This is a genomic window from Enterobacter sp. BNK-16 (genome assembly GCF_048684955.1).
In the GTDB taxonomy this organism is placed as follows: domain Bacteria; phylum Pseudomonadota; class Gammaproteobacteria; order Enterobacterales; family Enterobacteriaceae; genus Enterobacter; species Enterobacter bugandensis.
Genome location: NZ_JBLQTQ010000001.1, coordinates 3,755,503 through 3,813,173 on the forward strand (window position 1 = coordinate 3,755,503; position 57,671 = coordinate 3,813,173).

Here is a 57,671-nt window from a genome sequence, read left to right on the forward strand (position 1 = left end):
GCGTTCCGCCACCGCAGCGGGAAAGCGAGTTTCTGCCAGTGAGCAGGCAGTTTTGGCGCGAGATGCAGTTCCCCTTCAATGATTTGCAGGCCAGCAAATCCCTGAATTGCACCAGACCAGATCGCACCGGTTGCCGCGGCATGAATGCCCTCATCGCTGCTGTGCGGATCGTCGCCCAAATCAATGGCGATGCCATCGCGCCAGAAGGCATAGGCCCCCTGCGTGTCACCGCAGCGCGCGAGCACAATCCCGTGAATTGCCTTGCTCAGGGACGAATCATGGATCGTGCGTGGCTCATAGAACGCCAGATTGGCGGCGCATTGCCGTGGCGTAAACCGTTCTGGCAGCAGGTAGTTAAGCATCACCACATCGGCCTGCTTAAGGATCTGCATCTCGTTCACTTCCGCGCGGGAATAATCGAGCAGAATCGTCTGCTTGCCCGCTTTGGCTTTGTAGCGGCTCAGATCGATGGCAGGTTTTGCCATGAAGGTATCATCCTGCGGGATCACACCGTCTGCATCGGCCTCCGGTAGCCATAAGCGCGCCAGGAACTGCGCGGCATTCTCCGTAAAACGCGCATCCTCACGCCCAAACATCGCCATGAACTGGCGCGCGCAGGCAACGTTGTGCCAGGCCAGATAGTTGGTGTAAGCGTTGTTGTTCACGTGCTCGGTGTATTCGTCCGGTCCGATCACGTCATGGATTTCCAGACGACCATTAACTTCCGCGGCGCGTCCCATCCAGAACAAGGCCGTTTCCATCAGCAGCGTCAGGCCTTCGTTACGCATAAAGGCATCATCGTGCGTCGCCTGCCAGTAAGCGACGACGGCCCAGGCAATATCAGCCACGATGTGATGCTCAGCAAGTGCGGAAGCCACCTTCTGACGTACCCCGGTGCGGATGTTGATTGCCGCGAACTCCGGCGTCTCTTCCTCTCCGCTTGCGGCGCTTTCCCATGGGAACAACGCGCCCGGCCAGCCGTTACGACGGGCTTTTTCCCGTGCGCCAGCCAGATTAAGCCAGCGATAGCGCAGCAGGCTGCGGGCAACCTGCGGGCGGGTAAACAGATGGAAAGGCAGCAGGAAAATTTCGGTATCCCAGAAGACGTGCCCCTTGTACCCTTCGCCCGTCAGTCCTTTTGCGGCAATACTACTTCGCTCATCATGGGCAGGCGTCATCGTGGTCAGGTGCCAGACCGCATAATCCAGCGCCATCTGATCCTGTTGCTCTGCGGAAGTCACTTCCACCCGGGCATCACGCCAGACCTCTTTCCAGGCATACCCTGAGCTTTCAAGCAATGCGTCGTAACCTCTTGCGGCAGAAACTTTGAGATCGGCCAGCGCGTTGCGCGCAAAAGACTCCTGTGACAGCGCTTTATCGCTGCGATGTGTCACCCAGACGATCTTTTCAAGCGTGACAGTGTCACCCTGAGCAATGGTCAGTGAATGATGTACGCTGAGACGCCGATTTTTGGCGGTGAAACAGCTGTCACTTTTCGAGGAGAGTTGGCAAAACGCCGAAACAACAACCTCCGACGCCCGGTCCTGCGTTTCATACACCCCCTGCATATAGTGCTGATCAAAGACCCTGACCGAGAGTTCATCCAGATGCTGTCTGCCGCTGTTCGTTTGCGTCGCATCAATGCCGGTTTTCAGCACGGCATGCGTGGCGGCATCAAGAGGCGTGATCGCGAGCTGCATAGCCACTAATGGCAACTGGTCCAGCGACACAAAACGACGACTCTCCAGCCGATAGCGCTTGCCGTCGGGCGAACGCCAGACAACGTTACGATGCAGTTCGCCGTTAGCGAAGGCCAGCTCGCGCTGCCACTCAAGAATTTCCCCAGCCAGGAGGGTGAAATTGACGCCGTCCAGCTCTACATCAATACCGGTGATATCCGGCAGATTGACCAGCTCGGTGGTCTCGTTGCGCCCCGCGCGATGATACAGCCCAGCGAGATACATGCCTCTGGTCTGCTGGGTGTACTCTTCTTCGTGCGCGGCGCGAATACCCATGTAGCCATTGCCGCATGCCATGATGGAGGCGTATTTATTCAGGCTGTGTGGACAAAAGCCCGGATCGGTTAATACAGAGACGTTCAGCATAGTGTTACGCTTTCCCCTGTTTCTGCGGATTCATAAAGCGCGCCAACAAGCTGCTGAATTACCAGTCCCTGTTCTGCATCGGCAATCATCACGGGCTCTCCCAGCACGTGACGTACGAAAGCATCCATGCTGCGCAGATGGCGCTGATCGTCCGCCTCTTCGCGCTGGGTAAGGGTTTCTAAAACACCGGCTTCGTCATTGTAGATGTGCGCCGGGAACAGCGTTGCACCCGCCTTTTCACCGCAGAAAGAGACGTTCATGATTGACTGCTCGCGAATGTTAAGCGCAAAGGAGGTGTCCAGACGCAAAATGCCGCCGTTGCAGAATTCAATCGTGCCAAACAGCGCATCTTCCACGGTAAATTGCGCAGGATCCCACTCGCCAAACTGACCGGTGCTTTTACGGTTTCCCAGCCTCTGGAAGCTGTGCGCAGTCACCCGATTGACCGCCGGGAAACCCAGGACATACATTGCGGCGTCGAGCATATGAATGCCGATATCAATCAGCGGTCCACCGCCCTGTAGCGATTTGTTGGTAAAAACGCCCCACCCCGGCACACCGCAGCGACGCAGCGCCTGCGCTGAGGTAAAGTAAACCTCACCGAGCGTTCCGTTCATTACCGCATCGCGCAGGAGTTGGGTATCCAGGGCAAAGCGATGGTGAAAATCATAGGCCAGGACTTTTCCTGCCTTGCGCGCCGCGATGCGCATCTCATCAGCCTGCTGCGGCGTCATCGCCGGGGGCTTTTCACACATCACATGGCAGCCCGCCTCGAGCGCCGCCATCACGTGTTCAAAATGGAATCGGTTGGGCGAACAGACGCTCACCACATCCGGTTTTACTGCCTGCAACATCTCGTGAGCGTCCTGCCATGCCGATGGAATAGCATAACGTTCCGCGAACGCCTGTGCCTGCTCAAGGCGGCTGTCCATGACAGCCACCATTTGAACATCACTGCGCGTGGCGTAATACGAGGCATGCACTTTGTCCGCGACCTGCCCGGCGCCAATAATGGCGACGCGCAGAGGCGAAGGTGTAGAAGCACTCATCACGCTCGTCATCCTTAGCATTCACGCAAATAAGTGAGAGAGTCCTGATAAGCCTTAGCCGGATCCTCGGCGCGAACACGGCATTCATACACCACGTATCCCTGATAGTTATCGGCACGCAGCTGACCGAACAGGCTGGCGAAATCGAGGCTGCCGCTGCCCGGCTGATAGCGATGATTATCTGCAATGTGAACATGACCCAGCAGATCGCGGTTCTGATGCAGCGCGTCCGCCAGCGAGTCTTCTTCAATGTTCATGTGATAGAAATCACCGATGATCTGCACGTGCTTCAGGCCGTTCTCTTCGATATAACGACGCGCGTCTGCCAGGGTGTTGATCATATGATCCTGGTAGCGGTTCAGCGGCTCCAGGTAGACGATGGTGCCGGTGCGCGCGGCCACCTCATCCAGCCAGCGCAGCGAGGCGCTTACGGCTTTGCGGTCACCGTCCAGGCTGCGTGGAGAGGTCATTGGCGGCAGACGGAAGGTAAACATGCCCCAGGCAGCAGGCACGATAATGCCCTTTCCGCCCACTTCCGCCAGCGCTTCCAGAATGCGTTCGATCTGCTGTAATCCGTTCAGACGGCGTTCTTCGATGAAATCACCGATCCAGCCATCGTACCCGCCACATGCTGTCGTCACCGGCAGGCCCGTGGCTTTGATAGCGGCTTTCACTTCATCGAGATTTTCCACCAGCAGACGTCCGTCAATTTCGTAGCCATCAAAACCCATCGCTTTGATGTACTCGAATTTTTCCATGATGTTGGTCGGGAAAAAGGCCTGGTTTTGTGTTGCGATCTTCATGATTTGCTGTCCTTAGCTTAAAAAGTGACGCCCATTTTGATACTGAGTTCCGGATGCTGATCGACATACTTCATATAGCTTTCCGGGCTGGTGGTGAAGGTCACGACCGGGTCGATCAGATCTTCACAGTTCAGATAACCGTTCATCAGCAATTCCCAGCAGGTCTCTTCGATACGCTTGCGGCTCCAGCGCGGATAGTCCGGGTTCGGTTCACTGCAGGCGCGGGAGAAGACAATCTTCGCGTTGTTGAAGTGCGCTTCGCGGCCCAGGTTGAAGCCCGCTGCAAAAGGTTTGGCGAAAGCCACGTAGGAGATGGTGCCGCCGTAGGCGAGCCCGCGCAGCGCGGACTGCAGTGCATCTGCAAAGCCGCTGGTTTCGATGATCACGTCCGCGCCCTGCTTGCCGGTCAGCTTTTTGATTTCCAGACCGACATCGGTACCGATTGGATTCAGGCAGTGGTCCGCGCCGTGACGGCGAGCGATCTCACAGCGGTGTTCAATCGGATCAACGCCGATAACCACTGACGCACCGGCTTTTTTCGCCAGCTGAATCGCAATTTGTCCGATGGCTCCCAGACCGACCACGACAACAAAGTCACCCACACGGACGTTGGCATCACGCACGCCGCTCATGGCGAACTGCGCCGGATCGTAGCAAACGGCATTCTTCCAGGACGCGCCCTGCGGCATTTTACGCAGCTTATAGTTGTTCACCGCGTTAACGATGACCGTCTCCTGCAGCGGGCCGTAGCAGCAGACGCTGTCGCCGATCTGGTATTCCGTTACGTCTGCACCGCATTCAATAATGTCGCCAACGATCATGTTGCCCAGCTGGAACTTACCGAATTCGATACCGCGCGCAGCGCCCTCTTCACGCGGCGTGAACATCTGCCACTCTGCGTTGAACTCTTCATCAATAAACGGGCTTGCCGCGCGGAAATCCACGACTTCCGTTCCGTGCTTCGGGGCGCCAAAGCGGGCGCGAATTTTCACTTCATATGCTTCTACAGCACGGTCTTCATACTCCACCAGCGCCGCTACGCGTGGCGCTGTCGCAACTAACTTCTTCATAACTTGCTCCTGATAAAAAATTGGCCGCCTTAGCCCTTGACGCCACCGGCGGTCAAACCACTTTTAATAAAACGTTCAGAGAGTGCGTACATGATGACCACCGGAAGCGCCGTCACCAGCGATGCCGCCATCATGCGACCCCAGATATAATCTGGCGTACTAAAGAGCGTGTTCAGCCCGACCGGCAGGGTAAAGTTGCTGGCGCTGGACAGGAAAATAGAGGCAAACAGGTAGTCGTTCCATGCCACCATGAAGCAGTAAACAAACACCGACACGAGACCGGAAATGGCCAGCGGCACGGTAATGCGGAAGATGATTTGCAGGCGGTTCAGACCATCCATCATCGCGGCCTCTTCTATTTCGTCCGGAATGGTGTCGAAATAGCTGCGCAGCATGAATACCGCCGTAGGCAACGTCTGGGTCACCATGGTGATGATCAGCGCCAGTTCAGTGTCGTAAATGCCGAGCGCGGTGATGATTTTGAACAGCGGCACCACCAGCAAAATCCCGGAGAACATATAGACGGTGTAGAAGCTCGCGTTGATCGTCGCGCGTCCTTTAAAACGCAGCTTGGACAAGGCGTAAGCGCCCAGCGTGCCGAGAAACACCGCAATTACCGATGACGTCAGCGACACCACCATGCTGTTGCGGAAGTAATCCACGAACGGGAAAATTAGCGGGTTAAAGATGTCAACGTAATGCTGAAGCGTCCACGCCTGCGGCAGAATAGTCGGATTCAGCGATATGGCCTCTTTCGCGCTCTTGAATGACGTCATCAGCATCACGAAGAACGGGAACAGCGTGATAATCAGAAATACCGCCAGCCCCAGATAGAAACCAATACGGCCCAGTATGCGTTTATTTGTTGCCATTGAGGTTTACCCTTTTTCTGGTCAGCAGAATGACGGCGAAGATGATCACAAACAGCACAACAGAAATGGCGGCTGCTTTGCCCAGATCGTTGAATGCAAAGGCAGTTTTATAGAGATACACGCCCAGAATATCGACCTTCGTGGTCAGCAGATAAACATCCGCAAACATGTAGAACATCCAGATGGTTCGTAGCGTCACCACCGTTGCCAGTACAGGCATGATGGCGGGCAACGTGACTATACGGAAACGCTGCCAGGCGTTGGCTCCGTCCATCTCTGCCGCTTCATACAGCGATTTATCAATGGTCTGTAAAATTGCCAGGAATGAGATAAAGGCATACGGGAAGTAGCGCCAGATGGCGAACAGCACCACCAGCACGAAGCTGCTGCCAGGGTTATCGAACCAGAGCGGCGCCTGGTCATACAGATGCAGCAGATCGACGCCCAGATAGTTCACAATGCCGTAGCCGTTGTTGAACATGTATTTCCAGGCAAATACCAGGGAAATAGAGGGCGTCACGTAGGATAAAATCACCAGCGAACGCGCCGTCTTCCGGAGACGAAACTCACGGTTAAAGAAGATGGCTACGGCAAGCCCCAGCCCGGTGCTGCCGAGCACGACCAGCGCCGTATACCAGAACGTCATCCACAGCGAGTGCCAGAACGCAGCATCCCCCAGAATGCGGATGTAGTTATCCAGGCCAACAAACACCGCATCAATACGCGGGTTAAGCGGCAGGCGTAAGAAACTGATTTCAATATTGGAAATCATTGGCCAGGCCACCAGGCCCCCCAGCAAAATCAGGCTGGGGGCCAACAGCAGCATGGCGAAAGGCATATCTGAACGACCAGAAAACAACGTCTTCATAATTTCCTTCCGCAGAGCGCTCCTATCGTTGTGAAATCAGGTCAGTCAGTCGCGTCTGGCTCTTGCTAAGCGTTGCGCTGAGATCTTGTTTACCCACGGTGACGTTATGCACCATGGAGCTGATAATGCCGGACCCTGTCACATCGCCCATGCGCGTGAAGTTTTTGTCGCCGACAGCACCAAACACCTGTACGTTCGGGAATTGGGCGATCAGTTCATAAGGCAGTTGCCCAAACGCTTTAATCACCTCGTTGTTTTTCCAGGTATCCGTTCCTACGACCAGCGTGTTCACCGGCAGCGCCGCGCCCGGCGACATCATGACCCAGTCGGTTGCGTTTTGAGCCTGCTCCATCCACGTCACAAACTTTTCAGCCGCTTGCGTTTCTTCTTCGGTTTGTCCGCTGGTGATCGTCAACGAGGTGACCATGCCATAAACGGCAGAGGACTTTTCTGTCGGGACAACGAAGCCAAGGTTGGCAGGGTTACCATCCTGGAATACCGCCGGCAGGATGTAGGTGGAATAGACGGCCATCGGTGCAGAACCGTTCATGAAGGCATCTTTGATCTCCATGACATCGTTCGAGCCCGGCATGGTGGTCGCGGCCAGCGCTTTATAGAACGCCAGCGCTTTTGCCATTTCAGGGGTGTCAATTTCAACGTTTCCGTTGGCATCAAAAACGTTCGCGCCGCCGGAAAGCGCAAACTGGGAGAACGCCTGCTCGGTCATGACGCTTTCCGCGGTGGGCAGCGCAATACCGTAATGTTTGTTGGCCGGGTCGTTAAGCTTCTGGCTGGCTTTCAGCAGCTGTTCCCAGTTATGCGGTTCCTGAATACCCGCAGCGGCAAGCACATCTTTGTGATACCAGACGCCGGACAGCCAGGCGCTCATCGGCACCCCCGTCCAGGCTGTGCCGTCTTCAGTACGCACAACGCGCAGGATCCCGTCATAGAAGGTCTTTTCGCCTACCGCTTCAATGGCTTCACCGATCGCCTTGCGATCCAGCAGTTGTTCCTTATCCATGACTTTCGCGTAATCATGGCTGACTTCAATCACTTCAGGCAGCGCGCCCGTTCTGGCGAGCGTAATCACTTTGGTGTTGTAGGCATCTTCTTCCACCGGTACCTGCTTCACCGTAATGCCGGGGTTTTCTTTCTCGAATTTTTCGATCAGTTTCGTAATAACCGCCTGGCGCTCCTGCTCTACTGACGAGTGCATGAACTCAATGGTCACAGCAGACGCTTTATCATCTTTACAGCCTGATAACAGGGCGCACGAAACCAGTGCTGATAACAGCACAATTTTGGGCATTTTCATTTTAGGGTCCTTTTTAGTTTTCTTTAATCCACATAACCTGCCATGGATTGAGGGTCAGCTCTTTACCGCTAACAGCTTGTCCTGATAGTAATTCCATACCAGTAAGCGTGTCCCCATAAACGGTATGAACGTTATTACTAAAATTAAACAGGGCTGTAATTCTCTCACCGTTTTCAGCCACGCGAACAATTTTAAGAATTTGTTCATCCAGTGATTCAAAAAATGCCTGGGCATCAGGGTGAAACGCACTTTCCCCACGACGAATCGCAATAAACTCGCTTAAACGGGAATAAATTTCATGACGAATGCTATTTTTATTATTAAGTTCGAGATCAACCTGACCTGCGGTATATTTCTTGCGGTTTATCGCGCGGTTATAGCCGAGGCGCTCGACCCCTTCATAATCGTTACGGGAGCCAAGAATACTTTGAATATACACGGCAGGTACACCTGGGAAACTTAACAGCACCGCATGCGCCAGAATAAAGCGCGCAATGCGTTCATCATCTGAACTGTTTTGCGCGCTTAAGGCGTCAAGATAGGTCACATTAATTTCGTAAGGACTGCGCGTACCGTCAGGATTATTTTTCCAGTTGACCAGCGCCCCTTCCTGCTGAAGTTTCTTAACCAGTGCGAGGATTTCTGATTCCGGCAGAATGCCGCGCAGTGGGTTCAGACCGATACCGTCATGAGACGCCAGGAAATTGAACCAGGTCGTTTTTGTTGAAGGCAGCGCCAGCGATCCCGCCCACTGACAGAGAGCGTTAACATCCTGACGGTGCACTGCATGCAGCACCAGCGGCGGCAAGGAGAACTGGTAGACCATCTGGGCTTCATTTTCACCGTCACCGAAATAAGAGATATTGTCCTTATGCGGGACGTTCGTCTCAGTAATGATCACGGTACCCGGCGCCACGGCCTCGGTAATAGCACGGAAAAGCTGGATAAGGCAGTGAGTCTGTTCCAGATGGATGCAGCTTGTTCCAGGGATCTTCCACATAAACCCGACGGCGTCCAGACGGATATAACGCGCCCCTTCCGCCAGGTAATGGAGCAGCACGTCAACCATCGCAATCAGCACCTGAGGCGAGGCGAAGTTAAGATCGATCTGGTCATCGCTGAAGGTGGTCCAAAGATGACGCACGCTGCCATCATGCAGCGTAAACGGCGTCAGCAACGGTAATGCGCGAGGACGCGTCACCGCAGATAAATCAGTTTCTGGATCGACAGCAATAAAGAAATCTTCGTAGCCAGGTTTCTGCGCAAGATAATTAGCAAACCATTCACTTTTTGCTGACATATGGTTGCAGACGAAATCAAACATTAAGCTGGCAGACTGTTTTAAATCAGCAACGTCTTGCCAGGTCCCGGTTTCAGGCGCAACGTTGTGGTAATCAATAACGGAAAATCCGTCATCAGAGGACCACGGATAAAAAGGTAAAAGGTGGACATGGGAAAACGTGCGAGCAAGCCACTCATTATAAAAGCGGGTAAATACCGGCAACGCTTTCTCCCCTTTCGCGGAGAACTGATCGGCGTAGGTGATCAGAACGACATCTTTTTCATCCCAGCCTGATTTACGCTTTTCTGTAATATCAACAGCAGCTTGTTCAAGCTTTGTTAATAACACTTTAAAATGTGCTTCAGAAAATGATTCACCGTAAATATGATTGATAAGTTTTTTAATTTTTGCGTTCACATTATTTTCCATGGTAGCGGTCCCACGAAAGGCAATCTACTCCCCTGAAAAATATCTGTCAACGAACCGGGAGGCTGAAAAACGCAATTACAAAGCTGCTCTGTGCAGTAATGTGAGCTGCCGCAAAGAAAGTGAGGGAAAGGGATGAAATGTCGTTAGCCCTTCCGGGGAGAGAAAGGGCTAACGCGAGCGTGAATTATCGGGATAAGTAGCGGCGTGACAGCCGCTTTGCCGCTTTTTGCAACAGAGGTTCAAGCGCCACGGCCAGCAACATTCTGACCGGCTTGCGGGCAACAGATTTGATCGCCCAGCCCGCCACACCTGCCGGGCCGTAACGTAACGCCGTCATCAGAACCAGTTTACCTGCGATTTTCAGGCCGGGTTTTACCTTCTGACCGGCCTGTTGCCAGTTTTTCTTCATGTATATTCTCTCTTAAAGCTGACGAAAACGACTTCTCAGCGTAAAGGTATCGGATGTGACATAGCGTTCCATTTCACGTAACCGCTTCTCCCCTTCAGCCAGCCGATCGTCAACCGCATTGAGAAGATCGTTACTGGTAGGCGCGCCTTCCGCAGCCAGTTCGCCTTCCGGCATCGGGTCAAGTACAAACGACAGCACGATGTAGGCCACGAAAGTGATAAACGCCAGGCCGAAAAATATCGACAGCACCGTGACCACACGAACCAGCTTTACCGGAACGTCGAGATAATGGGCCAGCCCGGCGCAAACGCCGCGCACCATGCCCTGCTGTGGAATTCGCCACAATTTTTTGTTCAGATTCAGTCCTGACATTAACGGTCCCTCCAGTTAGGATGTTCTGCATCCAGGATTGCTTCCAGCGCCTGAATGCGATCGCGCATCTTGTTAGCCTGGTCGGTAAGCTGCGCAAGACGTTGTTGTTCACTCTGGGATAAATCGTTCCCTGAAGAACGGTTGCTGTAGTGCAGCCATAGCCAAATCGGCAAAACAAACAGCACGAAAATCGTCAGGGGAATGGCCAGGAAAAGCGCGCTCATGTGTACTCCTTGTCGTCGGATGCTTAGCGGCACGCTCAGGTGCCGCAACATTATTATTGGTTATCTTGCTTCATTTTGGCTTTCAATGCCGCCAGCTGCTCGCTGATTTCATCGTCCGCTTTCAGATCGGCAAACTGTTGATCCAGCGACTTTTGCTTACCGATGCCGTGGCTCTCTGCTTCCGCTTCCATCTGGTCGATACGACGCTCGAATGACTCAAAACGCGCCATGGCCTCATCCAGCTTGCCACTGTCCAGCTGACGACGCACGTCGCGGGAAGAGCTTGCCGCCTGATGACGCAGGGTCAGCGCCTGCTGACGTGCGCGGGTTTCGCTCAGTTTATTTTCGAGCTCACCAATCTCTTTTTTCATGCGGGTGAGCGTGTCTTCCACCAGCGTGACTTCATGCTCCAGCGTAGCGATCATGTCCGCCAGCTTCTGCTTTTCAATTAACGCTGCGCGAGCAAGATCTTCTTTATCTTTGCGCAGGGCGAGTTCCGCCTTTTCCTGCCATTCATTGAGCTGAGCGGTGGCCTGCTCAATACGGCGCGTTAACTGTTTTTTCTCAGCCAGCGCACGGGCGGAGGTAGAACGCACTTCAACCAGCGTGTCTTCCATCTCCTGAATCATCAGGCGCACCAGCTTCTGCGGATCTTCTGCTTTCTCCAGCAGTGAGTTGATGTTGGCGTTCACGATGTCGGCAAAACGAGAAAAAATACCCATAATCAAATCCTCATAGTTCTGTTATCGGGCTATGCCCTGCTGTACTGATAATACAATTCCCGTGCCAGTTTTTTATCTTATTGATTTTACACGATGTGATTGATTTTTATTCATCACAGAACTATGCTGACCTGGTGAATATCGCTAAGGAGTGGTTAATTTCATCATGGCTCAATACAAAGATAACTTACTCGGCGAAGCCAACAGCTTTCTTGAGGTGCTGGAACAGGTCTCTCGCCTTGCGCCGCTCAACAAACCGGTGCTGATTATCGGCGAGCGCGGCACGGGTAAGGAACTGATTGCTAACCGTCTGCACTATTTATCCGGACGCTGGGACGGCCCCTTCATTTCTCTAAACTGTGCGGCGCTGAATGAAAACCTGCTCGATACCGAGCTGTTCGGCCACGAGGCGGGCGCGTTTACCGGCGCTCAGAAGCGCCATCCGGGACGTTTTGAGCGCGCCGACGGCGGCACCCTGTTCCTTGATGAACTCGCCACCGCGCCGATGCTGGTGCAGGAAAAGCTGCTGCGCGTGATTGAGTATGGTGAACTGGAGCGCGTCGGCGGCAGCCAGCCGCTGCAGGTTAATGTGCGCCTGGTCTGCGCCACCAACGCCAATCTGCCGGATATGGTCGCGGAGGAGAAATTCCGTGCCGATCTGCTTGACCGCCTGGCCTTTGACGTCGTTCAGCTTCCGCCCCTGCGCGACAGGAGAAGCGACATCATGCTGCTTGCTCAACAATTTGCGATTCAGATGTGCCGCGAGCTCGGTCTCCCTCTTTTCCCCGGCTTCAGCGATCATGCGCGGGAGACGCTTCTGGCCTACCGCTGGCCGGGAAATATCCGCGAACTGAAGAACGTTGTGGAGCGTTCTGTTTACCGCCACGGCAGCAGCGAGACAGAGCTGGACAATATCATTATCGATCCTTTTCAGCGCAATGCGCCGCCGGTTTCCTCCCCGTCATCGTCAGGCGATACTCCCGCGCTGCCCCTTGATTTGCGCCAGTTCCAGCACAAGCAGGAGCAACAGCTGCTGGAGCAAAGCCTGAAGGCGGCGAAATATAACCAGAAACGCGCGGCCGAACTCCTGGGCCTGACCTACCATCAGTTACGGGCATTGCTTAAAAAACATCAAATGCGCTGACAATATCGGCACTTACCCGCAGACATTTTTACGAAGCAGGCGTAAGTGCGATACACTTTGCAGATCGAACCTAAAAACCTTAAAAATTATGCGTCTGGTTTTATCGTCCTTTTTTGCACTCGGTCTGTTCAGCGGCCTGGCGTTTGCTGCGCCCGGGCAGTCAACGCAGCCTGACATTCGTGACAGCGGCTTCGTCTATTGCGTAAGTGGCCAGGTGGACACCTTCAACCCGCAAAAAGCGGGCAGCGGCCTGATTGTGGATACGCTCGCCGCGCAGCTGTACGACCGTCTGCTTGATGTCGACCCGTACACCTATCGCCTGGTGCCTGAACTTGCGGAAAGCTGGGAAGTCCTGGATAACGGTGCAACCTACCGTTTTCGCCTGCGCGATGATGTCGCGTTTCAGCGTACGCCGTGGTTTACCCCTACGCGCAAGCTGAACGCGGATGACGTGGTCTTCACCTTCCAGCGTATCTTTAACCGTAACCACCCGTGGCATAACGTTAACGGGGATAATTTCCCCTATTTCGACAGCCTGCAGTTTGCCGACACCGTTAAAAGCGTGCGCAAGCTGGATAGCCGGACGGTTGAATTTACGCTGACGCGCCCGGATGCCTCCTTCCTCTGGCACCTGGCGACCCACTATGCGTCCGTTATGTCCGCCGAATACGCGGCGAAGCTGACGAAAAAAGATCGTCAGGAGCTGCTCGACCGCCAGCCGGTGGGTACCGGTCCATTCCAGTTGGCCGAATACCGCGCGGGGCAATATATTCGCCTGCAGCGCCACGAACATTTCTGGCGCGGTACGCCGCTGATGCCGCAGGTGGTGGTCGATCTCGGGTCTGGCGGAACGGGACGGCTCTCGAAACTGCTCACCGGGGAATGCGACGTGCTCGCCTGGCCCGCTGCCAGCCAGCTCACCATTTTGCGCGACGATCCGCGTCTGCGTCTGACGTTACGCCCGGGGATGAACATCGCTTATCTGGCCTTTAACACCGATAAGCCGCCGCTGAACAACCCTGCCGTACGTCACGCTCTGGCGCTGGCGATCAACAACCAGCGTCTGATGCAGTCGATCTACTACGGCACGGCGGAAACCGCCGCCTCAATTTTACCGCGCGCCTCGTGGGCCTACGACGGTGAGGCTAAAATTACGGAATACAATCCGGCAAAAGCGCGTGAACAACTGAAAGCGCTGGGCGCGGAAAACCTGACGCTCCAGCTTTGGGTGCCCACCAGCTCCCAGGCGTGGAACCCGAGCCCGCTGAAAACCGCTGAACTGCTGCAGGCGGATATGGCGCAGGTGGGCGTCAAGGTGATCATCGTACCGGTTGAGGGCCGTTTCCAGGAGGCGCGCCTGATGGATATGAATCACGACCTCACCCTGACAGGCTGGGCTACCGACAGTAACGATCCGGATAGCTTCTTCCGGCCGCTGCTGAGCTGTGCTGCGATAAATTCGCAGACCAACTACGCCCACTGGTGTAACCGGGAGTTCGACGCCGTGCTGCAAAAAGCGCTCTCTTCCCAACAGCTGGCCTCGCGCATTGACGCTTACGATGAAGCGCAAAAGATACTCGCTCAGGAACTGCCGGTGCTTCCGCTGGCCTCTTCCCTGCGCCTTCAGGCCTACCGCTATGATATTAAAGGCCTGGTGCTGAGCCCGTTCGGCAACGCCTCGTTCGCCGGCGTATCGCGTGAAAAAGAACAAGAGGTGAAAAAACCATGATTATTTTTACCTTGCGTCGGCTCCTTTTACTGCTGGTGACGCTCTTTTTCCTGAACTTTGTCGGCTTCAGCCTGAGCTATTTCACGCCGCATGCCCCGCTACAGGGCTCATCGCTGTGGGATGCCTGGCTGTTCTGGTTTAACGGTCTGCTGCACTGGGATTTCGGCGTGTCGAGCATCAACGGGCAGCTTATCTCCGAGCAGCTGAAGGAGGTGTTCCCGGCCACGATGGAGCTGTGCATTCTGGCCTTCGGCTTTGCCCTGATGGTAGGTATTCCCGTGGGCATGCTGGCCGGGATCTACCGCAACAAATGGCAGGATAAGTTTATCAGCGCCCTTGCCCTGCTCGGCTTCTCTATCCCGGTATTCTGGCTGGCGCTGCTGCTGACGCTGTTCTTCTCGCTGACGATGGGTTGGCTACCGGTCTCTGGCCGTTTTGACCTGCTCTATACGGTTAAAACGGTAACGGGTTTTGCCATCATTGACGCCTGGCTGTCCGATTCCGTCTGGCGCCATGAGATGATCGTCAGTGCCCTACGTCATATGGTACTGCCGGTGCTGACGCTGGCGGTTGCGCCGACAACCGAGGTGATCCGCCTGATGCGCCTGAGCACCATCGAGGTGTTTGAGCAGAACTATGTCAAAGCTGCCGCCACGCGCGGATTGTCGCGCCTGACCATATTGCGCCGCAACGTCCTGCACAACGCTCTGCCGCCGGTAATTCCGCGCCTGGGGCTGCAGTTTTCCACCATGCTTACGCTGGCCATGATCACCGAGATGGTCTTTAGCTGGCCCGGGCTGGGACGCTGGCTGATTAACGCCATCCGTCAGCAGGATTATGCTGCTATCTCAGCGGGTGTGATGGTGATTGGTTCGCTGGTCATTATTGTTAACGTGTTGTCCGATATTTTGGGTGCGATGGCTAACCCATTGAAGCATAAGGAATGGTATGCCTTACGATAACGTTTACAGTGAAAAGCGCACGCCTGGTGCGCTGCGTACCGTGTGGCGAAAGTTCTATGGTGACACCACGGCAATGATCGGCCTTTATGGCTGCGCCGGTCTGGTATTGCTTTGCCTCTTTGGTTCGTGGTTTGCGCCTTATGGCATCGATCAGCAGTTCCTTGGCTATCAGCTGCTGCCGCCTTCCTGGTCACGCTACGGCGAAGTCTCATTCTTCCTCGGCACTGACGATCTCGGACGCGACGTATTGAGCCGTCTGTTAAGCGGGGCTGCCCCGACGGTGGGCGGCGCGTTTGTCGTGACGCTCGCGGCGACGCTCTGTGGACTGGCGCTCGGTATATTCGCGGGCTCCACGCATGGCCTGCGCTCGGCGGTGCTGAACCACATTCTGGACACGCTGCTGTCGATTCCGTCTCTGCTGCTGGCAATCATTGTGGTTGCCTTTGCCGGTCCGCATCTGTCGCATGCCATGTTCGCCGTCTGGCTGGCTATCCTCCCCCGCATCGTGCGCTCGGTTTACAGCATGGTGCATGACGAGCTGGAAAAAGAGTATGTCGTTGCGGCCCGTCTGGACGGCGCGACGACCTTCAATATTTTGTGGTTTGCCGTTCTGCCAAACATCGCCGCCGGGCTGGTCACCGAGATCACCCGCGCGCTGTCGATGGCGATCCTGGACATCGCTGCGCTCGGGTTCCTCGACCTCGGTGCGCAGCTGCCGTCCCCTGAATGGGGTGCGATGCTCGGTGACGCGCTGGAGTTGATCTACGTGGCGCCGTGGACGGTTATGCTGCCGGGGGCGGCGATTATGGTAAGCGTGTTGCTGATCAACCTGCTGGGCGACGGTATTCGCCGTGCAATTAACGCGGGGGTGCAATAATGCCGCTTCTTGATATTCGCAACCTCACCATTGAATTCAAAACCGGTGAAGGCTGGGTTAAAGCCGTCGATCGCATCAGCATTACTCTCGCCGAGGGCGAGATTCGCGGGCTGGTGGGTGAATCTGGTTCGGGAAAAAGCCTGATCGCCAAAGCGATCTGCGGCGTGGCGAAAGACAACTGGCGCGTGACCGCCGACCGCATGCGGTTCGACGATATAGACCTGCTGCGCCTCTCTCCGCGCGAGCGTCGCAAGCTGGTCGGCCATAACGTCTCGATGATTTTCCAGGAGCCACAGTCCTGCCTCGATCCGTCCGAGCGCGTAGGCAAACAGCTGATGCAGAACATCCCCGGCTGGACCTATAAAGGCCGCTGGTGGCAGCGTTTCGGCTGGCGCAAGCGCCGCGCCATTGAGCTATTACACCGCGTCGGGATCAAAGACCATAAAGACGCGATGCGCAGCTTCCCGTATGAGCTGACCGACGGTGAATGCCAGAAGGTGATGATCGCCATCGCCCTGGCTAATCAGCCGCGTTTGCTGATTGCGGATGAACCCACCAACGCGATGGAGCCGACCACCCAGGCACAAATTTTCCGCCTGCTGTCGCGCCTGAACCAGAACAATAACACCACCATTTTGCTGATCAGCCATGACCTGCAAATGCTCAGCAAATGGGCGGATAAAATTGACGTGATGTACTGCGGGCAAACGGTCGAAACTGCCCCGAGCGAGGAGCTGATCGCCGCGCCGCACCATCCATATACGCAGGCGCTTATCCGCGCCATTCCTGATTTTGGCAGCGCCATGCCGCACAAGAGCCGTCTGAATACCCTGCCCGGAGCGATTCCGCTGCTGGAATCGTTGCCGATAGGCTGTCGTCTGGGGCCGCGTTGTCCGTATGCTCAGCGTAAATGTATCGAAACGCCGCGCCTGACCGGCGCCAAAAATCATCTTTACGCCTGTCATTTCCCGCTGAACATGGAGAGAGAGTGAAATGGTCGAAACCTTGCTGGAAGTCCGCAATCTGAGTAAGACCTTTCGCTATCGCACGGGGCTGTTTCATCGTCAGACTGTCGAAGCGGTTAAGCCGCTGAGTTTTACCCTGCGTGAAAAACAGACGCTGGCGATCATCGGCGAAAACGGCTCCGGCAAATCCACGCTGGCGAAAATGCTTGCCGGCATGGTCGAGCCCACTGCTGGAGAAGTGTTGATTGACGATCATCCTCTGCAGTTTGGCGATTACTCTTTTCGCAGCCAGCGCATCCGCATGATCTTCCAGGATCCGTCTACCTCGCTTAATCCACGCCAGCGCATTTCGCAGATCCTTGATTTCCCTCTGCGTCTGAATACCGAACTGGAGCCAGAGGCGCGCCGCAAGCGTATCTTCGAAACGCTGCGTATGGTTGGGCTGTTACCGGATCACGAAAGCTACTACCCGCATATGCTGGCCCCCGGTCAGAAACAGCGTCTGGGTCTGGCCCGCGCGTTGATTCTGCGCCCGAAAGTGATCGTTGCAGACGAAGCGCTTGCCTCGCTGGATATGTCGATGCGTTCGCAGCTGATTAACCTGATGCTCGAATTACAGGAAAAGCAGGGTATCTCCTACATCTACGTCACCCAGCATCTGGGGATGATGAAGCACATCAGCGATCAGGTGATGGTCATGCACCAGGGGGAAGTCGTCGAGCGCGGCAGCACGGCGGATGTGATGGCCTCCCCGCTTCATGAGCTGACGAAAAGGCTGATTGCCGGGCATTTCGGTGAAGCATTGACCGCCGATGCGTGGAGAAAAGACCGTTAAGCGCGGCGGTAAACACGGATTGCTCCGCTCAAATAAGGATTAAATAGCCTGCGTGCGCTATTTAATCCTTTTATTTTTTGTCTCCATCCTTACTCCATATTTTAAGCAATATCCATCAATAGTTCTTCTCCAGAATACCGGGACATTACGGAGGAGAAGAAATGAACACCACCACATATGTTCTAAAATATACGGAGTATCTCATCAGAAAATGCCGTACATATTTCATGACGGACCTCAATTTTCATACTGCAAAACTCAAAAAGACATCAGGCATAACCCCTGACATTAAATCACCCACTACGTTGAGTGAAAAAATATGTCATCGCCTGGTCTATGACCATAATAATCTCTACACAATGCTTGCCGATAAACTCGCCGTCCGCGAATACGTTGCGTCCAGAACAACGCGAGTAAAAGCGGTGCCTTTGATTGGGGTATACCGCAGGTTTTCGCATATCGATTTTTCAACACTTCCCGATCAATTCGTCCTTAAGTGCAATCATGACAGTGGAAGCACAATAATCTGTACAAACAAAGACCAGTTCAATTACCGACAGGCCCGTAAAAAGCTCACTCTCGCATTGAAGAAGAATTTGTATTACACCACGCGCGAGTGGCAGTACAAAAATATTACACCCGTTATACTGTGTGAGCCGTATGTCGAACTTTTCAATAATGCGGACAGGAACAGCACGCCGGAAATGCTGAGAATTCACTGTTTTCACGGGGTCGCACACTATGTTGAGGCCGATTTTACAGATGACCGCGGCAGAGAATTTATCAACGTTTACGACCGACACTGGAATTTACAGCCCTTCCAGATGGAATATCCTAATACGCCGGTCGCGCCCGGCGAGCCGAAATTGTTCCGTGAGGCTCTGCTGGCCGCTCAGGAGCTGGCGAAGGGCCTTGACTACTGCCGCGTTGACCTCATGTTGAAAAGCGATGAAATTTACTTCAGTGAAATAACCTTAAGCCCAAAACGGGGCAAACTGCGAATTACCCCTCTGGAATGGGATACAAAGTTAGGCGATATATGGCAGTTGCCGCTATCGGCGGGCAGGCCGGGCTGACCTGCCGCCAGGGCTCAGGCATCGGGCCAGGTCAGTTTGAACAGGGAGTGGTTTTGCTTCGATAAGGTATACGTTACATCGCCACCATGAGCCAGCATGATGGCTTTTACCACCGATAAGCCTAAACCACATCCTTCAGGATTCACATCTCTGGCACCATTATCCCGCTGGAAAGGTTGAAATAAGAAATCATGAAATTCCCTGGGGATGCCCGGCCCGCCATCCTCAATAAGGATATAATTGCCTTTATCAGAGACGCCATTTTTTACGATGAGTTTTCGCGAAGTTGAATAATGTAATGCGTTGTCAAACAGAACGGCCAGACACTGATTGATGCGCAACGGATCGAACACGCATCGCTGTTCCCTCAACTCTGTTTTAATCACAAACTGATTGTGCTTGAACTCGGGCATGAAAGTATCAAGCGCATCCTGGATTGTGCCTTTGAGGTCCGTTCTGGATTTATACAGCGTATAACCCGCCCCGCCGTCAGAGCTGATCACCCGAAGATCTTCAATCAAACGGGTTAACCCCTCAGTCTGCTTGAGAAGATTATTAAAAAGCAGCGGATCCGGCTCAAAAACGCCGTCAACCAGCCCCTGAAGCCGCCCGCGTAAAATCGTGACCGGGGTTCTCAGCTCATGGGCAATGGCGGCGTTCCAGGATTTCCTCTGAATATCCAGCGTCTGGAGTTTTTCCGCCATTTCATTGAAATCCGTGACCAGATGATTGACCTCTCCCAGACGGGAGCTGGCGCAATAAGCACGGGCATCCAGCTGGCCCTGAGAAATTTTTCTCAGGCTGGACGCTACCGCGTTTAACGGGGTGAGTATTCGTGAAGAAAGTTTTATCGTTAAAAATATCGCGATTATCAGACTGATTGTTGTCGCGGTCCCAATCCACACCCAGTCCCACATCGTCATTTGCTCGTCATCGCCCTCAACGGCACCGCCGGGGAGGTGATCGAGAATAAAAGAGTAAAAAAACCAGGAGCCCAGTACCGCAATGGCAATGATCATAAACGTCAGCAATAGCATATACGTTAAGATCTGCCGACTCAGGACAGAATCTCTGTTCATTTTTTCTCCCCGAGTCGATAGCCCATCCCCCTGATGCTCTCAGGAACGCCATAAAGGCCTGCAAGCTCCAGCTTTTTACGCAGCTTGCTCATATGGCTGTCTACCGTTCTGTCGAGCGTATCGCCTTCCGGCAGACACGCGTTAAGTAACTCTTCCCGGGAACAGACCTTTCGCGGGTATCTCACCAGGTAAGTAAGAAGTTTAAATTCCGTCGTCGTTAATACTGGGGAGACTACCTCTTCGCCCACGGTAACCTCAACGTAGAAATCGTCCGGGTAGACCGTAATAAAAGGCGTCCTGAGAGGCACGGCACCCGCCTGCTGAAGAGCGGGTCTGGTTCTGCGCAGCACGGCTTCAACCCGCGCGACCACTTCGGAAGGGTTGAAAGGTTTGATGACGTAATCATCCGCGCCAAGCCTGAGTCCCATCAGCTTATCCACGTCCTGATCGAGTGCGGACACCATAATGACGGGCACAGAACTTTCCTGACGGAGCGTCGTGAGTACACTCCAGCCATCGCATACGGGCAGATGGATATCCAGCAAGATAAGATCCGGTTTATGGAGCCGATTAAGCGCTATCGCCTGCTCGCCCTGCCGGGCTCTCAGCGTTTTCATCCCAGAACGCTCTAAGTAACTCATCAGTATATCGGCAATTTCGTTTTCATCTTCAACAACAAGGATTAGAGTATTTTTGTTCATTTTATCTCCGCGGGTGAAATCCCTTTGAGCACGCTATCAGATATCTTTAGCACAATAAGACACAGGCTCCGGGAAAAAGTGCCATGACCGCGAAAATTTCCTGGGTTAATTTAAGTGCCAGGCAATTTCTCCATACAGCCTACACATTCAGTCAATAAAGACTCGACAATGTCAGTCCACAATAGTTATTCGGAGTTAAACCATCTTTCGTTTAACGTGGTAAATACCCCTGTCGCTTAAAGGCTTTCTGAATTTGGCTGAGATAATGAACATGGAACTTTCGAAATACTTCTCTCCTAAAAAAATCGGCATATTTTCTCTCTTCCTGCTGCTATCGTGGGGATTACTTTATACCTGGCTGGTATTGATGCATAAAATGGATGAGAAAGTCGCCGCAACACTACTCTCTTCCCCCATGATCTATGGCTGCATCGCCTTGTCGGTTGTCTCTCTGATAATACAAAACAAAGCAGGCGCGTTCACTGAATTACTTCTCATCGCCTTCTGGCTAATGGTGATTTTTGTTTATCTCATTATTACGTTCACTGTGCTGCTGAACGCTACACCAGATTTTAACGATTTGGTGTTTTACTATGAGTGTTATTTAATTCTCTTTTTTGGCGGTTCACCGTTGTACCTCATCGTGAGAATGATTTAAACAACCGTGTTGTTTCGCTCCACACTCTCTCCATAAACCGCCCATGTCCGCTAAACAGGCGAGTTGTAGACTCTCCATCACACCATCTTGAACAAAATAACTCACTGAAATAGTCACGTATCTGGAAGTTAAATTAATGCCTCATTTCTTTATTGAACGTCCCATTTTCGCCTGGGTCGTGGCGCTTTTTATCGTCCTGGCGGGTGTATTGTCTATCCCCCGGCTGCCGGTTGCGCAGTATCCGGCGGTGGCACCGCCTGGGATTATTATTTCTGTCACCTACCCGGGCGCCAGCCCCGATATTATGAATACGTCGGTGGTGTCGTTACTTGAGCGCGAAATATCTGGCGTCGATAATTTGCTTTACTTCGAATCATCCAGTGACACAACCGGTTCTGCGTCTATTACCGTGACGTTTAAGCCCGGCACGGACATCAAGCTGGCGCAGATGGACCTTCAGAACCAGATTAAAATTGTGGAGCCGCGTTTGCCACAGGCGGTCAGGCAAAATGGCATCAACGTCGAGGCGGCCAATTCCGGTTTTTTAATGATGGTGGGGCTGAAGTCCGCAACCGGTAGATTTGAGGAAGCCGATTTAAGCGATTACTTTGCCCGGCATGTCAGCGACGAGCTTCGCCGCGTACCTGGAGTAGGGAAAATTCAGCTGTTTGGTGGCGAAAAAGCGCTGCGCATCTGGCTGGACCCGATGAAGCTTCATAGCTACGGGCTTTCGGTGAGCGATGTGCTTACCGCCGTTGGCCAGCAAAATGCCCTGGTTTCGCCCGGCAAAACGGGAGATGAACCGGCATCTGAAGGGCAAGGCGTAACGTATCCGATCACCGTGAAGGGGCAACTCACTTCCGTAGAGGCTTTCAGTAATATAACTCTGAAATCAGAGGCGTCCGGCGCAAGGCTGAAGCTGTCCGACGTCGCGCGCATTGAGTCCGGCCTGCAAAGCTACGCTTTCGGTATCCGCGAAAATGGGGTTCCCGCAACGGCTGCGGCAGTCCAGCTATCGCCTGGCGCCAATGCGATGAGCACGGCTGCAGGCGTACGCGCACGCATCGACGAACTTTCTCAGGTGTTGCCGGAAGGAATGACGTTTACGGTTCCCTTCGATACCGCGCCTTTTGTGAAGCTCTCCATCATGAAGGTGGTGCAGACATTTGTGGAAGCGATGGTTCTGGTCTTCCTCGTAATGCTGCTGTTTCTGCATAAGATACGCTGTACGCTTATCCCGGCGATTGTTGCCCCCGTCGCACTGCTTGGCACCTTCACGGTGATGCTATTGAGTGGATACTCCATCAATATTCTGACCATGTTCGGCATGGTTCTGGCGATAGGGATTATCGTAGATGACGCTATTGTGGTCGTGGAGAACGTCGAGCGCCTGATGGAAGAAAAACAACTCTCTCCGCGCGACGCGACCCGGGAGGCCATGAATGAAATCACGCCGGCAATTATCGGGATCACGCTGGTGCTTACCGCCGTCTTTATTCCCATGGGTTTCGCCGAAGGATCCGTCGGGATTATTTATCGACAATTTTGTATTTCCATGGCGGTCTCCATACTGTTGTCGGCATTTCTTGCCCTCACGCTTACCCCCGCGCTATGCGCGACGCTACTTAAGCCTCACAGCGCAGCAAAGCACGTTGGTGGCAGGTTCGCAGCAGGGTTTAACGCCCGCTTTCGTACCCTCACGACGTGGTACGAATCCGGGCTGGGCGCGGTGCTGAGACGTACCGGGCGAATGCTGCTGTTGTACGTTGCGCTATGTGCTGCCCTATGTTTGGGGCTTTCTTCGCTGCCCTCGTCCTTTCTTCCGGATGAAGATCAGGGCTATTTTATGTCCTCAATTCAGCTGCCTTCCGATGCCACAATGCAGCGCACCCTGAGAGTGGTTAAAAAATTTGAAGAGGAAATTGCGGCCCGGCCGGATATTGAAAGCAACATTATGATTCTGGGATTTGGGTTTTCAGGCTCGGGACCGAATTCGGCCATGGCCTTCACCACGCTGAAGGACTGGAAAGATCGGCAGGGTACGACCGCACAGAATGAAGCCGACCATATACAGGCCAGCATGGCTAACGTCTCTGATGCCGTCACGATGAGCCTTCTCCCGCCGGCCATTTCGGATATGGGCACCTCCTCGGGCTTCACCTGGTACGTGCAGGACAGGGCGGGACTGGGCTACGAGGCGTTAAAGAGAGCGGCCGATGCGCTGGTTGTGAAAGCTAATCAACGTCCTGAACTGAGTGACGTGTATATAGACGGTCTGCCGGAAGGAACAAGCCTGGCCCTTCAGATTGACCGGGAAAAAGCGGAAGCGCTGGGCGTTTCATTTGATGAAATCAACCAGACGCTCTCGGTCACCATGGGGTCGAACTACGTTAATGACTACACGAACAAGGGCCGTGTTCAGCAGGTCATTATTCAGGCCGACGCCCCTTACCGCATGCAGCCTGAGCAGATCCTGAAATTATCGGTAAAAAACCGTATGGGGCAGATGGTGCCAGTATCTACGTTTGCGACGCTTTCCTGGAACGTTGCGCCGCAGCAGTTGACGCGTTATCAGGGATATTCTGCTATCCGCATTACCGGCAGTGCGGCCCCAGGCAAATCCAGCGGCACTGCAATGAAGGCCATGGAGACGTTGTCACGGGATTTACCGCAGGGGATGGCCGGCGAGTGGGCCGGGAGCTCATTGCAGGAGAGAAAATCCGAATCTCAGCTCCCGGGTCTGATCGTTCTGTCGATACTGGTCGTGTTCATGGTGCTCGCCGCCCTGTATGAGAGCTGGTCAATTCCCTTTGCGGTCATGCTGGTCGTTCCCCTGGGGCTTATCGGTGCGGTGGTTGCCGTCTCCGTTGCGGGCATGACGAATGATGTTTTCTTTAAGGTCGGTCTTATCACCCTGATAGGCCTTTCCGCCAAGAACGCCATTCTGATTGTCGAGTTTGCAAGGCAGCTCCACCGGGAAGGACAACCCCTGCTGGCGGCTACGATACAGGCCGCAAGCCAGCGTTTGCGCCCTATTCTGATGACATCGTTAGCCTTTACGTTAGGCGTGGTGCCATTGATGCTGGCGCGTGGCGCGAGTGACAGCACGCAGCACGCTATCGGCACCGGGGTGTTTGGCGGCATGATCAGCGGCACGCTTCTCGCGATCTTTTTCGTCCCGGTATTCTTTATTGTCGTTGCGCGTTTCGTTGAAAACGCCAGGAAAGTGTGAATACCGCTGATGGATCGCGGAACCTTGCTGGTTGGATGAGGCGAAGCTGCTGCCGGGTGATATACTGGACGAATGCTGAAATTTTGAGCCCCTGCCAGCCCGCGCCTCGCCTTTTGGGGCATTCCTCTTCGGAGATCGACGAGAAATATCGTGACACAAGGGGCCGAGAGTGGGCTATAATTTCGAGCTAATTTCGAATGATTTTGAAATACTGCCTGTAACGCTATGAATTACAAGGCAAAATAAGCAATGAATATAAGGATTAAAGCTATGGGTTTTCTTTCCGGTAAGCGCATTCTGGTGACTGGCGTTGCCAGCAAACTGTCCATCGCATACGGCATCGCACAGGCAATGCATCGCGAAGGCGCTGAGCTGGCGTTCACCTACCAGAACGACAAGCTGAAAGGCCGTGTTGAAGAGTTTGCCGCGCAGCTGGGTTCCAGCATTGTTCTGGAATGTGACGTTGCACAAGACGAAAGCATCGACGGCATGTTTGCTGAACTGGCAAAAGCATGGCCGAAATTCGACGGTTTCGTTCACTCCATCGGCTTCGCTCCTGGCGACCAGCTGGACGGCGACTACGTGAACGCGGTAACCCGTGATGGCTTTAAAATCGCGCACGACATCAGCTCCTACAGCTTCGTTGCAATGGCGAAATCTTGCCGCGCAATGCTGAACCCGGGCGCAGCGCTGCTGACCCTGTCCTACCTGGGCGCAGAGCGTGCTATCCCTAACTACAACGTTATGGGCCTGGCGAAAGCATCTCTGGAAGCCAACGTCCGCTACATGGCGAACGCAATGGGTCCAGAAGGCGTGCGCGTTAACGCCATCTCTGCTGGCCCTATCCGCACCCTGGCGGCGTCCGGCATCAAAGATTTCCGTAAAATGCTGGCACACTGCGAAGCGGTTACCCCGATTCGTCGTACCGTTACCATTGAAGATGTGGGTAACTCTGCTGCATTCCTGTGCTCTGACCTTTCCGCAGGTATCTCCGGCGAAGTGGTTCACGTTGACGGCGGCTTCAACATCGCTGCAATGAACGAGCTGGAAATTAAATAAGCTGTGGCTCTCTTCCCGCACGGGAAGAGAGCTTTCCCCTCCGCACTCCCCTTCGTTATTCCGTTCTGCTATTTGTTATCACCTAACAATATTTTTCCCTTTATCTGCCTTACGCCAGGATATTGATCGCCATTTTGAGATCAAGGAACGCCCATGGAACAACGCCGTTTTTCCGGCAAAGGCCACTGGTATCACGAAACCCAGTCAAATCACGCGCAGCCGGATGTGCTGCCCCTGGTGCCCGAAGCCGCTAACGTCGACGATCGTTTTTTGCTCGATTTAGCCCTGCCAGATGAGATTGTCGCCGCCTGTACCGGCTGGCTTGCTCCTGCCAGATCCTTATGTCACCAGCTGTTCCCGCTCTCACTTCCCGTAAACCGCCTGCGAACGCTTAGCGCCTACGATCGGTTAAGTACCGCGCTGACGGTGGCGCAGGCCTGCGGCGTTCAGCGGCTGTGCAACCACTACGCCGCCCTCCTCGCCCCGCTGCCGGGCCCTGACTCCTCCCGCGAAAGTAACCGACGGCTGGCGCAAATCACGCAGTACGCCCGCCAGCTCGCCAGCTCACCTGACGTCATTGATGATAAGGCGCGAAACCAGCTTGATGAGGTAGGTCTGTCTATCTATGACGTTGTGGTGATTAACCAGATAATCGGCTTTATCGGTTTTCAGGCGCGCGTGGTCGCCGTCTTTCAGGCGCTGCTAGGCCATCCCGTCCGCTGGCTGCCGGGCCATCATATTCAGCCGCACACCCTGCCAACGACCTCCGACGCGTGGATCTCGCTTCTGCCCGTGGTCGAGCTTCGCTATGCCAGTGCGCATCAGCTTGAGTCCCTCTCCCGCTGGCAGGCAGAGCCCTCGCTTGAGGCGCTGACGCCGGTCCTGTGCCATGAACCGACCTTGCTCGACCTGATGGGGGAGATCCTGATAAACAGCCGGGAAACGGTTTCGCTGCCTCCTCCGGCGCTTTCGGCAGCGGCCGAATTGCTGACACGCTCGCCGGACCGCTTCAGCGCCGCACAATTTACCCCGCTCACGGAAGAAGGACTTACTGCCGTTCAGGCGATCAACCTGCTCAGCCAATGCGCGCTGGAGGGCTGGCTCAATCGACTAAAAGTCGCGTCCGGCAAAGCGGAATAACCACACTCTTTCCCCAAAGAGCGCTTGCTGTAGCAGTGAGAATCGCGTAAAACTGTCAGCCGCTCAATGGCTACGAAAATAGAACATTATGTTTCAGGACAACCCGCTGCTAGCGCAGCTTAAACAGCAACTGCATTCCCAGACGCCGCGTGCAGAAGGGGTCGTGAAAGCCACGGAAAAGGGCTTTGGCTTCCTTGAAGTTGACGCGCAGAAAAGCTACTTCATTCCGCCACCGCAGATGAAGAAAGTGATGCATGGCGATCGCGTCATGGCCGTCATTCATACCGAGAAGGAACGTGAATCCGCCGAGCCGGAAGAACTGATCGAGCCGTTCCTGACCCGCTTTGTGGGCAAAGTGCAGAGAAAGGACGATCGTCTTTCTGTCGTGCCGGATCACCCCCTGCTGAAAGATGCCATTCCCTGCCGCGCCGCCCGCGGCGTTGAGCATGATTTTAAAGAAGGTGACTGGGCCGTGGCAGAAATGCGCCGTCATCCTCTGAAAGGCGACCGCGGTTTCTATGCTGAACTGACCCAGTTCATCACCTTTGGCGACGACCATTTCGTCCCGTGGTGGGTCACGCTGGCGCGCCATAATCTTGAAAAAGAAGCGCCGAACGGCGTGGCAACTGAGATGCAGGATGAAGGCCTGGCGCGCCGCGATCTTACCGCGCTGGAGTTTGTCACCATCGACAGCGCCAGCACAGAAGATATGGACGATGCGCTCTACGCTGAAGAGAGCGCCGATGGCAAACTGCATTTGACCGTCGCCATTGCCGATCCAACCGCCTGGATTGTGGAAGGCAGCAAGCTGGACGAAACGGCGAAAATCCGCGCGTTCACAAACTACCTGCCGGGCTTTAACATCCCGATGCTGCCGCGCGAACTGTCTGACGACCTCTGCTCGCTGCGTCCAAATGAGGTGCGTCCGGTTCTCGCCTGCCGCATGACCATTGCCGCAGATGGCACGATTGAAGACGATATCGAATTCTTTGCCGCCACCATCGAATCCAAAGCCAAGCTGGCCTATGACAATGTCTCCGACTGGCTGGAAAACACCGGCAGCTGGAAACCTGAATCCGATGCTATCGCAGCACAGATTCGTCTGCTGCACCGCATCTGCCTGAACCGCGGCGAGTGGCGTAAGACTCACGCCCTGGTCTTCAAGGATCGTCCGGATTATCGTTTTGTTCTCGGTGAAAAAGGCGAAGTGCTGGATATCGTGGCTGAGCCGCGGCGCATTGCTAACCGCATCGTCGAAGAAGCGATGATTGCCGCCAACATCTGTGCCGCGCGCGTGCTGCGCGACAGGCTGGGCTTCGGTATTTACAACGTTCATACCGGATTCGATCCTGCCAATACCGAAGCGCTCGCGGCCCTGCTGAAGAATCACGATGTGCATGTTGATCCGGAAGAAGTGCTGACACTGCCGGGCTTCTGCAAGCTTCGCCGCGAGCTGGACGCTCAGCCGTCCGGTTTCCTGGATAGCCGTATTCGCCGCTTCCAGTCCTTCGCGGAAATCAGCACCGAGCCAGGCCCGCACTTTGGCCTCGGTCTGGAAGCCTACGCCACCTGGACCTCCCCGATCCGTAAGTATGGCGATATGGTTAACCACCGCCTGCTGAAAGCAATTATCAAGGGCGAAACCATTGCCCGTCCACAGGACGACACGACCCTACAGATGGCCGAGCGTCGCCGTCTGAACCGCATGGCGGAACGTGACGTTGGAGACTGGCTATACGCGCGCTTCCTGCAGGATAAAGCCGGTACCGATACCCGCTTCGCGGCAGAAATTATTGATATCAGCCGCGGGGGAATGCGCGTACGTCTGGTGGATAACGGTGCGGTCGCCTTTATCCCTGCCCCGTTCCTGCACGCCGTTCGTGACGAACTGGTCTGCAGTCAGGAAAGCGGCACCGTGCAAATTAAAGGCGAGACGGTTTACAAAGTCACTGACGTGATTGATGTAACTATCGCTGAAGTTCGCATGGAAACCCGCAGTATTATTGCGCGCCCTGTCGCCTGATAACCTGCTCAATTGTCGGTCATTTCCGTTCAGAAAGGCCGACAATTTTCTCCCTGTCTTTCCCCTCGCAAAAGCATCATTTTTCTTACTTTTTCCGCCCCAGCCCGCCCAAAACAGCCATAATTATCTACAGTTAAAGAGTGTTGCCCTGTTCGGGCACGTGGATTTTATACGCTCAGCATTTTTATATGCCTGATGCGTTTTATTATAAAAAAGCTCAGAAAAACAATACTTTCACTGCGGATTTGCCGCTATTTTCAACGGAAAAGTCGACGACTAATGAATAATTTGTTCGCTAATGCGTCGCGGCGGGAGAAATCATGATCGACGAACTTGAGCAAAATTTGCTGTTTCGTTACATGGGTACTCACAGCCCGTGGTGGCGATTGTCGGCTGACAGCAACGCTCTGCACCTTGCCGCCAGCGAAAATGCTGACGTGACTCAGGAGATCGTACTGGATGATGAACAGGCCGCACAGATCCGTCAGCTAACGGTAATGACCACCAGCATTTCCCTGAACCTCTCTCTTTACGGCGAGCAAGTTCCCGTCCATCTTGTCGGACGCAAAATCACCCGAAACGAGTGGGCCGGAACGGCTTCCGCCTGGAACGATACGCCCTCCGTGGCACGCGATCTGGCTCAGGGACTCTCCTTTGCGGAACAGGTAGTTTCTGAAGCGAATTCCGTCATTGTCATTCTCGATCAAAACGGCAATATCCAGCGCTTTAACCGCCTGAGCGAAGAGTATACCGGTCTGAAAGAACATGAAGTCATTGGTCAAAACGTGTTTGAACTGTTCATGAGCCGCAGCGAAGCGGCAGCCTCGAAGCGCAACATTGCGGGTTTCTTTCGCAACGGCAGCTCCTACGAAGTCGAACGCTGGATTAAAACGCGAAAAGGGCAACGCTTGTTTCTGTTCAGAAATAAATTCGTTCACAGCGGCAGCGGTAAAAATGAAATTTTCCTTATCTGCTCCGGGACCGACATTACCGAAGAACGACGGGCACAGGAGCGCCTGCGCGTGCTGGCCAATACCGATACCATCACCGGCCTGCCCAACCGCAATGCGATCCATGAGCTGATTTCAGACGCCATCAATAGCCGCGGCGACACGCAGGTTGGCGTGGTGTACCTCGACCTCGATAACTTCAAAAAGGTTAACGATGCCTACGGGCATATGTTCGGCGATCAGCTCCTGCAGGCGGTTGCACTTGCCCTTCTGAGTTGTCTGGATGAGGGGCAGGTTTTAGCGCGGCTCGGCGGCGATGAGTTTATCGTTATGGCCACCAATACCTCTCAGGGCTCGCTGGAAGCGATGGCGTCGCGTATTCTGACCCGCCTGCGCCAGCCGTTCAGAATCGGTCTCATTGAGGTTTACACCGGTTGCTCCCTGGGGATCGCCCTCGCGCCGCAGCATGGGAACGATCGGGAAAGCGTGATTCGCAATGCCGACATCGCCATGTACACCGCCAAGGAGAATGGCCGTGGCAAATTCTGCGTCTTCTCCCCCGAGATGAACCAGCGCGTGTTTGAGTACCTGTGGCTGGACACCAACCTGCGTAAAGCGCTGGATAACGATCAGCTCCTGATCCACTACCAGCCGAAAATGACCTGGCGCGGCGAAGTCCGAAGCCTTGAAGCGCTGGTCCGCTGGCAGTCGCCCGAGCGCGGGCTGATCCCCCCACTGGAATTTATCTCTTATGCCGAGGAGTCCGGTTTGATTGTGCCGCTGGGTCGCTGGGTGATGCTTGATGTGGTTCGCCAGGTGGCAAAATGGCGTGACAAGGGAATTAACCTGCGCGTGGCCGTGAACGTCTCTGCACGTCAGTTGGCCGACCAGACCATTTTCAGCGAGCTAAAGCAGGCGCTTAAGGATCTGCATTTTGAGTACTGCCCTATCGACGTTGAGTTAACCGAAAGCTGTCTTATCGAAAACGAAGAGCTGGCGCTCTCGGTGATCCAGCAATTCAGTCGGCTCGGGGCACAAATTCATCTGGACGATTTCGGTACCGGCTACTCCTCCCTTTCCCAGCTGGCGCGTTTTCCTATTGATGCCATTAAACTCGATCAGGCTTTTGTCAGAGATATTCATAAGCACTCTGTCTCCCAGTCTCTGGTACGCGCCATTGTCGCAGTGGCGCAGGCGTTAAACCTGCAGGTAATTGCCGAAGGGGTAGAGAACGCAAAAGAAGATGCCTTTCTGACCAAGAATGGCGTCAACGAACGGCAGGGTTTTCTTTTCGCTAAGCCGATGCCCGCTGCCGCATTGGAGCGCTGGCTAAAACGATATCAAGCGCGACAACAACGTTAACGTCATACAGAGGTTCACTTTCGTATAGGTAATTTCGTTATGGCGTTTTTTCCCTTCTCTTTTGAACCTATTTTCTGCATCATTGAAATTATTAACTTTTCGCTCCTGGGGAGAGATGATGTCTACTATTGATCCACAAGCTGTAGCACAACGTATTGATACCGTGCTGGATATCCTGGTGGCGGGTGATTATCACTCTGCAATCCGTAATCTCGAGATCCTGAAGTCTGAACTTCTCGCTCAGGATGGCGCTGACAATGCCCCCGAAAACCGACAGCCTAAAGCGCCGTGGGAAGTCTAATCCCACTGTCTCAGACCTCGTTTCGCTTTATTAATTGGATGCTATGAATTCCCGACAACAACTCATTTTGCAGATGGTCATCGATCAGGGGCGCGTAAGCGTCGTTGAGCTGGCTAAAACAACCGGCGTTTCAGAAGTCACCATCCGTCAGGATCTTAATCTGCTGGAAAAACAGAGCTACCTGCGCCGTGCGCATGGCTATGCCGTGCCGCTGGACAGCGACGACGTTGAGACGCGCATGATGAATAACTACGCGCTTAAACGAGAACTGGCAGAATTTGCCGCATCGCTGGTAAACCCTGGCGAGACGGTCTTTATTGAAAACGGCAGCAGCAACGCTCTTCTGGCACGTACGCTCGCCGAACAAAAAGACGTGACCATCATCACCGTCAGCAGCTATATCGCCCATTTGCTCAAAGAGACGCGCTGTGAGGTGATTTTGCTGGGCGGCATTTACCAGAAAAAAAGTGAGAGCATGGTAGGCCCGCTAACCCGGCAGTATGTCCAGCAGGTTCATTTCAGTAAGGCGTTTATCGGTATTGACGGCTGGCAGCCGGAGACAGGCTTCACCGGCCGGGATATGATGCGATCTGACGTTGTGAATGCCGTTCTGGAAAAAGAGTGTGAAGCCATTGTGCTGACCGACAGCTCTAAATTTGGCGCCGTCCATCCTTACACCATGGGTCCAGCCTCACGCTTTAGCCGCGTAATTACCGACGAAAGGTTAAGCGACGAACATCGTAATAAACTGGAAGATGACGGTCTCATTGTCGATATTATAAAAACGCCCGCCTGAGTCCATTTGCGCCCGTATTCCGGGCGCATATGCCCCCTTCGTCTGAGAGGATTCCTATCCATCCTTTAAGAGTTTTTACCTGTTTAACCTGCCGTAAAGTCGTAAAATTAATGTTAGCGATATAACAGGAAGTGACTATCACCTGCGTGATTACGTAACGCCTGCGCGACCAGCTTTCACGGAAAAAAGAATTGAGTATTCATTTTGACTATACTTAATGTGTACATCTTTCCGTGAATCGATAATTCAGGAGAAAGTATTATGACCTTAACCAGCAAAAAATTAGCCGCCGCTGTTCTGGCAATCACTGTAGCAATGTCCCTGAGCGCGTGCTCTAACTGGTCTAAACGTGACCGTAACACCGCAATTGGCGCCGGTGCTGGTGCGCTCGGTGGTGCAGTATTAACGGATGGTAGTACGCTGGGTACATTAGGCGGCGCTGCTGTCGGTGGTATTATCGGTCACCAGGTTGGCAAATAATTATTCTATCAGCCTTCCCGTTAAGGCGATTTAGCATCGCATTTCAGGTCTGACTAACGCACGTATATAACACGAGCCACGGCATTTGCCGTGGCTTATTTATTTTAGCCGCCTGCCAGTTTAACTTTCATGTCTTTGGCTTCAAGGAGCGATTTAATTAAATCGCGTTTATCACCCTGAATTTCGATAATGCCGTCCTTCACGGCGCCGCCGCAGCCACATTTTTTCTTCAACTCTGCTGCCAGCTTGTTCAGCTTCGCATCATCCAGATCAATCCCGGAGATCAGGCAGACCCCCTTTCCTTTTCGCCCGCTGGTCTGACGCTGGATACGAACAATACCGTCACCTTTCGGACGTTCTGCTTTCGTTTTCGGTTCGTCTATGCGCCCGCTTTCCGTCGAGTAGACCAGCCGACTGTTGGAATCAGTCATTGCGCCCCCTTTTTCAGTGATGCGTTGATAGCCTTAAGCGTCTCTGCCGGATTCGCAGACTGCGTCACCGGCCGCCCGATAACCATGTAGTCAACGCCTGCTGCCAGCGCCTGCTCAGGCGTCATAATGCGTCGCTGATCGCCCACGTCGCTGCCAGCAGGACGAATGCCTGGCGTGACCAGTTTAAAATCTTTGCCCAACTCTGACTTAAAGCGTACCGCTTCCTGCGCGGAGCAAACGACGCCATCGAGACCACAGCTCTGGGTCAGACGCGCGAGACGCTCGGCGTGCCCGGCAGGTGACAACGTCACGCCGAGGTCGCGCAAGTCGCTGTCGTCCATGCTGGTCAGCACGGTAACCGCAATCAGTAATGGCGCATCGTTGCCGAACGGCAGGAGTGCTTCGCGAGCGGCTGTCATCATTCTCGCCCCGCCCGACGCGTGTACGTTGACCATCCATACACCCAGTTCCGCAGCGGCGGCAACCGCGTGCGCCGTGGTGTTCGGGATATCATGGAATTTGAGATCGAGGAAGACATCGAAACCGCGCTGCTGCAGATCGCGGACGATTTGCGGTCCAAACAGCGTGAACATCTCTTTGCCGACCTTCAGGCGGCAATCGCGAGGGTCAATGCCGTCGACAAACGCCAGTGCAGCGTCACGTTTATTGTAATCAAGCGCAACAACAACAGGAGAATCCGTAATAACGCGGGAAGTGGAGGAAGTAACAGACGTCATGACCAGCCCTTTTCGTCTATGGGCGCGCAGCGGCGCGGAACAGATAAACGGCCTGCATTCTACCTGCCGTCGCCGCAAATTGACAGAATCCATTTATGCCCCTGCCAGGCCAGCAAGCCGCACGGTGTTGAGAAAGCGGTAAAAGCCATCAGTATGTTGTAACTAAAATGAAGGCTTTTAAAAAAATTACTGCCCATCCAGGCCGCGAATTGGCTTGATGGTGGACCAGGCCCGGCAGGACGGACAATGCCAGTAGAGCGTGTAGGCGGTAAAACCACACTTCTGGCAACGGTAGCGCGGCTTGCTGCGCACCTGCTCGCCAACCATGTCGCGCAGTACCATCAGACTCTCTTTCGCGCGCCCTTCTTCCGCATCGTTCAGATGGTAGTCCATCAGCTTGTGGAATACGCGCATCGTGGGATGACGTTGCAGCTGACGGGTAATATAAACCTGTGCGGTGTCGCTCCCCTCATACTGCTCAACCACGTCAGAGAGCATCAGCTCAGCGGTCGCGCCGGTATTCTCTTCCACGCAACGACGCAGAAATGCCACCCACTCTTCCTGCTTGTCCAGCTGCTGATAGCAGGTTTGCAGCATTTCAAGCGTTTCGCTGACCAGCTCTTTGTCCTGGTCAATCACCCGCATCAGGCTTTCAACGGCTTTAGCGTAGTCGCCGCTGGCCATAAAAACGCGCCCCATCATGATAGAGATACGCGCGCTATTGCGGTCTGCGGCGGCACCTTTCTTCAGCAACGCCATGGCTTTGTCCATGTCGTCGTTGCCCATCTGCTGAAGGGCAAGCTCGCAGTAGAAATGCGCAATTTCAACGCGCTGCTTGTCTTTGCCCAGCTTCACCAGACGTTCGGCCGTATCAATGGCTTTCTGCCAGTCGCTGGTGGCCTGGTAAATCTGCAGTAACTGCTGCAACGCGCCGATACGGAAATCCGTTTCATCCACCAGCTGTGTGAACATATCTTCAGCGCGATCGTACAGCCCCGCGGCCATATAGTCTCGGCCCAGCTGTTGTACCGCCAGGAGACGTTGTTCGTAGGTCAGGGAGGCGCTTTCCATCAGGGTCTGGTGGATACGGATAGCGCGGTCAACCTCGCCGCGCGAGCGGAACAGGTTACCGAGAGTGAGGTGGGCTTCGACGGTCCCCGTATCCTCTTTCAGCATATCGAGGAACAGGTCTACCGCTTTGTCCTGCTGATTGCTCAGGAGGAAGTTCACCCCCGCAACGTAGTCACGGGAGAGTCGGTTAGCCTCATCCTGTTTCGTTTGTTGCGCACTTCTGCGGCCCATATACCAGCCATAGGCTGCGGCTACAGGCAAAAGCAGAAACAACAACTCCAGCATAGTCGATTATTCCTTCACGACCGGCACACCTGAACTTTCCGGCATGTCGGACGCAGGCGCAATGTGCTGTTCAAGTCGTTTAATTTTACGTTCAGCGCGCGCAAGAGAAACACGAACTTTCAACCAGAAAAGACCGCAAACCAGCCAGCCGATGGCAAAGCCTGCAGCAAATAAGACAGCCAGCAGGCTGGAGACCCGATACTCACCCTGCGCCAGCAGATAGTTAAACGTCACCTGTTGATCGTTTTGTGCACCCAATGTGACTGAAATGACAAAAATCGCCAATACCAGTAAGAAAATGAGTAAATATTTCACATTACTTCCCGTTATGTGGTTCAAGCGAATAAAGTGTGTTCAACTCACCGCAATCAGCCTTATAAACTACCATTTTAGCGACGGGCGCGAAACGGAAAAAGTAACGCGCACGTCATGGATTTATGGGCAAAATGCACAATATCAACCGTCAGGCGTCGCTTTGCTCCCTTTCGGCGATCTCTTCTTTCTCTTCAGGCGGTGGCGTGAGCGGGCCGCAGAACCGTTCTGCAAGCCAGGTTGCCAGCGTCACCAGCATCCAGGAGATCAGCGTAGCGACCACCAGATCCCGCGGCCAGTGCATTCCCAGCAGCAAGCGGCTGCCCATCACCCCTGTCGCCCAAACCAGTAAAATCGCGATGGTCATGGTGCGACGTCGAGGCCAAAGCAGCCCAACGCCCAGCAACGCCCAGCTGGCTGCAAACATCGTATGGCCGGAAGGAAACGCGAATCCCGTCTCTTTTTGCCAGTGCTTACGCAGGAACTTTGGAATATCTTCCTGTTCTGAAAGCTGTTCTTTCACCAGCGCGCCGCGATCTTTACGCTTTAAATTGTAGAACTCATCCACCGGAACATGGTGCGCTTTTTCCAGCCAGACGACAAAAGGTCTTGGCTCCTGAACATGATCCTTCACCCAGGACTTCACGCCCTGTCCAATAACGATCGCGCCACCGAGGATAGCAAAGAGCATCAACGCCGCGCGCAGTCGAAAGCGCAGGCACCACAAGAACCAGCCGCAGAGGATAACGTGGGTAATAATTCCCCACGGCTGCGTGACCGTCTCCGTTACCCAGTATAACGTTTTCAGCCACGTGGCATTCTGCCCCGGCTGCCACATCCAGCCGGAGACCCACACGGCCAAAGGCATAATCAGTAAAATGGCCGCGCCTGCTGCCGTACGTCTGGCGATTGAAAGCATGTCTTCTCCTTTTTCGCTAAGCCTCACAATCATAACTGAAATTCATTCGATGGGTGGATATGTCGGATCGTGCGTTTAACGTTCATATAGCATGGCGCCCATTAGGCGAACGTGCTGAGCTTGTGGCAAAATGGACAAATACAGAAAGCAAAACAGGCGCAAGGCACGAAACGTGTCAGCCTACTCTGGAGAATCACATGCAGCTTAAACGTGTGGCAGAAGCCAAACTGCCAACCCCATGGGGCGATTTCCTGATGGTGGGGTTTGAAGAACTGGCAACCGGACAGGATCATGTCGCGCTGGTCTACGGCGACATTTCAGGGCAGACGCCGGTGCTGTCCCGCGTCCATTCGGAGTGTCTGACCGGCGACGCGTTGTTCAGCCTGCGCTGTGATTGCGGTTTCCAGCTCGAAGCTGCCCTTACCCATATTGCCGAAGAAGGCCGCGGCGTGCTGCTCTATCACCGTCAGGAAGGTCGTAACATTGGTCTGCTGAATAAAATCCGCGCTTATGCGCTGCAGGACCAGGGCTACGATACGGTGGAAGCCAACCACCAGCTCGGTTTTGCCGCCGATGAACGTGATTTCACCCTCTGCGCCGATATGTTCAAGCTGCTGGGCGTGGACGAGGTTCGCCTGCTGACCAATAATCCCAAAAAGGTGGAAATCCTCACCGAAGCCGGGATCAACATCGTCGAGCGCGTACCGCTGATTGTCGGCCGCAACCCGAAAAATGCCCACTATCTCGATACCAAGGCGGCTAAAATGGGCCATCTTCTGAAAGAATGAAAGTAAAAAGCCCGGCTCAAATGCCGGGCTTTTTTTTATCAATCCAGCATTTTACGAATCACATAATGTAAAATGCCGTCGTTCTGGTAGTAGGTCAGTTCGGTTGCCGTATCAATACGACACCGGCATTCCAGTACCTCACTTTTCCCGTCTGCTCGCGTAAGCTTCACCGGCACCGTTTTGCCCGGCTGCAGGTTTTGCAGGCCGCTAATATCAATCTGCTCTTCCCCCGTCAGGCCCAGCGTTTTGCGTGTGACGCCCTGCGGGAACTCAAGCGGCAGGATCCCCATGCCAATCAGGTTCGAGCGGTGAATACGTTCAAACGACTCGGCGATGACCACGCGAACGCCAAGCAGTCGCGGACCTTTCGCCGCCCAGTCACGACTGGAGCCGGAACCGTACTCTTTTCCGGCAATCACCGCCAGCGGCGTACCTTCCTGCTGATATTTGACGGCTGCGTCATAAATCGACACGACTTCCGTCCCCGGAAGATGGCGCGTCATCCCCCCTTCCACACCCGGAACCATTTCGTTACGAATGCGGATGTTGGCAAACGTCCCGCGCATCATCACTTCATGGTTACCGCGGCGCGATCCGTAGGAGTTAAAATCGCGGCGCTCCACGCCCCGGCTCTGCAGATAACGGCCCGCCGGGCTGTCGGCTTTGATGCTCCCCGCCGGAGAGATATGGTCAGTGGTGACGGAATCCCCCAGCATCGCCAGTATGCGCGCCCCGTGAATATCCTGAAGCGGTGCAGGCTCGGCCAGCATTTCATCAAAGAACGGCGACAGGCGGATATAGGTGGAATCGTCCTGCCAGTCATAGGTGTCCGAGCCCACAACGTTGATGGCTTTCCATTCCGGCGTGCCTTCAAACACTTCCGCATACTCTTTGCGGAACATCTCGGTGGAGACCTTTTCAACGGCCATCGCAATTTCACGTGAGGACGGCCAGATATCTTTCAGATAGACCGGCTCATTCTTGCGGTCGTGACCAATAGGATCGGTAGCCAGGTTGATATTCATATTCCCGGCGAGCGCGTAGGCCACCACCAGCGGCGGCGAAGCGAGCCAGTTGGTTTTCACCAGCGGATGAATACGTCCTTCAAAGTTACGGTTACCGGAAAGGACTGCGCCAACCGTCAGATCGCCCTGCTTGATCGCAGTTTCAATAGGTTCAGGCAGCGGGCCGGAGTTACCGATGCAGGTGGTACAGCCATAGCCCACGAGGTTAAAGCCCAGCTCATCAAGATACGGCGTTAGCCTGGCCTGCGCCAGGTAATCCGAGACCACTTTGGAGCCCGGTGCCAGGGAGGCTTTGACCCAGGGCTGTGGTTTCAGTCCCAGCTCAACCGCTTTTTTAGCCAGCAGGCCGGCAGCCATTAATACGCTGGGGTTTGAGGTGTTGGTGCAGGAGGTAATGGCGGCTATGACAACCGCGCCGTCCGGGAGCTGATACTGATGTCCGTTCAGAACATAGTCGATTGGGCGATGGTCCTTCTTCGCCACGTTAACTTCCAGCTCGTTGCTTGCGGCAAACGCTTTTGGCACGTCGCTTAACGCTACGCGATCCTGCGGACGTTTCGGACCGGCGAGGCTCGCCTCAACGCTTCCCATGTCAAGCGCAAGCGTGCTGGTAAATACCGGCTCATCCCCCGGATTGCGCCACATGCCCTGCGCTTTGGTGTACGCCTCCACCAACGCCACCTGCTCTTCGCTGCGTCCGCTCAGGCGCATGTACTCCAGGGTGACGTCATCAATGGGGAAAAATCCGCAGGTTGCACCATATTCTGGCGCCATGTTGGCGATGGTCGCGCGGTCAGCCAGCGGCAGCGAATCCAGCCCGTCACCGTAAAATTCAACAAATTTTCCCACCACACCATGCTTACGCAGCATCTGGGTAACGGTGAGCACCAGATCGGTGGCGGTAATGCCTTCAGACAGCTTCCCGGTGAGCTTAAAGCCCACAACATCAGGGATAAGCATGGAGACCGGCTGACCGAGCATGGCGGCTTCCGCTTCGATACCGCCGACACCCCAGCCCAGCACGCCGAGGCCGTTAATCATGGTGGTGTGGGAATCTGTACCCACCAGCGTGTCCGGATAAGCCACCCACTCTTTGTCCTGCAATTCACTCCAGACGGCTTTACCGAGATATTCAAGGTTAACCTGGTGACAAATACCGGTGCCGGGTGGAACCACGCTAAAGCGGCTGAACGCCTGCTGACCCCACTTCAGGAAGACATAACGCTCGTGATTTCGCTCCATCTCGAGACGCACGTTCTCGCCAAAGGCATCGTCATCACCGAAGTGGTCAACGGTTACGGAGTGATCAATCACGAGGTCGACGGGTGAAAGCGGGTTCACTTTAGCCGTATCGCCGCCGAGGCGTTTAACCGCCTCACGCATGGCGGCGAGATCCACCACGGCAGGAACGCCGGTGAAGTCCTGCATCAGGACCCTTGCCGGGCGGTAGGCAATTTCTCTGTCGGCATGGGCATTCTTAAGCCACCCTGCCAGCGCCTGAATATCGTCGAGGGTCACGGAGTCACCGTCCTGCCAGCGCAAGAGATTTTCCAGCAAAACTTTCAAGGACTTGGGTAAACGCGAAATGTCCCCAAGCGTTCTGGCAGCCAGCGGCAGGCTATAGTAGTGCCAGGTTTTATTTTCTGCCTGTAACGTGTCCTTACTGGCTTCGCGTAGGGTTAACGACATAAGCTCCTCCTTAATTACAGAGATGTCCTGACAATCATCAGGGCCGTAATTAAAGATAACACAAAGATGTCGTAACGTTTTGATAACAACCCAAATTGATAAATTTAGGAATGGTCCAGAGGAGGGTAAAACAAAAAACCCCGCCGCAGCGAGGTTTTATGATTTAGTGGACGGCCAGCCAGATGAGCTGACTCCAGAACAGAATCGACAGGGTAAAAACGCCGATCCATGACCAGTATTTTTGAGACATCATGTTATTCATCATAGGGACACCAGGCATTATTTATTAAACATTCCGAGGCAGGTCCTCGTGCTATATTGCTGATGTGTATTTATTAAAGAGTACAAAGGCGCATAGTCATTATTCAGACTAACTGCATCATTACGCAATAAACTAAATTATTGTTTTTTGGGTTCGTCTTCCGCGAACACATCAATAAAAGCCTGCTGCTGCGGCGTCAGTTTCCAGGATGCTGGCACTGCTGTTGCAGGCGCTTTGCGTCCCTTGTGAACAGTGTCATGATGCTGACACATCCGCTTTGCCGTTTCTGTACGTACCGTCACTGCCATATTCAACCCCAATATTTCCAGGCCAGGAGAGCAACCATCACCCAGAACAGGGCGGAAACGAGAAAGACCGCCAGCCAGGCTTTACGCTTGAGCGCAGGATCCCTTTGCGGTTCTTCACTTCCTGAAGGCATTGCTAACCTCATACAATCGATATCGCTTATCATTTAGGACCAAACAATTGGTACAATTAATCATCTGTTGAGATAAATCCTAAAGAAACTTTAGCCGAAAAGCCAGTGAATTTACGCATCAAGAGGCATGAAATATTCAATCTTTTGACCAGAAATAAATATTTGAAAAGAAAAATTTGCGTAGCCGTTAATTAGTTTCTATTTTTGTCGCCAATTCACGACATTAAAGCCACACAAATTAAAAGGATAATGACAATATATGGCAGGGGAAGTGCAGATGATGATAATTCTAATTTAGCTTTAAGCCGATATTTCGGTATCTTTCCCTCAGGGAAAGATACCGGGTGTGATTATTTTTCGGGGAGTTTGATATCTTTAAACATCTCTTCGATATCTTCATTTGATCGTAATGCCACGGCGGTATCCACCACGTCACGCGTTAAATGCGGTGCAAAGCGCTGAATAAAATCATACATATAGCTTCGCAGGAAGGTACTGCGGCGGAAGCCAATTTTTGTCGTGCTGTGGCTGAAAATATCATGCGCATCAAGACGCACCAGGTCAGGGTCTGACACCGGGTCGACCGCCATGCTGGCGATCACCCCTACCCCTAGGCCAAGCCGTACATAGGTCTTTATGACGTCTGCATCGGTGGCGGTAAAGACAATCCGCGGCGTTAACCCGGCCCGGTTGAAGGCGGTATCAAGCTCAGATCGTCCGGTGAAGCCAAACGTGTAGGTGACCAGAGGATATTGCGCCAGCTCTTCGATTGACACCGACCCTTTGCCCGCCAGCGGATGATCCGGGGTCACCACAATGGAGCGGTTCCAGTGATAGCACGGCAGCATGACCAGATCGTCATAGAGATGGAGCGCTTCCGTCGCGATGGCAAAATCTGCATTGCCCTTCGACACCGCCTCCGCAATTTGCGTCGGCGATCCCTGGTGCATATGCAGGGAGACGCGCGGATAACGCTCGATAAAGCCCTTGATAACGCCCGGTAGCGCATAGCGCGCCTGGGTGTGCGTCGTGGCAATATACAGCGAGCCTTTATCCGGCCAGGTATGTTCCCCCGCCACAGACTTAATCGCATCGACTTTGGAAAGGACTTCCCGCGCAATACGGATGATTTCCTGCCCCGCTGGCGTCACCTGGGTAAGGTGCTTACCACTGCGGGCGAAAATCTGAATACCTAATTCATCCTCCAGCATGCGAACCTGCTTGCTGATGCCCGGTTGCGAGGTATATAGCCCCTCGGCGGTGGAAGAGACATTAAGGTTGTGATTCACCACCTCAACGATATAACGAAGCTGTTGTAATTTCATGCCAGACCATCCGATTTAGCGCACGCGGTCAATCGCTTAAGACGATTTGATAATAAAAAAAGGGTTAACTATAACCACTATATCACTTATAGCCTGACTGTATAGTACGGAACAAAAAATAATAATAAGGTAATAAAAAAGGGCCGGAAGTCCGGCCCTTTCGCGGGTAAGTTACGGTTAAGAAAGATTATTTCTTGCCTTCAACCCATTTGCCATCGACAAAGAAGGCGGACCATCCGGTCGCTTTACCCTCTTTCTCTGCCGCAACGTACTGCTGCTTCGTTTTACGGCTAAAACGGACCACCGTCTTATTGCCTTCAGGATCCTGCTGTGGCGCATCGGCCAGATAACGCAGCTTCTCAGGCAGACGATCGCGGAAGCGATGCAGCTCTTCCACCAGCGGGGCGCGCGTTTCACGCGATTTCGGGAAGGTGTTGGCGGCCAGGAAGACACCTGCGGCACCATCACGCAGCACGAAGTACGCGTCGGATTTTTCACACGGTAATTCTGGCAGCGGAACCGGATCTTCCTTCGGCGGAGCAACCTCACCATTACGCAGAATTTTGCGCGTGTTCTTACACTCGTCGTTGGTGCAGGCCATATACTTACCGAAACGCCCCATTTTCAGGTGCATTTCAGAGCCACACTTCTCGCACTCTACAATCGGGCCGTCATAGCCTTTAATGCGGAACTCACCCTCTTCGATCTCATACCCGTCGCACGTCGGGTTGTTACCACACACGTGCAGCTTACGTTTAGGATCGATCAGATAGCTGTCCATCGCCGTGCCGCATTTTTTGCAGCGGCGTTTCGCGCGCAGGGCGTTGGTTTCTGCATCATCACCTTCCAGCACGTTGAGAACTTCGTTCTCCGGCACCAGGTTGATGGTTGTTTTGCAGCGCTCTTTTGGTGGCAGCGCATAGCCTGAACAGCCAAGGAACACGCCCGTTGTCGCAGTACGGATCCCCATCTTGCGGCCGCAGGTCGGGCAGTCGATGCTGGTCAGAACCATCTGGTTAGGCAGCATGCCGCCCTCTTCAGGATCTTTCTCCGCTTTCTCAAGCTGGTTGGTAAAGTCGCTGAAGAAGCTATCGAGAACCTTCTTCCACTCCGCCTTGTGACTGGCCACTTCGTCGAGGCTGTCTTCCATCTGCGCGGTGAAGTCGTAGTTCATCAATTCGCGGAAGTTAGCTTCCAGACGGTCAGTGACAATCTCACCCATTTTTTCGGCATAGAAACGGCGGTTCTCTACGCGAACGTAACCGCGGTCCTGAATGGTCGAGATGATTGAGGCGTAAGTTGACGGACGGCCAATCCCGCGTTTTTCCAGCTCTTTAACCAACGACGCTTCACTAAAGCGCGCAGGCGGCTTGGTGAAGTGCTGGGCCGGAACCAGGTCGACAAGCGACAACTCGTCGCCTTTGTTTACCGCAGGCAGCGTACGGTCTTCATCACCTTTACGCAGTGCAGGCATCACTTTCGTCCAGCCGTCGAAACGCAGAATACGACCGCGTGCCTTGAGGCGGAAGTCGCCCGCGCCAACGGTCAGCGTAGTGGAATCATATTTCGCTGGCGTCATCTGACACGCGACAAACTGACGCCAGATCAGCTGATACAGCTTCTGGGCGTCGGCTTCCATATCCTTCAGCGACTCGGCTAAAACAGATACATCAGAAGGACGAATCGCTTCGTGCGCTTCCTGAGAATTCTCCTTGCTGGCGAACTGGTTGGCGCTTTCCGGCAGGTATTTTTTACCGAAGTTATCGCTGATGTAGCCGCGCACCATGTTCACCGCGTCCTGGCTCAGGTTCGTTGAGTCAGTACGCATGTAGGTGATGTAACCCGCTTCATACAAGCGCTGGGCCATCATCATGGTTTTCTTCACGCCGTAACCCAGACGGGTGCTCGCCGCCTGTTGCAGTGTGGACGTGATAAACGGCGCGCCAGGCTTGCTGCTGGTCGGCTTATCTTCGCGTTCCAGTACCTGGTAGCGCGCTTTTTCCAGCAGCGCCACGGCGGCCATGGTCTGATCGCGGTTTTCAGGACGGAAAGGCTTATCGTTGTGATGGCTTACCTGCAGCGGCAGCGCATCACCGCCCGGGGTGGTGACATTGGCGTCAACTTCCCAGAACTCTTCCGGCACGAAGGCTTTAATTTCGCGTTCACGCTCAACGACAAGACGCACGGCTACAGACTGCACGCGTCCTGCAGACAGGCCGCGGGCAATCTTTTTCCACAGCAGTGGAGAAACCATGTAGCCCACAACGCGGTCCATAAAGCGACGCGCCTGCTGGGCGTTCACACGGTCGATATTCAGCTCGCCCGGCTTCTCAAACGCCTGACGAATCGCATTCTTTGTAATTTCGTTAAACACTACGCGGCTGTAGCGTTTGTCATCCCCCCCGATCACTTCCCGCAGGTGCCACGCAATGGCTTCCCCTTCGCGGTCAAGGTCGGTTGCGAGATAGATGTGGTCTGCTTTTTCAGCAAGCTGCTTCAGCTCGTTAACGACTTTTTCTTTCCCGGGCAGCACTTCATATTGTGCATCCCAGTTGTGCCATGGGTTAACACCCATGCGGTTGACAAGCGCGCTACGTTCATCCTTTTTAGGCTTTTTAGCCCCTTTGGTGGAGGTAGAGTCTGCGCTCTTTTTGCTGGCTGAGCCACTGGTCGGCAAATCGCGGATGTGACCAACGCTGGACTTAACCACGTAGTCATTACCCAGATACTTATTGATCGTTTTGGCTTTTGCCGGGGACTCAACGATGACGAGAGCTTTACCCATATTCACCTTTACCTAATTTAATTCTTCCAGGAATACGCCGCACGTTGATTTCCCTTCCGCTGACGACGAGCCAATGATATTGCGACTGCGTCAGGGGATATCAACCCCTATGTCTTACCGAACGTCAGAATGGCGACATCCAGGTCATTGAGTTTTCGGGTATTTTTCTCACATCTCGTATAATTCGTGACGAATTCCCGGTCGAATGTCAAGCAATTCTGTTGCCAGAATGACGAAAGCGCACACTCTACCTGATAAAATTCGTTACGCAACTTTATTAGCATGCAAAAGCAAATCCCGCCAACCTGCCCTCTGCATCTTATCCCCTCACATTACAGGGAAAATTTGCCCCCAAAGCGCCCCCGGCGTAGACTATTGTCACTGTTTAAGGAGTGGATTATGCAGAATACGACCCAACCCATTGACCGAGCCTCTCTGCTTATCGAAGCAAACAAGCTTATTCGTGACCATGAAGATACGCTGGCAGGCATTGAAGCCACCGGCGTTGAGCAACGTAATGGCGTGCTGGTTTTCAGCGGCGAATACTTCCTTGACGAGCAGGGGTTACCGACCCCGAAAAGCACTGCCGTGTTTAATATGTTTAAATACCTGGCGCATACGCTTTCAGAGAAATATCACCTGGTCGATTAATGCAAAACGCGAGGCATATGCCTCGCGTTTTTGTTTACAGCAGCGGTTTTTGTCCGCGCTGTAGCCAGCGAAGCAGCAGGCGGTCCGCGCTTTCCGCTGCACTGTTGGTAAAGCGGTCCATCAGCCGTTTGCGCTGTGTAAAGCGCACGCCTACCAGTTCCCGGCCTTCCATCAGGTTGAGCAGCAGGTCATCACTGGTGCCCACTTCATCCACCAGCCCTTTTTCCTGCGCCTGGATGCCGTACCAGTGCTCACCGGTCGCCACCTGTTCAATATCCAGCGTTGGGCGCATGCGATGTACGAAGTCTTTAAAGAGATGGTGAGTTTCATTCAGATCTTCACGGAATTTTTGGCGCCCCTCTTCCGTGTTTTCCCCCAGCAGCGTCAGGGTGCGTTTGTACTGACCCGCCGTGTGAAGTTCGATATCAATCTCTTTATTTTTCAGGAAGCGGTTAAAGTTAGGGATCTGTGCGACCACGCCAATGGAACCTATGATGGAAAACGGCGCCGCAACGATTTTGTCCGCCACGCAGGCCATCATATAGCCGCCGCTCGCCGCGACTTTATCTACCGCCACGGTAAGTGGGATCTGCTTCTCGCGCAGGCGCTGCAGCTGTGAAGCGGCCAGCCCGTAACCGTGTACCACCCCGCCCGGGCTCTCAAGACGCACCACCACCTGATCCTGCGGCGTTGCCACGGCCAGAACCGCAGTCACCTCTTCGCGCAGCGAAGCGACTTCATGCGCATCCATGCTACCTTTAAAATCGAGCACATAGACGCGGGGTTTTGCGTCGCCCTGCGGCGTCGCGAGCTTTGCCTTCGCCTTCGCGGCTTTGGCTTCCTGCTTGTGTTTTTTCTTCTGGGCTTTCAGCCACAGCTTCTGCTGATGGCTATCGAGCAGCGAGAGGGACATCTCTTCCTGCATCTCTTTATACTGCTCGCTCAGGCGGGTGATGCGTAACTCCCCACGCTGACGCTTGCGCTGCGTCAGGTTGACAATCAGAACGGCAACCACGGCAATGGCAATCACCACCGTCGCGATTTTGGCCAAAAACAACCCATATTGAGAAAGTAATTCCACGCGTTCCACCTTGATTTAACCACGAATCTTTCACGGCAGTGTACAACAGCCCTGCCCCTGCGTCTCGCCCGTGACATTACCTCTGCGAGCCGTCTTCAGGAATCCCCGCGCTGCGGTTTAAATATTTGCAAATTGTTAATTTTGCAGCAATGCGTCCTGTAGACTGATTGAATTCTCACGCTAATTCGGGCATAAAGCCGAAAAGTCATTATGAAGGCGTGATTGAGACCCCGTGCGCCTGAGGAGTCACCGTGCATTATCAACCGCAAAAAAACCTGCTGCAGAACCGAATCATTCTTGTCACCGGCGCCAGCGATGGTATTGGTCGCGAAGCGGCCCTGACGTACGCTGAATATGGCGCAAGCGTAATTCTGATTGGGCGTAACGAAGAAAAGCTTAAAGGGGTCGCTCAGGAAATTGAGGCCGCAGGCGGGACACCTGCCCCCTGGTACACGCTCGATTTGCTGACATGCACCCCAGCGCTCTGCCAGGAGCTTGCTCACCGTATCAGTACCCACTACCCACGCCTTGACGGCGTACTGCACAACGCCGGTTTGTTAGGTGAAGTGCGTCCAATGGATGAACAGGATCCTGAAATCTGGCAGCAGGTGATGCAGGTTAACGTTAACGGTACTTTTTTCCTCACGCAGGCCTTGCTTCCTTTATTACTCAAATCCGAGTCTGGATCTCTGGTCTTCACCTCTTCCAGCGTAGGCCGCGAGGGACGCGCAAACTGGGGGGCTTATGCTGTCTCAAAATTCGCGACCGAGGGCATGATGCAGGTGCTGGCGGATGAGTATCAGAGCCGCCATCTGCGCGTAAACTGCATTAATCCGGGGGGTACGCGCACCAGCATGCGCGCCAGCGCGTTCCCGACGGAAGATCCGCTGAAGCTGAAAACCCCGGCAGACATTATGCCGCTCTATCTCTGGCTGATGGGCGACGACAGCCGCCGCAAAACCGGAATGACCTTTGATGCCCAGCCGGGCCGCAAACCGGGAATTTCGCAATGAGTGAAGAACGTCATCAGCAGCGACAGCAGCGTTTGAAGGAACAGGTTGACGCGCGCGTCGCGGCAGCCCAGGACGAGCGAGGGATCGTCATCGTTTTTACCGGCAATGGTAAAGGCAAAACTACTGCCGCGTTTGGCACCGCTACGCGCGCCGTCGGCCACGGGCAAAAAGTGGGGGTCATCCAGTTTATCAAAGGGGAATGGCCCAACGGCGAACGTAATTTGCTTGAGCCTCACGGCGTTGAGTTTCAGGTGATGGCGACCGGGTTTACGTGGGATACGCAGAACCGGGAAACCGATACCGCAGCCTGTCTGGCCGTCTGGGAGCACGCTAAAAGAATGCTGGCCGATCCCTCGCTGAATATGGTGCTACTGGATGAGATCACCTATATGGTCGCCTACGACTACCTGCCGCTGGAGGAGGTGCTGGATGCACTGAAGAACCGCCCTGCGCACCAGACGGTTATCGTTACAGGTCGCGGGTGTCATCGTGAGATTCTGGAGCTGGCAGATACCGTCAGCGAGCTGCGTCCGGTCAAGCATGCGTTTGATGCAGGCATCAAAGCACAAATTGGCATTGATTACTAAAGAAAAAGCCCGGTGAGTTCACCGGGTTTTTTCAATTAACCGTTGTTATTCCGGCTGCCAGAGCGACGATTGCTGTTCACCTGGCTGTGGCGTTTCACCGCACGACGGATCTGATTCGCCTTCATACGACGACGATCTTTCTCCACCGCCACTTTAGAGGTGGTTTCCGGCGTCAGGCCAACCAGCTCGCGCAGGTAGTTAGTCTGGGTAAGATCCAGCTCGGTATAACCACCGCGCGGCAGACCTTTCGGCAGCAGAATGTCGCCGTAGCGAACGCGGATCAGGCGGCTAACCTGCACGCCTACCGCTTCCCACAGACGACGCACCTCGCGGTTACGGCCTTCGGTCAGGGTCACGTTGTACCACTGGTTAATCCCTTCACCACCGGTAAATTTGATGGTTTTGAACGCCGCAGGGCCGTCTTCCAGCTGCACGCCACGCGACAGATCGCGCAGTTTATTTTCGTCGACCTGGCCGAAGACGCGAACGGCGTATTCACGTTCAACTTCACGGCTTGGATGCATCAGACGGTTTGCCAGTTCACCATCGGTGGTGAACAGCAGCAGACCGCAGGTGTTCACGTCCAGACGCCCCACCGCAATCCAGCGGGCGCCGCGCAGTTTTGGCAGACGGTCAAACACCGTTGGACGACCTTCCGGGTCGTTGCGCGTACACAGCTCGCCTTCCGGCTTGTAATACGCCAGCACGCGGCAGATCTGTTCCGCGGACTCTTTCACGGAGATAAGATGACCGTCAATGCGGATCTTGAGCCCCGGTACGATTTCTACGCGGTCACCCAGCGTGGCGATTTTACCGTCCACACTCACGCGGCCCGCTTCAATAATGGCTTCGATTTCACGGCGTGAACCGTGGCCGGCGCGCGCCAGCACTTTCTGTAACTTCTCGCTCATTGAGCTTCCTCAGGTGTCGCCTTCACAGGCGTCGAATCAGGTCAAAAGCAGAGCCGAGCCCTGCTTTGATGGCCGCGTAGTATATCTGCTTACACCTTTACAAGAAAGGCTTAACATCACCCACGCCTTCACGAATCACTTCAGGCGCGTCTTCAGTCAGATCCACAACCGTAGTCGGCTGCTGGCCGAGATAACCGCCGTGAATAATCAGCTCCACTACCTTCTCCAGACGATCTTTTATCTCCTCCGGATCGGACTCGGTAAACTCGCTGCCCGGCAGCATTAGCGAGGTGGAGAGCATCGGCTCGCCGAGGGTTTCCAGCAGCGCCTGGGCAATCGGGTTCGACGGCACGCGCATGCCGATAGTCTTACGCTTTTCCTGCAGCAGGCGACGCGGCACCTCCTTCGTCCCTTTCAGGATAAACGTGTAGTTGCCCGGCGTATTGTTCTTAATCAGGCGAAACGCCACGTTGTCGACATACGCATAGGTCGACAGCTCAGAGAGGTCGCGACACATCAGGGTAAAGTTATGGCCGTCCGGCAGCTGACGAATACGGCAAATGCGTTCCATCGCTCCTTTATCTTCAATTTTACAGCCCAGCGCGTAGCCGGAATCGGTCGGGTAGACTATCACGCCGCCTTTGCGGACGATCTCCACGGCCTGGTTAATCAGACGTGGCTGCGGGTTGTCCGGATGGATATAGAAAAACTGACTCATACTTCCCTCTCTTCAATTTGCTGCGGCTGCTCCCAGAGCTGCCAGACCGGCTCAACGCCAGCGGGTAGCCAGAGCTTGCGTCCCAGCTCGATCCACGCGCAGGGCTGGTGGAAATCAGAGCCCTGTGACCCTAGCAGGCCAAACTGGCGGGCGTAAGTCGCGAGCTGCGCGCGCTCGTTGGGCGCCTGCTGACACTGGGCGACTTCCATCGCCTCGCCACCGCATTCGGCAAAGTGCGCCAGCAGCCGTTTCAGCCATTTAGCAGAAAGATTATACCGCCCCGGATGGGCCAGCACGGCCTTACCGCCAGAATGATGAATGACATCAATAGCTTGTTTTATTGTACACCACTGTGGCGGAACGTATCCGGTTTTCCCGCGCGCCAGATACTTTTTAAAGACATCCGCCATGGTCGTCGCTTTGCCCGCTTCAACCAGAAAGCGGGCGAAATGACCGCGGGTGACCGCCCCGCCGTTCGCCAGCTTTTGCGCACCTTCCAGCGCGCCCGGAATATGCGCCTTCTCCAGACGCTCGCCGATCATCTCCGCGCGCTGGTTGCGGCGCGTTTTTTGTTCTTGCAAAAAGGCAAGAAGTGCCGGATGTTCTATATCAATGTTCAGGCCAACGATATGAATCTCATGGTTTTCCCAGACGGTCGAGATCTCGACGCCGGGCACCAGATTCAGCGCCAGCCCGCTGCGGGCAATCTCGGCGCGCGCTGCCGGAATGGCGTCGGTGGTATCGTGATCGGTTATCGCCAGCGTGCCGACACGCATTTCAACCGCGCGATGAACCAGGGCTTCGGGTGTCAGCAGGCCATCAGAGGCCTGAGTATGGCTGTGTAAATCATAAATAATCGCGTAAGTGGTATCGCTCAAAGCACTTCCCATAACAGGTTGGAGACATCCGAAAACGCCATGATACCGACTTAACGTGAAATTCTGAAATCAAGGGTTGACAATACGCCATCGAACTAGTTAACTAGTACGCAAGTTCACACGAGAAAGGTATCTGAAAATGACAGCACATTTCACTCTGCACGGTTGGTGGCGCACTTCCTGATCTTCGGGCAGTGTCACGCATCTGCGAAATGCAAACAGATACCCGCCCGCTACCCAGCGGGCTTTTTTTTGAACAGAATAAATGAGAATCACAACATGCAAACAGCCAAACCTCATCTCGAACTGTTGACCTGCGAGGCGGTCTATCGCCACAACCCGACCGCGCTGTTTCATCAGGTGTGCGGCGCGCGTCCGGCGACGCTGCTGCTGGAGTCTGCGGATATCGACAGTAAGGACGATCTGAAAAGCCTGCTGCTGGTCGACAGCGCGCTGCGCATTACCGCGTTAGGTGACACCGTCACCATTAAGGCGCTCTCTGATAATGGCGCATCGCTGCTGACGCTGCTGGATGCGGCTCTGCCCGCGGGCATCGACAATGAACGTCACCCGGACCTGCGAATTCTGCATTTCCCGCCGGTAAGCCAGCTGCTGGACGAAGACGCGCGCCTCTGCTCGCTGTCCGTGTTCGATGCCTTCCGCCTGCTGCAAAACCTGGTCACCGTGCCGGAAAATGAGCGCGAAGCAATGTTCTTCGGCGGGCTGTTTGCATACGACCTGGTCGCCGGTTTTGAAGATTTGCCGGAAACCGAGCAGGGCAATCGCTGCCCGGACTACTGCTTCTACCTGGCCGAAACCCTGCTGGTGATCGACCATCAGAAAAAATATACCCGCATCCAGGCAAGCCTGTTCACGCCGTCTGCGTCTGAGAAAAACCGCCTTGAGCATCGCATCGCTCAGCTCCGGCAGCAGATGACGGAAGCGCCGCCTGCGCTGCCGGTACAGCACGTGGAAAAAATGACATGCGACGTTAACCAGACCGACGATCAATACGGGGCCGTGGTTCGCCAGATGCAAAAGGCTATTCGCGCCGGGGAGATTTTCCAGGTTGTGCCGTCCCGCCGTTTCTCGCTGCCCTGCCCGTCACCGCTGGCGGCTTATGACGTGCTGAAGAAAAGCAACCCGAGCCCATATATGTTCTTCATGCAGGACAATGATTTCACGCTGTTCGGCGCCTCGCCGGAAAGCTCGCTTAAGTACGACGCCACCAGCCGCCAGATTGAGATCTACCCGATTGCGGGCACCCGTCCGCGTGGCCGTCGTGCCGATGGCTCGCTGGATCGCGATCTGGACAGCCGCATCGAACTGGAAATGCGAACCGACCACAAGGAGCTCTCCGAACACCTGATGCTGGTTGACCTGGCGCGTAACGACCTGGCGCGCATTTGCACCCCGGGCAGCCGTTACGTGGCGGATCTGACCAAAGTTGACCGCTACTCCTTCGTCATGCATCTGGTTTCCCGCGTGGTCGGTGAACTGCGCCACGACCTTGACGTTCTGCACGCCTACCGCGCCTGCATGAATATGGGCACCCTGAGCGGCGCGCCGAAGGTGCGCGCCATGCAGCTGATTGCCGAAGCGGAAGGACGCCGTCGCGGCAGCTACGGTGGTGCGGTAGGCTATTTCACCGCCCACGGCGACCTTGATACCTGCATCGTGATCCGCTCCGCCTACGTCGAAGACGGTATTGCCACCGTTCAGGCCGGCGCCGGGATTGTTCTTGACTCTGTTCCGCAGTCTGAAGCTGACGAAACCCGCAGTAAAGCACGCGCGGTATTGCGCGCCATCGCTACCGCACACCACGCACAGGAGATTTTCTGATGGCTGACATTCTGCTGCTCGATAACATCGACTCCTTTACCTATAACCTGGCAGATCAGCTGCGTGCGAATGGTCACAACGTCGTTATCTACCGCAACCACGTTCCGGCTCAGACGCTGATTGACCGTCTGGCGACCATGCAAAACCCGGTGCTGATGCTCTCCCCGGGGCCGGGCGCGCCGAGCGAAGCGGGCTGTATGCCCGAACTGCTGACCCGCATGCGCGGCAAGCTGCCGATTATCGGTATCTGCCTTGGTCACCAGGCAATCGTGGAAGCCTACGGCGGTTACGTCGGCCAGGCGGGCGAGATCCTGCACGGTAAAGCCTCCAGTATTGAACATGACGGCCAGGCAATGTTTGCCGGGCTGCCGAATCCGCTCCCGGTCGCGCGCTATCATTCGCTGGTCGGCAGCAACATTCCGGCCGGGCTGACCATCAACGCCTCGTTTGAAGGGATGGTGATGGCGGTACGCCACGATGCGGATCGCGTCTGCGGGATGCAGTTCCACCCGGAATCTATTTTGACCTCCAATGGCGCCCGCCTGCTGGAGCAGACCCTTGACTGGGCGTTACAGAAGCTGGAGCAGACCAACACCCTGCAGCCGATTCTGGAAAAACTGTACCAGGCCCAGACCCTGAGCCAGCAGGAGAGCCACCAGCTTTTTTCCGCCGTGGTGCGCGGCGAGCTGAAGCCTGAGCAGCTGGCCGCTGCGCTGGTGAGCATGAAAGTGCGCGGCGAAAGCCCGCAGGAGATCGCCGGTGCGGCCACCGCGCTGCTGGAAAATGCCGCCCCGTTCCCGCGTCCGGACTATCAGTTTGCGGATATCGTCGGGACCGGTGGCGACGGCAGCAACAGTATCAATATTTCGACCGCCAGCGCCTTTGTGGCGGCGGCCTGCGGCCTGAAGGTGGCCAAGCACGGTAACCGCAGCGTCTCCAGCCGTTCAGGCTCGTCCGATCTGCTGGCCGCGTTTGGCATCAATCTGGAGATGAATGCCGAGCGTTCGCGTGAAGCGCTGGACGATTTGGGCGTTTGCTTCCTGTTTGCGCCGAAATATCACACCGGTTTCCGCCACGCGATGCCGGTTCGCCAGCAGCTTAAAACCCGCACGCTGTTTAACGTGCTCGGCCCGCTGATCAACCCGGCCCATCCGCCGCTGGCATTAATTGGCGTTTACAGCCCTGAGCTGGTCCTGCCGATTGCCGAGACGCTGCGCGTGCTGGGTTACAAACGCGCCGCCGTGGTGCACAGCGGCGGAATGGATGAAGTTTCGCTGCATGCGCCGACGCTGGTGGCCGAGCTTAACGATGGTGAAGTACTCAGCTATCAGCTTGAGGCGTCTGATTTCGGCTTAACACCGTACCATCAGGAAGCGCTGGCAGGCGGTACGCCGGAAGAAAACCGTGACATTCTGACGCGCTTACTACAAGGTAAAGGTGAGGCCGCTCATGAGGCCGCCGTGGCTGCCAACGTCGCCATGCTGATGCGTTTGCACGGTGAGGAAGACCTGAAGGCCAATGCTCAAAAAGTTCTGGATGTACTGCGCTCCGGTGCAGCTTACGATCGCGTTACCGCACTTGCGGCAAGAGGGTAAAGAATGCAGACCGTTTTAGCGAAAATCGTTGCCGATAAGGCCATCTGGGTGGAAGCACGCAAAGCAGAGCAGCCGCTTGCCAGTTTCCAGAATGACGTCGTCCCGAGCAGCCGTCGTTTCTATGACGCCCTGCAGGGTGCACGTACCGCCTTTATTCTGGAGTGCAAAAAGGCCTCTCCCTCAAAAGGTGTTATTCGTGACGATTTCGACCCGGCGCGTATCGCCGGTATTTATAAACATCATGCGTCGGCAATCTCCGTGCTGACGGATGAGAAATATTTCCAGGGCAGCTTCGATTTTCTGCCGATCGTCAGCGGCATCGCACCGCAGCCGATCCTGTGCAAAGACTTTATTATCGACCCGTATCAGATCTGGCTGGCGCGTTTCTACCAGGCCGATGCCTGCCTGCTGATGCTCTCGGTACTGGACGACGAACAGTATCGCCAGCTTGCTGCCGTGGCGCACAGCCTGAACATGGGCGTGCTGACCGAAGTGAGTAACGAAGAAGAGCTCGAGCGCGCCATCGCGCTGGAAGCCAAAGTGGTCGGCATCAACAACCGCGATCTTCGCGACTTGTCGATTGACCTGAACCGTACCCGCCAGCTGGCGCCGCGTCTGGGTGCGGGCGTCACGGTGATCAGCGAGTCCGGCATTAACAGCTACGCCCAGGTGCGCGAGCTGAGCCACTTCGCCAACGGTTTCCTGATTGGCTCCGCCATGATGGAACATGACGACCTCAATGCGGCTGTGCGTCGCGTGCTGCTGGGTGAAAACAAAGTCTGCGGCCTGACCCGCGAACAGGATGCGCTGGCCGCGTATGAGGCTGGAGCAATCTATGGCGGTTTAATCTTCGTCGACACCTCTCCTCGTGCAGTCAATGAGGAACAGGCCCGCAAGGTAATCGCGGCGGCCCCGCTGAGCTATGTTGGCGTGTTCCGCAATGCGGATGTCGCGGACGTTGTGGCAAAAGCCGACGCGTTATCCCTGCGTGCCGTTCAGCTTCATGGAGATGAAGATCAGGCGTACATCAATGCCCTGCGCGACGCGCTGGCACCGCAGGTTCAAATCTGGAAAGCACAAAGCGTGGGCACCACCCTGCCCGCACGTAATCTTCACCACGTTGACAAATACGTGCTCGACAACGGCCAGGGCGGCACCGGACAACGTTTTGACTGGTCGCTGCTGAACGGCGAAAAGCTGGACAACGTCCTGCTGGCGGGCGGACTAAGCCCGGATAACTGTGTGGAAGCCGCGAAAACCGGCTGCGCAGGCCTCGATTTCAATTCAGGCGTAGAGTCGCAACCGGGTATCAAAGATGCCAGCAAGCTGGCCTCGGTGTTTAAAACTCTGCGTGCATATTAAGGAAGAGAAGATGACGACATTACTTAACCCGTATTTTGGTGAATTCGGCGGGATGTACGTTCCGCAAATCCTGATGCCCGCGCTGCGCCAGCTGGAAGAAGCGTTCGTGAGCGCGCAGAAAGATCCGGCATTTCAGGCGGAGTTTACCGACCTGCTGAAAAACTACGCCGGGCGTCCAACCGCGCTGACCAAATGCCGCAACCTGACCGAAGGCACCAAAACCACACTGTATCTTAAGCGTGAAGACCTGCTGCACGGCGGCGCGCATAAAACTAACCAGGTGCTGGGCCAGGCTCTGCTCGCGAAGCGTATGGGTAAAACCGAAATCATCGCCGAAACCGGCGCGGGCCAGCACGGCGTGGCTTCTGCGCTCGCCAGCGCCCTGCTCGGCCTGAAGTGCCGCATCTATATGGGTGCTAAAGACGTTGAGCGTCAGTCGCCGAACGTGTTCCGTATGCGCCTGATGGGTGCGGAAGTAATCCCGGTGCACAGCGGTTCTGCGACGCTGAAAGATGCCTGTAACGAAGCGCTGCGCGACTGGTCCGGCAGCTACGAAACCGCGCACTATATGCTCGGCACCGCGGCAGGTCCTCACCCGTTCCCGACCATCGTGCGCGAATTCCAGCGCATGATCGGTGAAGAGACCAAAGCGCAGATCCTTGAAAAAGAGGGTCGCCTGCCGGATGCAGTCATTGCCTGCGTCGGCGGCGGGTCTAACGCCATCGGCATGTTCGCAGACTTTATCGACGAAACCCGCGTAGGGCTGATTGGCGTCGAGCCTGCCGGACATGGGATTGAAACCGGCGAGCACGGCGCGCCGCTGAAGCATGGCCGCGTGGGGATCTACTTCGGCATGAAAGCCCCGATGATGCAGACCGATGAAGGGCAGATTGAAGAGTCTTACTCAATTTCTGCCGGACTGGACTTCCCGTCCGTTGGGCCACAGCACGCGTTCCTGAACAGCACGGGGCGCGCGGACTATGTCTCCATTACCGATGACGAAGCGCTGGAAGCCTTCAAAACGCTGTGCCGCAGCGAAGGGATCATCCCGGCGCTGGAGTCTTCTCACGCGCTGGCGCACGCGCTGAAAATGATGAAAGAGAACCCGGAAAAAGAGCAACTGCTGGTGGTGAACCTTTCCGGTCGCGGTGACAAAGATATCTTCACCGTTCACGATATTTTGAAAGCACGAGGGGAAATCTGATGGAACGCTACGATAACGTATTTGCAGAACTGAAATCCCGCCAGGAAGGCGCGTTCGTCCCCTTCGTTACCCTGGGCGACCCGGGCCCTGAGCAGTCTCTGAAGATTATCGACGCCCTGATTGAAGCTGGTGCCGACGCGCTGGAGCTGGGTATTCCGTTCTCCGATCCGCTGGCGGATGGCCCGACCATCCAGAACGCCACCCTGCGCGCCTTTGCGGCAGGCGTGACCCCAACCCAGTGCTTTGAAATGCTGGCGGCGATCCGCCAGAAGCACCCGACCATTCCGATTGGTCTGCTGATGTACGCCAACCTGGTGTTCAACCGTGGTGTTGACGAGTTCTATGCAGAATGCGCGCGCGTGGGTGTCGACTCGGTCCTGGTAGCAGACGTGCCCGTGGAAGAGTCCGCGCCGTTCCGCCAGGCTGCGATGCGTCACAATGTCGCCCCTATTTTCATCTGCCCGCCTAACGCGGACGATGAACTGCTGCGCCAGATAGCCTCTTACGGACGCGGGTATACCTATCTGCTTTCGCGCGCGGGCGTGACCGGCGCCGAGAATAAAGCGGCCCTGCCGCTGCATCATCTGGTGGAAAAGCTGGCCGAGTACCATGCCGCGCCGCCGCTGCAGGGCTTCGGGATCTCCTCTCCGGATCAGGTCACCGCGGCAATTGAGGCGAAGGCGGCGGGTGCCATCTCCGGCTCCGCGATTGTGAAGATCATCGAGAAGAACGTGGACAAGCCCGAGCAGATGCTGGCCGAGCTGAAGGCGTTTGTGACTGCCATGAAGGCGGCGACGCGTAAAGCCTGACCCCTCCACCGTCTGGCAACCCTGCCAGACGGTTACTCCTCCTTCTCCATCCTCTCCAAAGGA

At 54.8% G+C, this 57,671-nt stretch carries 55 protein-coding genes and 1 other annotated feature (1 of these 56 running past the window's edge); of the genes, 26 read left to right on the forward strand and 29 right to left on the reverse strand.

The genetic code is table 11. From position 1 onward, the window contains the following. The 12 genes from ACMGGH_RS18105 to pspA all read right to left on the reverse strand — a co-directional run. Positions 1-2,105, reverse strand: partial view of a glycoside hydrolase family 65 protein gene (locus ACMGGH_RS18105; protein ID WP_232948331.1) — the 5' portion only. Its footprint begins 175 nt before the window's first position; only the first 2,105 of its 2,280 coding nucleotides appear in the window; it begins with the start codon at positions 2,103-2,105; its stop codon lies off the left edge, out of view. Next, a complete protein-coding gene (locus ACMGGH_RS18110; protein ID WP_232948332.1) occupies positions 2,099-3,157 on the reverse strand; it encodes a Gfo/Idh/MocA family protein in 1,059 nt (352 codons plus the stop codon). Before ACMGGH_RS18110 ends, ACMGGH_RS18105 begins: the two co-directional genes overlap by 7 nt. Positions 3,158-3,168: 11 nt before the next feature. Then, a complete protein-coding gene (locus tag ACMGGH_RS18115; protein ID WP_232948333.1) occupies positions 3,169-3,957 on the reverse strand; it encodes a sugar phosphate isomerase/epimerase family protein in 789 nt (262 codons plus the stop codon). A gap of 17 nt (positions 3,958-3,974) precedes the next feature. Next, positions 3,975-5,027, reverse strand: a complete 1,053-nt coding sequence (locus ACMGGH_RS18120) for a zinc-dependent alcohol dehydrogenase (protein WP_232948334.1) — start codon at positions 5,025-5,027, stop codon at positions 3,975-3,977. 29 nt (positions 5,028-5,056) lie between these two features. Next, the gene (locus ACMGGH_RS18125) at positions 5,057-5,899 is read right to left on the reverse strand and encodes a carbohydrate ABC transporter permease (protein ID WP_028013372.1); all 843 of its coding nucleotides are present in this window, start codon (positions 5,897-5,899) and stop codon (positions 5,057-5,059) included. After that, positions 5,886-6,767: a carbohydrate ABC transporter permease gene (locus ACMGGH_RS18130; RefSeq protein WP_028013373.1), complete on the reverse strand. Its 882-nt coding sequence runs from the start codon at positions 6,765-6,767 to the stop codon at positions 5,886-5,888. Before ACMGGH_RS18130 ends, ACMGGH_RS18125 begins: the two co-directional genes overlap by 14 nt. 22 nt (positions 6,768-6,789) lie before the next feature. Beyond that, entirely contained in the window at positions 6,790-8,082 is a 1,293-nt protein-coding gene (locus tag ACMGGH_RS18135) for an ABC transporter substrate-binding protein (RefSeq protein WP_047368688.1), read from the reverse strand. A 13-nt stretch (positions 8,083-8,095) separates the two neighbouring features. After that, entirely contained in the window at positions 8,096-9,793 is a 1,698-nt protein-coding gene (locus ACMGGH_RS18140; RefSeq protein ID WP_232948335.1) for a sugar phosphorylase, read from the reverse strand. A gap of 184 nt (positions 9,794-9,977) precedes the next feature. Further along, positions 9,978-10,202 (reverse strand): phage shock protein PspD, encoded by a 225-nt coding sequence (gene pspD, locus ACMGGH_RS18145; RefSeq protein WP_028013376.1) that lies wholly within the window; start codon positions 10,200-10,202, stop codon positions 9,978-9,980. Positions 10,203-10,214: 12 nt separating this feature from the next. Then, positions 10,215-10,574, reverse strand: a complete 360-nt coding sequence (gene pspC / locus ACMGGH_RS18150) for an envelope stress response membrane protein PspC (protein ID WP_028013377.1) — start codon at positions 10,572-10,574, stop codon at positions 10,215-10,217. Further along, positions 10,574-10,798: an envelope stress response membrane protein PspB gene (pspB, locus tag ACMGGH_RS18155; protein WP_028013378.1), complete on the reverse strand. Its 225-nt coding sequence runs from the start codon at positions 10,796-10,798 to the stop codon at positions 10,574-10,576. Before pspB ends, pspC begins: the two co-directional genes overlap by 1 nt. A 53-nt stretch (positions 10,799-10,851) precedes the next feature. Next, the gene (gene pspA, locus ACMGGH_RS18160) at positions 10,852-11,520 is read right to left on the reverse strand and encodes a phage shock protein PspA (RefSeq protein ID WP_028013379.1); all 669 of its coding nucleotides are present in this window, start codon (positions 11,518-11,520) and stop codon (positions 10,852-10,854) included. 151 nt (positions 11,521-11,671) lie between these two features. Here pspA and pspF point away from each other — a divergent pair, with 151 nt between their 5' ends. The 7 genes from pspF to ACMGGH_RS18195 all read left to right on the forward strand — a co-directional run bounded on the left by pspF (position 11,672) and on the right by ACMGGH_RS18195 (position 19,108). Then, the gene (pspF, locus tag ACMGGH_RS18165; RefSeq protein WP_232928243.1) at positions 11,672-12,664 is read left to right on the forward strand and encodes a phage shock protein operon transcriptional activator; all 993 of its coding nucleotides are present in this window, start codon (positions 11,672-11,674) and stop codon (positions 12,662-12,664) included. A gap of 88 nt (positions 12,665-12,752) precedes the next feature. After that, the gene (sapA, locus tag ACMGGH_RS18170) at positions 12,753-14,393 is read left to right on the forward strand and encodes an ABC transporter substrate-binding protein SapA (RefSeq protein WP_028013381.1); all 1,641 of its coding nucleotides are present in this window, start codon (positions 12,753-12,755) and stop codon (positions 14,391-14,393) included. Continuing rightward, complete coding sequence (sapB, locus tag ACMGGH_RS18175) at positions 14,390-15,355, forward strand: putrescine export ABC transporter permease SapB (RefSeq protein ID WP_041909670.1); 966 nt, start codon at positions 14,390-14,392, stop codon at positions 15,353-15,355. Before sapA ends, sapB begins: the two co-directional genes overlap by 4 nt. After that, entirely contained in the window at positions 15,342-16,232 is an 891-nt protein-coding gene (gene sapC, locus ACMGGH_RS18180) for a putrescine export ABC transporter permease SapC (RefSeq protein WP_028013383.1), read from the forward strand. Before sapB ends, sapC begins: the two co-directional genes overlap by 14 nt. Next, positions 16,232-17,224, forward strand: coding sequence for a putrescine export ABC transporter ATP-binding protein SapD (sapD, locus tag ACMGGH_RS18185; RefSeq protein ID WP_028013384.1), 993 nt, complete (start codon positions 16,232-16,234; stop codon positions 17,222-17,224). Before sapC ends, sapD begins: the two co-directional genes overlap by 1 nt. A gap of 1 nt (position 17,225) precedes the next feature. Next, on the forward strand, positions 17,226-18,032 hold the full coding sequence (gene sapF / locus ACMGGH_RS18190) for a putrescine export ABC transporter ATP-binding protein SapF (RefSeq protein ID WP_028013385.1): 807 nt from the start codon (positions 17,226-17,228) through the stop codon (positions 18,030-18,032). Between the two features lie 161 nt (positions 18,033-18,193). Beyond that, on the forward strand, positions 18,194-19,108 hold the full coding sequence (locus tag ACMGGH_RS18195) for an ATP-grasp fold amidoligase family protein (protein ID WP_126300583.1): 915 nt from the start codon (positions 18,194-18,196) through the stop codon (positions 19,106-19,108). 14 nt (positions 19,109-19,122) lie between these two features. Here ACMGGH_RS18195 and ACMGGH_RS18200 read toward each other — a convergent pair whose 3' ends face one another. Beyond that, positions 19,123-20,187, reverse strand: coding sequence for an ATP-binding protein (locus tag ACMGGH_RS18200; RefSeq protein WP_048959144.1), 1,065 nt, complete (start codon positions 20,185-20,187; stop codon positions 19,123-19,125). Then, a complete protein-coding gene (locus ACMGGH_RS18205; RefSeq protein WP_028013388.1) occupies positions 20,184-20,888 on the reverse strand; it encodes a response regulator in 705 nt (234 codons plus the stop codon). The genes ACMGGH_RS18200 and ACMGGH_RS18205 overlap by 4 nt, the downstream gene beginning before the upstream one ends. Positions 20,889-21,159: 271 nt before the next feature. Between ACMGGH_RS18205 and ACMGGH_RS18210 the strand changes: the two genes are divergently transcribed. The 9 genes from ACMGGH_RS18210 (at position 21,160) to osmB (ending at position 32,889) form a co-directional block, all read left to right on the forward strand. After that, positions 21,160-21,546, forward strand: coding sequence for a hypothetical protein (locus ACMGGH_RS18210; RefSeq protein WP_041909660.1), 387 nt, complete (start codon positions 21,160-21,162; stop codon positions 21,544-21,546). Between the two features lie 136 nt (positions 21,547-21,682). Continuing rightward, on the forward strand, positions 21,683-24,778 hold the full coding sequence (locus ACMGGH_RS18215) for a multidrug efflux RND transporter permease subunit (RefSeq protein WP_219358424.1): 3,096 nt from the start codon (positions 21,683-21,685) through the stop codon (positions 24,776-24,778). Between the two features lie 270 nt (positions 24,779-25,048). After that, on the forward strand, positions 25,049-25,837 hold the full coding sequence (gene fabI / locus ACMGGH_RS18220; RefSeq protein WP_003856831.1) for an enoyl-ACP reductase FabI: 789 nt from the start codon (positions 25,049-25,051) through the stop codon (positions 25,835-25,837). Positions 25,838-25,990: 153 nt separating this feature from the next. After that, positions 25,991-26,977, forward strand: coding sequence for a CMD domain-containing protein (locus ACMGGH_RS18225; RefSeq protein WP_232948336.1), 987 nt, complete (start codon positions 25,991-25,993; stop codon positions 26,975-26,977). Positions 26,978-27,065: 88 nt separating this feature from the next. Further along, positions 27,066-29,000 carry an exoribonuclease II gene (locus ACMGGH_RS18230; protein ID WP_047368696.1) on the forward strand — a complete coding sequence of 645 codons (1,935 nt, stop codon included), beginning with the start codon at positions 27,066-27,068 and terminating at the stop codon, positions 28,998-29,000. A 320-nt stretch (positions 29,001-29,320) separates the two neighbouring features. Next, entirely contained in the window at positions 29,321-31,312 is a 1,992-nt protein-coding gene (gene pdeR, locus ACMGGH_RS18235) for a cyclic di-GMP phosphodiesterase (RefSeq protein WP_232948337.1), read from the forward strand. A gap of 118 nt (positions 31,313-31,430) precedes the next feature. Further along, entirely contained in the window at positions 31,431-31,613 is a 183-nt protein-coding gene (locus tag ACMGGH_RS18240; protein ID WP_041909652.1) for a hypothetical protein, read from the forward strand. 43 nt (positions 31,614-31,656) lie between these two features. After that, positions 31,657-32,409: a DNA-binding transcriptional regulator YciT gene (locus ACMGGH_RS18245; protein ID WP_041909650.1), complete on the forward strand. Its 753-nt coding sequence runs from the start codon at positions 31,657-31,659 to the stop codon at positions 32,407-32,409. Positions 32,410-32,670: 261 nt separating this feature from the next. Then, the gene (gene osmB, locus ACMGGH_RS18250; RefSeq protein WP_008501216.1) at positions 32,671-32,889 is read left to right on the forward strand and encodes an osmotically-inducible lipoprotein OsmB; all 219 of its coding nucleotides are present in this window, start codon (positions 32,671-32,673) and stop codon (positions 32,887-32,889) included. 104 nt (positions 32,890-32,993) lie between these two features. Here osmB and yciH read toward each other — a convergent pair whose 3' ends face one another. From yciH to pgpB, 5 genes are all read right to left on the reverse strand, one after another. Next, positions 32,994-33,320, reverse strand: coding sequence for a stress response translation initiation inhibitor YciH (gene yciH, locus ACMGGH_RS18255; RefSeq protein WP_232948338.1), 327 nt, complete (start codon positions 33,318-33,320; stop codon positions 32,994-32,996). Beyond that, the gene (pyrF, locus tag ACMGGH_RS18260; RefSeq protein WP_045260660.1) at positions 33,317-34,057 is read right to left on the reverse strand and encodes an orotidine-5'-phosphate decarboxylase; all 741 of its coding nucleotides are present in this window, start codon (positions 34,055-34,057) and stop codon (positions 33,317-33,319) included. The genes yciH and pyrF overlap by 4 nt, the downstream gene beginning before the upstream one ends. A gap of 186 nt (positions 34,058-34,243) precedes the next feature. Continuing rightward, positions 34,244-35,413 carry a lipopolysaccharide assembly protein LapB gene (lapB, locus tag ACMGGH_RS18265; RefSeq protein WP_041909646.1) on the reverse strand — a complete coding sequence of 390 codons (1,170 nt, stop codon included), beginning with the start codon at positions 35,411-35,413 and terminating at the stop codon, positions 34,244-34,246. A 6-nt stretch (positions 35,414-35,419) separates the two neighbouring features. Next, entirely contained in the window at positions 35,420-35,728 is a 309-nt protein-coding gene (locus ACMGGH_RS18270) for a LapA family protein (protein WP_028013399.1), read from the reverse strand. A gap of 148 nt (positions 35,729-35,876) precedes the next feature. Beyond that, the gene (gene pgpB, locus ACMGGH_RS18275; protein WP_028013400.1) at positions 35,877-36,644 is read right to left on the reverse strand and encodes a phosphatidylglycerophosphatase B; all 768 of its coding nucleotides are present in this window, start codon (positions 36,642-36,644) and stop codon (positions 35,877-35,879) included. Between the two features lie 197 nt (positions 36,645-36,841). Here pgpB and ribA point away from each other — a divergent pair, with 197 nt between their 5' ends. Then, positions 36,842-37,432 (forward strand): GTP cyclohydrolase II, encoded by a 591-nt coding sequence (gene ribA / locus ACMGGH_RS18280; RefSeq protein WP_028013401.1) that lies wholly within the window; start codon positions 36,842-36,844, stop codon positions 37,430-37,432. Positions 37,433-37,470: 38 nt separating this feature from the next. Here the strand turns inward: ribA and acnA are convergent, their stop codons facing one another. From acnA to topA, 6 genes are all read right to left on the reverse strand, one after another. Further along, a complete protein-coding gene (gene acnA / locus ACMGGH_RS18285; protein ID WP_028013402.1) occupies positions 37,471-40,146 on the reverse strand; it encodes an aconitate hydratase AcnA in 2,676 nt (891 codons plus the stop codon). A 163-nt stretch (positions 40,147-40,309) separates the two neighbouring features. After that, on the reverse strand, positions 40,310-40,408 hold the full coding sequence (ymiC, locus tag ACMGGH_RS18290; protein ID WP_032644994.1) for a small membrane protein YmiC: 99 nt from the start codon (positions 40,406-40,408) through the stop codon (positions 40,310-40,312). 137 nt (positions 40,409-40,545) lie between these two features. Next, positions 40,546-40,716, reverse strand: a complete 171-nt coding sequence (locus tag ACMGGH_RS18295) for a hypothetical protein (RefSeq protein ID WP_032644881.1) — start codon at positions 40,714-40,716, stop codon at positions 40,546-40,548. 2 nt (positions 40,717-40,718) lie between these two features. Next, positions 40,719-40,859, reverse strand: a complete 141-nt coding sequence (locus tag ACMGGH_RS18300) for a YmiA family putative membrane protein (RefSeq protein ID WP_213743510.1) — start codon at positions 40,857-40,859, stop codon at positions 40,719-40,721. Between the two features lie 338 nt (positions 40,860-41,197). Next, complete coding sequence (gene cysB / locus ACMGGH_RS18305; RefSeq protein WP_028013403.1) at positions 41,198-42,172, reverse strand: HTH-type transcriptional regulator CysB; 975 nt, start codon at positions 42,170-42,172, stop codon at positions 41,198-41,200. A gap of 187 nt (positions 42,173-42,359) precedes the next feature. Next, positions 42,360-44,957: a type I DNA topoisomerase gene (topA, locus tag ACMGGH_RS18310; protein WP_041909639.1), complete on the reverse strand. Its 2,598-nt coding sequence runs from the start codon at positions 44,955-44,957 to the stop codon at positions 42,360-42,362. Between the two features lie 399 nt (positions 44,958-45,356). Between topA and ACMGGH_RS18315 the strand changes: the two genes are divergently transcribed. Then, positions 45,357-45,608: a YciN family protein gene (locus tag ACMGGH_RS18315; RefSeq protein WP_003856804.1), complete on the forward strand. Its 252-nt coding sequence runs from the start codon at positions 45,357-45,359 to the stop codon at positions 45,606-45,608. 34 nt (positions 45,609-45,642) lie between these two features. Here ACMGGH_RS18315 and sohB read toward each other — a convergent pair whose 3' ends face one another. Continuing rightward, entirely contained in the window at positions 45,643-46,689 is a 1,047-nt protein-coding gene (gene sohB / locus ACMGGH_RS18320; protein WP_041909637.1) for a protease SohB, read from the reverse strand. 251 nt (positions 46,690-46,940) lie between these two features. Between sohB and ACMGGH_RS18325 the strand changes: the two genes are divergently transcribed. Further along, a complete protein-coding gene (locus tag ACMGGH_RS18325; protein ID WP_028013406.1) occupies positions 46,941-47,702 on the forward strand; it encodes a YciK family oxidoreductase in 762 nt (253 codons plus the stop codon). Then, positions 47,699-48,289, forward strand: a complete 591-nt coding sequence (gene cobO / locus ACMGGH_RS18330; RefSeq protein WP_126345837.1) for a cob(I)yrinic acid a,c-diamide adenosyltransferase — start codon at positions 47,699-47,701, stop codon at positions 48,287-48,289. The genes ACMGGH_RS18325 and cobO overlap by 4 nt, the downstream gene beginning before the upstream one ends. Positions 48,290-48,324: 35 nt before the next feature. On the opposite strand, the gene rluB is transcribed toward cobO, so the two are convergent. The 3 genes from rluB to rnm form a co-directional block, all read right to left on the reverse strand. Then, entirely contained in the window at positions 48,325-49,200 is an 876-nt protein-coding gene (gene rluB, locus ACMGGH_RS18335) for a 23S rRNA pseudouridine(2605) synthase RluB (protein ID WP_028013408.1), read from the reverse strand. Between the two features lie 97 nt (positions 49,201-49,297). Continuing rightward, positions 49,298-49,918: an L-threonylcarbamoyladenylate synthase gene (locus tag ACMGGH_RS18340; protein WP_003856793.1), complete on the reverse strand. Its 621-nt coding sequence runs from the start codon at positions 49,916-49,918 to the stop codon at positions 49,298-49,300. Beyond that, positions 49,915-50,796: an RNase RNM gene (rnm, locus tag ACMGGH_RS18345; RefSeq protein ID WP_028013409.1), complete on the reverse strand. Its 882-nt coding sequence runs from the start codon at positions 50,794-50,796 to the stop codon at positions 49,915-49,917. The genes ACMGGH_RS18340 and rnm overlap by 4 nt, the downstream gene beginning before the upstream one ends. Before the next feature lie 139 nt (positions 50,797-50,935). Here rnm and trpL point away from each other — a divergent pair, with 139 nt between their 5' ends. The 6 genes from trpL (at position 50,936) to trpA (ending at position 57,608) form a co-directional block, all read left to right on the forward strand. After that, a complete protein-coding gene (trpL, locus tag ACMGGH_RS18350; RefSeq protein ID WP_106993556.1) occupies positions 50,936-50,980 on the forward strand; it encodes a trp operon leader peptide in 45 nt (14 codons plus the stop codon). Beyond that, positions 50,957-51,050, forward strand: a sequence feature (Trp leader region). Its footprint overlaps the gene before it by 24 nt. A 25-nt stretch (positions 51,051-51,075) precedes the next feature. Continuing rightward, the gene (locus ACMGGH_RS18355) at positions 51,076-52,638 is read left to right on the forward strand and encodes an anthranilate synthase component 1 (RefSeq protein ID WP_126300576.1); all 1,563 of its coding nucleotides are present in this window, start codon (positions 51,076-51,078) and stop codon (positions 52,636-52,638) included. After that, the gene (gene trpD, locus ACMGGH_RS18360) at positions 52,638-54,233 is read left to right on the forward strand and encodes a bifunctional anthranilate synthase glutamate amidotransferase component TrpG/anthranilate phosphoribosyltransferase TrpD (protein WP_028013411.1); all 1,596 of its coding nucleotides are present in this window, start codon (positions 52,638-52,640) and stop codon (positions 54,231-54,233) included. Before ACMGGH_RS18355 ends, trpD begins: the two co-directional genes overlap by 1 nt. 3 nt (positions 54,234-54,236) lie before the next feature. Then, positions 54,237-55,595 carry a bifunctional indole-3-glycerol-phosphate synthase TrpC/phosphoribosylanthranilate isomerase TrpF gene (trpCF, locus tag ACMGGH_RS18365; RefSeq protein WP_232948340.1) on the forward strand — a complete coding sequence of 453 codons (1,359 nt, stop codon included), beginning with the start codon at positions 54,237-54,239 and terminating at the stop codon, positions 55,593-55,595. A gap of 10 nt (positions 55,596-55,605) precedes the next feature. Continuing rightward, the gene (gene trpB, locus ACMGGH_RS18370; protein WP_028013413.1) at positions 55,606-56,799 is read left to right on the forward strand and encodes a tryptophan synthase subunit beta; all 1,194 of its coding nucleotides are present in this window, start codon (positions 55,606-55,608) and stop codon (positions 56,797-56,799) included. Next, complete coding sequence (gene trpA / locus ACMGGH_RS18375) at positions 56,799-57,608, forward strand: tryptophan synthase subunit alpha (RefSeq protein WP_153655730.1); 810 nt, start codon at positions 56,799-56,801, stop codon at positions 57,606-57,608. The genes trpB and trpA overlap by 1 nt, the downstream gene beginning before the upstream one ends. Positions 57,609-57,671 lie beyond the last annotated feature (63 nt).

Excerpts from the sequence above, each read along its gene's own strand:
- ACMGGH_RS18115 (WP_232948333.1), bottom strand. The coding sequence starts at position 3,957 with ATGAAGATCGCAACACAAAACCAGGCCTTTTTCCCGACCAACATCATG.
- ACMGGH_RS18120 (WP_232948334.1), bottom strand. The coding sequence starts at position 5,027 with ATGAAGAAGTTAGTTGCGACAGCGCCACGCGTAGCGGCGCTGGTGGAG.
- ACMGGH_RS18125 (WP_028013372.1), bottom strand. The coding sequence starts at position 5,899 with ATGGCAACAAATAAACGCATACTGGGCCGTATTGGTTTCTATCTGGGG.
- ACMGGH_RS18130 (WP_028013373.1), bottom strand. The coding sequence starts at position 6,767 with ATGAAGACGTTGTTTTCTGGTCGTTCAGATATGCCTTTCGCCATGCTG.
- ACMGGH_RS18135 (WP_047368688.1), bottom strand. The coding sequence starts at position 8,082 with ATGAAAATGCCCAAAATTGTGCTGTTATCAGCACTGGTTTCGTGCGCC.
- ACMGGH_RS18140 (WP_232948335.1), bottom strand. The coding sequence starts at position 9,793 with ATGGAAAATAATGTGAACGCAAAAATTAAAAAACTTATCAATCATATT.
- pspD (WP_028013376.1), bottom strand. The coding sequence starts at position 10,202 with ATGAAGAAAAACTGGCAACAGGCCGGTCAGAAGGTAAAACCCGGCCTG.
- pspC (WP_028013377.1), bottom strand. The coding sequence starts at position 10,574 with ATGTCAGGACTGAATCTGAACAAAAAATTGTGGCGAATTCCACAGCAG.
- pspB (WP_028013378.1), bottom strand. The coding sequence starts at position 10,798 with ATGAGCGCGCTTTTCCTGGCCATTCCCCTGACGATTTTCGTGCTGTTT.
- pspA (WP_028013379.1), bottom strand. The coding sequence starts at position 11,520 with ATGGGTATTTTTTCTCGTTTTGCCGACATCGTGAACGCCAACATCAAC.
- sapA (WP_028013381.1), top strand. The coding sequence starts at position 12,753 with ATGCGTCTGGTTTTATCGTCCTTTTTTGCACTCGGTCTGTTCAGCGGC.
- sapB (WP_041909670.1), top strand. The coding sequence starts at position 14,390 with ATGATTATTTTTACCTTGCGTCGGCTCCTTTTACTGCTGGTGACGCTC.
- sapC (WP_028013383.1), top strand. The coding sequence starts at position 15,342 with ATGCCTTACGATAACGTTTACAGTGAAAAGCGCACGCCTGGTGCGCTG.
- sapD (WP_028013384.1), top strand. The coding sequence starts at position 16,232 with ATGCCGCTTCTTGATATTCGCAACCTCACCATTGAATTCAAAACCGGT.
- sapF (WP_028013385.1), top strand. The coding sequence starts at position 17,226 with ATGGTCGAAACCTTGCTGGAAGTCCGCAATCTGAGTAAGACCTTTCGC.
- ACMGGH_RS18195 (WP_126300583.1), top strand. The coding sequence starts at position 18,194 with ATGAACACCACCACATATGTTCTAAAATATACGGAGTATCTCATCAGA.
- ACMGGH_RS18200 (WP_048959144.1), bottom strand. The coding sequence starts at position 20,187 with ATGAACAGAGATTCTGTCCTGAGTCGGCAGATCTTAACGTATATGCTA.
- ACMGGH_RS18205 (WP_028013388.1), bottom strand. The coding sequence starts at position 20,888 with ATGAACAAAAATACTCTAATCCTTGTTGTTGAAGATGAAAACGAAATT.
- ACMGGH_RS18210 (WP_041909660.1), top strand. The coding sequence starts at position 21,160 with ATGGAACTTTCGAAATACTTCTCTCCTAAAAAAATCGGCATATTTTCT.
- ACMGGH_RS18215 (WP_219358424.1), top strand. The coding sequence starts at position 21,683 with ATGCCTCATTTCTTTATTGAACGTCCCATTTTCGCCTGGGTCGTGGCG.
- fabI (WP_003856831.1), top strand. The coding sequence starts at position 25,049 with ATGGGTTTTCTTTCCGGTAAGCGCATTCTGGTGACTGGCGTTGCCAGC.
- ACMGGH_RS18225 (WP_232948336.1), top strand. The coding sequence starts at position 25,991 with ATGGAACAACGCCGTTTTTCCGGCAAAGGCCACTGGTATCACGAAACC.
- ACMGGH_RS18230 (WP_047368696.1), top strand. The coding sequence starts at position 27,066 with ATGTTTCAGGACAACCCGCTGCTAGCGCAGCTTAAACAGCAACTGCAT.
- pdeR (WP_232948337.1), top strand. The coding sequence starts at position 29,321 with ATGATCGACGAACTTGAGCAAAATTTGCTGTTTCGTTACATGGGTACT.
- ACMGGH_RS18240 (WP_041909652.1), top strand. The coding sequence starts at position 31,431 with ATGTCTACTATTGATCCACAAGCTGTAGCACAACGTATTGATACCGTG.
- ACMGGH_RS18245 (WP_041909650.1), top strand. The coding sequence starts at position 31,657 with ATGAATTCCCGACAACAACTCATTTTGCAGATGGTCATCGATCAGGGG.
- osmB (WP_008501216.1), top strand. The coding sequence starts at position 32,671 with ATGACCTTAACCAGCAAAAAATTAGCCGCCGCTGTTCTGGCAATCACT.
- yciH (WP_232948338.1), bottom strand. The coding sequence starts at position 33,320 with ATGACTGATTCCAACAGTCGGCTGGTCTACTCGACGGAAAGCGGGCGC.
- pyrF (WP_045260660.1), bottom strand. The coding sequence starts at position 34,057 with ATGACGTCTGTTACTTCCTCCACTTCCCGCGTTATTACGGATTCTCCT.
- lapB (WP_041909646.1), bottom strand. The coding sequence starts at position 35,413 with ATGCTGGAGTTGTTGTTTCTGCTTTTGCCTGTAGCCGCAGCCTATGGC.
- pgpB (WP_028013400.1), bottom strand. The coding sequence starts at position 36,644 with ATGCTTTCAATCGCCAGACGTACGGCAGCAGGCGCGGCCATTTTACTG.
- ribA (WP_028013401.1), top strand. The coding sequence starts at position 36,842 with ATGCAGCTTAAACGTGTGGCAGAAGCCAAACTGCCAACCCCATGGGGC.
- acnA (WP_028013402.1), bottom strand. The coding sequence starts at position 40,146 with ATGTCGTTAACCCTACGCGAAGCCAGTAAGGACACGTTACAGGCAGAA.
- ymiC (WP_032644994.1), bottom strand. The coding sequence starts at position 40,408 with ATGAATAACATGATGTCTCAAAAATACTGGTCATGGATCGGCGTTTTT.
- ACMGGH_RS18295 (WP_032644881.1), bottom strand. The coding sequence starts at position 40,716 with ATGGCAGTGACGGTACGTACAGAAACGGCAAAGCGGATGTGTCAGCAT.
- ACMGGH_RS18300 (WP_213743510.1), bottom strand. The coding sequence starts at position 40,859 with ATGAGGTTAGCAATGCCTTCAGGAAGTGAAGAACCGCAAAGGGATCCT.
- cysB (WP_028013403.1), bottom strand. The coding sequence starts at position 42,172 with ATGAAATTACAACAGCTTCGTTATATCGTTGAGGTGGTGAATCACAAC.
- topA (WP_041909639.1), bottom strand. The coding sequence starts at position 44,957 with ATGGGTAAAGCTCTCGTCATCGTTGAGTCCCCGGCAAAAGCCAAAACG.
- ACMGGH_RS18315 (WP_003856804.1), top strand. The coding sequence starts at position 45,357 with ATGCAGAATACGACCCAACCCATTGACCGAGCCTCTCTGCTTATCGAA.
- cobO (WP_126345837.1), top strand. The coding sequence starts at position 47,699 with ATGAGTGAAGAACGTCATCAGCAGCGACAGCAGCGTTTGAAGGAACAG.
- rluB (WP_028013408.1), bottom strand. The coding sequence starts at position 49,200 with ATGAGCGAGAAGTTACAGAAAGTGCTGGCGCGCGCCGGCCACGGTTCA.
- ACMGGH_RS18340 (WP_003856793.1), bottom strand. The coding sequence starts at position 49,918 with ATGAGTCAGTTTTTCTATATCCATCCGGACAACCCGCAGCCACGTCTG.
- ACMGGH_RS18355 (WP_126300576.1), top strand. The coding sequence starts at position 51,076 with ATGCAAACAGCCAAACCTCATCTCGAACTGTTGACCTGCGAGGCGGTC.
- trpD (WP_028013411.1), top strand. The coding sequence starts at position 52,638 with ATGGCTGACATTCTGCTGCTCGATAACATCGACTCCTTTACCTATAAC.
- trpCF (WP_232948340.1), top strand. The coding sequence starts at position 54,237 with ATGCAGACCGTTTTAGCGAAAATCGTTGCCGATAAGGCCATCTGGGTG.
- trpB (WP_028013413.1), top strand. The coding sequence starts at position 55,606 with ATGACGACATTACTTAACCCGTATTTTGGTGAATTCGGCGGGATGTAC.
- trpA (WP_153655730.1), top strand. The coding sequence starts at position 56,799 with ATGGAACGCTACGATAACGTATTTGCAGAACTGAAATCCCGCCAGGAA.